This window comes from Staphylococcus sp. FSL W8-0056 (genome assembly GCF_037963075.1).
GTDB lineage: Bacteria > Bacillota > Bacilli > Staphylococcales > Staphylococcaceae > Staphylococcus > Staphylococcus aureus.
Map to the genome: position 1 here is coordinate 2,708,209 of NZ_CP150142.1, position 57,671 is coordinate 2,765,879.

Genomic DNA, 57,671 nt, shown 5'->3' on the forward strand with positions numbered 1-57,671 from the left:
GGAAAATCCATCAATATTAAATTAAAATAGTTTTATTATGAAAAGTGAAAGTAGGTAAGTCTATGGAAGGTCTTAATCATCGAAGAAATACAGAAAAAGAAGAGACAACACAAACGCAATCAGTTGCACCTAATACAGGTGAAGAGGGGATGTCATCAGCAAGTACACAATCAACTAAGACGTCCGACATACATAATGAATCTATCAATAAACAAATGGAAGCCAAAGCGCATGAAACAGCGCAAAATGCAGATTTAAAAACCGAAGCAAGAAGTTTATTTGATAATGCAACCAAATCAATCGGTAGACTAGCCGGCAATGATGAAAGCTTAAATCTTAATTTAAAAGATATGTTTTCTGAAGTATTTAAGCCGCATACTAAAAACGAAGCAGATGAAATATTTATAGCGGGTACTGCTAAAACTACGCCAGCAATTTGTGACATATCAGAAGAATGGGGGAAGCCATGGCTCTTTTCTCGAGTATTCATCGCTTTCACAGTAACATTTATTGGATTATGGGTCATGGCAGCGATTTTTAATAACACTAACGCGATTCCGGGTCTCATTTTTATAGGGGCTTTAACAGTACCATTATCGGGTTTGTTCTTCTTTTATGAATCAAATGCGTTTAAAAATATTAGCATTTTTGAAGTTATTATCATGTTCTTTATTGGCGGCGTATTTTCATTACTAAGTACGATGGTATTATATAGATTTGTCGTTTTTAGTGATCAATTCGAAAGGTTTGGTTCTTTAACATTTTTCGATGCATTTTTAGTAGGATTAGTTGAAGAAACTGGAAAAGCACTCATTATTGTTTATTTCGTCAATAAATTGAAAACAAATAAGATTTTGAATGGATTATTAATCGGTGCTGCTATTGGTGCAGGGTTCGCAGTTTTTGAATCAGCAGGTTATATTTTGAATTTCGCTTTAGGGGAAAATGTCCCATTATTAGATATTGTCTTCACACGTGCGTGGACTGCGATTGGTGGTCATTTAGTTTGGTCAGCGATTGTTGGTGCTGCAATAGTTATTGCGAAAGAACAGCATGGCTTTGAATTCAAAGATATTTTTGATAAACGCTTTTTAATATTCTTTTTATCAGCCGTTGGTTTACATGGCATTTGGGATACATCTTTAACTGTACTTGGCAGTGATACGTTGAAAATATTTATTTTAATCGTTATTGTGTGGATACTTGTATTCATTTTAATGGGGGCAGGTTTAAAACAAGTGAATTTACTGCAGAAAGAATTTAAAGAACAACAGAAAAAAGTAGACGAATAATAATTAAAGCTTATGTTGCTCATATGTTTGTGACATAAGCTATTTTTATAATTTGTCTTTAAAAGAGTGGAATAGGAATACTTTTTGGAGTTAAAAAAGTGTTTCACGTTAAACAAATAGTGACAATTAGATTTATATAAAATGAACATGATTCATTGAAAGTATGTAATAATCATTTTATTGAAATTCATCAAACAGAAATTAATACAATCATATAAGCAAATTAAACCACGCCATAATCATATTGGATGACTTCGGCGTGGTTTTTATAGTTGAAGCAGGGCTGAGACATAAATCAATGTCCCACACTCCCTTATCGTTCAATCGTTGTTCGATAATCGATTAAATAGATACCTTCAGGTGTTACTTTATAATTTTTAACCTTAGAGTTAGCAGCGACTATTTGATCGTTGTAAGCAATATAACTGTTTGGTACATCTCGACTTGATAATTTAATAATATCATTAGAAATATTGTGACGTTCCTTAACATCTACAGTATGATTCAATTGATTAATTAAATCATCGACGTTGCTATTATTGTAGTCTCCTTTATTAATAGCACCATCTTTTTTATATGCTTGATTAAAGAAATAACCTGTATCACCGCGAGGGATTGTTCCGAAACTATACATCGTTGCATCCCATGCAGAACGGTCTTTTAAGTAACCTTCTATGTCATCAACACTTTTAATGTCGATTTCAATATTTGCTTTTTTAGCATCTGATTGTAATACTTGCGCAATTTTCGATAGCTCTGGACGACCGTCATACGTAATTAACTTAATTTTTAAAGGGTGTTCTTTTGTATAACCATCTTTAGCTAATAACGTTTTTGCTTGTTCGATATTTTGTTTGGTTAACTTAGGTTCTTTAATATATGGAATTTTATCATTAAATGGACTCGTTGCAGGTTTCGCATAACCTTGATAAATATGATCTGCAATACCTTGTCTATCAATGATATGATCTAATGCTTCACGAACGGATTTAGTCATTTTTTTATTAGTATGATTATACATAAGTAAAGAAGTTCTAAATCCAGATTCTTTTGACACTTTTAAATTTTGATTATTTTCTATGTCATGAACTTTATTAACTGGGACATCAGTTATTAAATCATCTTTTTGAGATTCTAAATTTCTGACGCGATTATTGCCGTCTTCTTGGTACGTCACAGTAATATGATCAAGTTTCGGTTTACCTTGCCAATAGTCCTTAAAATTCGACAATGATATTTTTCGAGATTGCTTATAATCTTTTATTTGGTAAGGGCCTGTACCAACAGGAGTTTGATTAACATCTGATTTAGCATCTGTATAATAAATTGCCATAAAAGGATTAGCTAATTCAGATACAAGTTCAGGGTAAGCGGAGTTGGTTTTAATTGTCAGTTTTTGACCTTTAGCGGTAATTGATGATATTGGTAATGAATATTTGACCAAGTCGCTTTTTTTCATGCTATTTTCAAGGCTAGATTTCACTTTTTCTGCAGTCAATTTTTGACCGTTTTGAAATTTAATATTATCTTTTAATTCTATATCTAACGTTGTATCATTTGGTTGATGATACGATTTCACTAATGCTTTTTCTATTTTTCCTTGATCATTTGTTTTAAATAATGATTCTGCAGCACCAATCTTAACTGGTACATCTGTTTCATAAGGTGCAATAGACTTTGTTTTTAACGGTAACGAAATATTTAAGTCTTTGCCAGATGAATGCATTGAGCCACATCCTGATAACACTAATACTGCTGAAAATATAGTTGCTAGTCTTTTAAACTTCATTTCATTAACACTCTCTTTCTAATTACTATGTAAAACCCAACAATTAATATTTTAAAACTTTATTTTGTTAAAGTAAAATGTTGTTCAAGTTTAGTAATTATTAAAGTTCAATTAATTGTAGTAATTATGCTTTTTAAAAATAAATATTAGAAATGAAGTTAGCGACATTTATAGTGATTCACGATAAACATATATAACTAAGTATTGAGCAACTGCTGTAGTACTACAGCTTGGTTATGTTTAGTATCTTTTGCTGCATATAACAATAGAACATGATTATGCTGATTTACAATATCCTTTAATTTTTCAAAAGCATCTTTTTGCGCATCCTGATCACGTAATTCTTTTTCATATTTTTCTTTAAAAGCTCCAAAAAGTTTAGGATCATGTTGGAACCATTGTCGCAACTCAGTAGAAGGGGCAATGTCTTTTAACCAATAATCTAGGTTAGCAGTTCTTTTCGAAATACCTCTCGGCCAGACTCTATCGACTAGGATACGAATAGCGTCGGTATTATCTTTATTGTCATAAATCCGTCCAATATCTACGGTCATCTTGTGAACTCCTTTCTTATGAAATTCAGTGAGCATACATCAATGCATGTTGTGGTGGGACGACCAAATAAATTTTGCGAAAATATCATCTCTGTCCTACTCCCAATTAAAAAACAGCCATGACAAAGTAAAGTCATAGCTGTTTTGGTATAGATGTCATTTATTTTTACGTTTAGTTAAATACTTCAAACCAACTGCAAAGACCGTGTACCCGGCTATGGTTTGTATCAATGTTTTAATTAAATTATTATTTTTAACAATAATATTTGCAGTAACAATACTTACGAAATATAATGCAAATACTTTTACGTAACGTTGATTAAGTTTCATATGAGCACTAAACCTCTTTTCTCAGTTATACTGCAACGCTTAGTCTTGGAATAAATGTTTCGTAGTGTACGCGATCCATATCGTAATTTAAAGATTTAAGTGCTTCGATCATAGATTGTAAGAATTTTGTACCACCACAGATATAAATTTCAGGTTTATTTGCTAAAAATGCTTGTAATTCTTCAGTGCCAATATAGCCTTGTTTATCTTTTAAGTGTGTATATAATTTAGCGTTGTCATAATGGCTTGCGATACTGTTGAAGTTGTCTTTGAAAGGTAAATGTTGTTCATTTTCAGCAACTTGAACCATCTGTGTATCTAAACCTTTGGCAGAGGCAGCTTCATACATTGCTACTAAAGGTGTGACGCCAATACCTGAACCTAAGAAAAGTTGTGGTTCAGTCGTATTCTCTAATACGAATCCACCTACAGGCGCAGCTAAATTAATCATATCGCCTTCTTTAATCTCATCGTGTAAAATTGTTGAAACTTCGCCTTCATGTTCTGTTGTGACATCACGTTTAACGCCAAAAGTTAAATGGTTTTTTTCACCTGATACGATAGAATAGTGACGTTTAGCTCTATATGGAAGTTTATCACTAGAAACATCAACTGTGATGTATTGGCCTGGTGTAAATTCACTAAAGTCATATTCTTCAGTTTCAACTGTAAATGATTTAATGTCTTCAGATTCTTGTTTAATATTGGTAATTTTGAATGGTTTAAAACCAATCCACATCATTTGATCATAAATTTCTTTTTCAATTTGGATGAACACATCCGCAATAACACCATATGCTTTTGCCCAAGCTTGAATCACAGGGTCATGTTCTTCTAAACCTGTCACGTCTTGGATTGCTTTTAATAAATTTTCCCCCACAATTGGATAATGTTCAGCATAAACTTGTAATGCACAGTGTTTATATGCGACTGGCATAATGACTGGTTTAATAACACTTAAGTTATCGATATTAACCGCAGCGGCCATTACAGCTTGTGCTAATGCTGAAGATTGCATGCCTCGTTTTTGGTTCGTTTGATTAAACATGTTTAAAAGTTCAGGATGCGCTTTAAACATTTTTGGATAAAAGATTGACGTAATTTCTGTCCCTTTCTCTTTAAGTAAAGGCACCGTTTGTTTGATAATGTCTTTCTCTTGTTCTGTAAGCATGATACTCCTCCTTTAATCTGTCTATTTTGATTATTCTACTAAAAATTTCGATATTCAATTAATTGGTTTGAGAAAATATAAATAAAATGGCAAATTTGATAATTGTATGACATTTTTAATTTTTTAAATACTTATCAATAAGCATTGTGTACAATTGTCTGTTTGCACACCGACGATTGCGCGCATTTATTTGACTAATTCAAAAAACATTGTTGTTTTCTTAGAAAAAAGTAAACATGATAATAAAAATGTGAAAGTGTAAATAATCACTGGCGAAGTACGAAGACTAAAGACACCTAAGATGTAATCGTATACAAATTAAAAAGGTGTAAAAATTAAAATAAAATGTGAAATAAATCACAATTTAATATTGACCCAGTACTTAATGCATGTTACATTTTATATGTGAAATAAATCACAAACTTAAAAGCGGATGACACATGACCTTTTAAGTTATGCGTTGAAAATAAAAGAGATGTTTATTTGCTTTTGTATCGTCAATAAGCAGCATTAAACTAACATATTTGAAGCTACACGTATGTTAGTGAATTAATCATAAGGGAGTTTTTGTAATGAACAAATTTAAAGGGAACAAAGTTGTATTAATAGGTAATGGTGCAGTAGGTTCAAGCTACGCATTTTCATTAGTGAACCAAAGCATTGTTGATGAATTAGTCATCATTGATTTAGACACTGAAAAAGTTCGAGGAGATGTTATGGATTTAAAACATGCCACACCATATTCTCCAACAACAGTTCGTGTGAAAGCTGGCGAATACAGTGATTGTCATGATGCGGATCTAGTTGTCATCTGTGCTGGTGCTGCACAAAAACCTGGAGAAACACGTTTAGATTTAGTATCTAAAAACTTGAAAATATTCAAATCAATTGTTGGTGAAGTAATGGCATCAAAATTTGATGGTATTTTCTTGGTAGCTACAAATCCTGTTGATATTTTAGCGTATGCAACATGGAAATTCTCTGGTTTACCTAAAGAACGTGTTATAGGTTCTGGTACAATTTTAGACTCTGCACGCTTTAGATTATTGTTAAGCGAAGCGTTCGATGTTGCGCCACGTAGCGTCGATGCTCAAATTATTGGTGAACATGGTGACACTGAATTACCAGCATGGTCACACGCTAATATTGCGGGTCAACCTTTGAAGACATTACTTGAACAACGTCCTGAGGGCAAAGCGCAAATTGAACAAATTTTTGTTCAAACACGTGATGCAGCATATGACATTATTCAAGCTAAAGGTGCCACTTATTATGGTGTTGCAATGGGATTAGCTAGAATTACTGAAGCGATTTTCAGAAATGAAGATGCCGTATTGACTGTATCAGCATTATTAGAAGGCGAATATGATGAAGAAGATGTTTATATTGGTGTTCCAGCAGTCATCAATAGAAACGGTATTCGCAACGTCGTAGAAATCCCATTAAACGACGAAGAACAAAGCAAGTTCGCACATTCAGCTAAAACATTAAAAGATATTATGGCTGAAGCAGAAGAACTTAAATAACTTTTTATAAAATCTATACCATTCCAAAAATTGTAAAACCTTACCCAAAAAATTGTATAAAGGGCTATTTGATACAACTATATGTGTCGAGTAGCCCTATTTTTAATGTAGTGAAAGTCGTTGTTGAAATTAAATTCAAATCTGGCACTTAAGCTTTAATCATAGCATTAAGATGATTGTCTAGCAGAGGCGATTTGCGGGCTCACTACAGTGTATGATGAACTTAATGCTTCAAATGTAACATTAAAAATAAAAGCAACGATGTCACTTCTTACTTCGTACATCGTTGCCATTAGTTCTGTTGATATTTCGGTTAGTCTTAATCCCCGAGCAATTCTTCAATTTCATTTTTGATAACTGTAACGTGAGGCCCATAAATTACTTGCACACCAGTGCCTTGCTGGATTACACCTTTGGCACCAGTACTTTCGAGTAATACTTTATCGACTTTGTCATTTTGATTAAGTGTGACGCGTAGTCTCGTTGCACAACAGTCAACGATTTCAATGTTATCTTTGCCTCCCAAACCAGCAACAATAGTTTGTGCTCTTTCAGTAGCCTCAACTTGTTGTGCTGCAGCTTTATCTTCTCGACCAGGTGTTTTGAAATTAAATTTCGTAATTAAGAATCTGAAAACGATGTAATACAAACAGAACCACACAATTCCAATAGGTATGACGTATAGGTAGTTTGTTTTACTATTACCTTGTAGCACACCAAAGAGTAAGAAATCGATAAAGCCTCCACTGAAGGTTTGACCAATTGTAATGTTGAAAATGTCTGCCATCATAAATGCTAATCCATCAAAGAAGGCATGGATTACATAAAGAATAGGTGCGACAAACAAGAAACTAAACTCTAAAGGTTCGGTAATACCTGTTAAAAATGAAGTGAGTGCAGCGGATAACATTAAACCGCCGACAACTTTTTTATGTTCAGGTTTAGCTGTGTGATAAATTGCAAGTGCGGCACCACATAAGCCGAACATCATCGTAATAAAACGGCCTGACATAAAGCGTGACACACCTGAATAATACTTCGTCACATCTGGATCACCAAGTTGAGCAAAGAAGATGTTCTGCGTACCTTGAACTAAGTGCCCTTTGACTTCTAAAGTACCACCAAGTGCCGTCTGCCAAAACGGTAAGTAAAAAATATGGTGTAAACCGAGTGGACCTAACAATCTTAAGATGAAGCCATAAACAAAAGTACCGATGGCACCTGTTTTCGTTACAAATCCACCAACATGATAAATGCCGGCTTGTATGCTTGGCCAAATGAAAAACATCAATACACCTAAAAAGATTGCGGCAAATGCTGTGACAATAGGGACAAATCTAGAGCCACCAAAGAAACCTAAATACGGTGGTAATACCACTTTGTGATATTTGTTGTGAAGTATTGCGGTCATAATACCTGTGATAATCCCGCCAAAAACACCGGTTTCAACCGTTTGTATACCGAGCACCATGCCTTGTCCATTTTGTGCAAGCTGATCTTTTGCCAATGTGCCCGTGATAGTTAATAAGCCATTCATAGTTGCGTTCATAATTAAGAAACCGAGCAGCGCAGCTAAACCTGCAGTACCTTTATCGCTTCTAGATAATCCGATTGCGACACCAATTGCAAAGATGACCGGTAAATTTTGGAAAACAATACTACCTGCAGCTGACATTAATGTAAAAATATTTTGTAATAAGGTAATATCTAAAATAGGGTATGCTTTAACGGTGTTTGGATTACTTAATGCACCACCGATACCCAACAATAGACCTGCAGCTGGTAAGATTGCGATAGGTAACATAAAGGACTTGCCGAACTGCTGTGCTTTTTCAAATAAAGATTTCATCAACATCCCTCCTAATTATTCTCAATATAGCTTTTGAGAAATTTAATATCAATATATATTCTGTGTATGAAAATATTTTTCATAAAAATTGTTTGAATCATGTAACAATCATATAAATTGCTGTTTATATTGTTGTGAAAATGAGTTGACAAAAGTCGGTATAGATATGTAGACATCCTATTTTTAGCGAGGTAGGTTGATAAGGCATATCGGATAAATTTATAAGCCATAAAATAGATAAATAGTGTTTGTATCCAAAAATATGAGAAAGTTAAAACTATTTTTCAAAATAAACATGATTCACCACATAAATAAATATACATAAGCTATCGATAACAACTTAAGAAAGGTGGATATATAAATGAAAAGAAAGATTATTATGGATTGTGATCCAGGACACGATGATGCAATAGCATTAATTTTAGCGGGGGCAATTGACAGTCCACTAGAGATATTAGCTGTAACAACAGTCGCAGGTAATCAATCAGTTGACAAGAATACGACAAACGCCTTGAACGTATTGGATATTATGGGACGCCAAGATATAGCAGTAGCGAAAGGTGCGGATAGGCCGTTAATTAAACCAGCTGCCTTTGCTTCTGAAATACATGGGGAATCTGGATTAGATGGTCCGAAACTACCGTCGACACCATCACGTCAAGCAGTTGCAATGCCAGCATCAGATGTGATTATAAACAAAGTGATGACGAGTGATACACCTGTAACAATTGTAGCGACAGGTCCTCTTACGAATGTAGCAACGGCATTGATTCGTGAGCCAAGAATCGCTGAGCATATTGAATCTATTACTTTGATGGGTGGTGGTACATTTGGAAATTGGACGCCTACAGCAGAATTCAATATTTGGGTAGATGCTGAAGCAGCGAAGCGTGTTTTTGAAAGTGGGATTACTATAAATGTGTTTGGTTTAGATGTAACACATCAAGTTTTAGCCGACAATCACGTGATTGAACGCTTTGAAAGTATCAATAATCCTGTTGCACAGTTCGTCGTAGAATTATTGCAATTCTTTAAGAAGACATACAAGACTCACTTTAATATGGATGGTGGTCCAATACATGATGCTTGTACAATTTTGTATTTGTTACAACCAGAATTGTTTACAATGGTACCCGTTAATATCGACATTGAACATCAAAGTCCACTAACTTATGGCACTATGGCTGTCGATTTAAATCATGTTACAGGTAAGCCTGCCAATGCTTATTTTGCTACAGCAGTTGATGTTGAAGAAGTGTGGAACTTGATAGACCATAAGTTACGTACATACGAATAATAATACTTAATTAAATAGATACAGTTAACCCTAAGGCGCCTGATATAAGCGTCCTTAGGGTTTTTATAGTGGATTACATTGGTCATGACAATTTGATAATGATTGAGATATGTATGTTAAAAATGCTTCAAAAAACATAAAACACAAAAATATATGTAAAAATTTCAATTGCTTTATTTTAAAAGATTAAAATCACAAAAAATATAGATATAATTGAAATGTTGTTAAAACATCACAATGATGTACATGCTCATTTTGGAAATATGTGTTCAAAGTGTGTACATCGGTGTGACGATTGATGATAAATTGAGCTCAGATGCTCAAAGGAGGATCGAACATGAACGGGGATAATCAGCAAATACTCAGAGAAATTGTATTGAATCCTACTATTCATGGTAAAGAACTTGAATCGATATTTGGTTTGTCTCGTAGACAACTAGGATATCGCATTCAAAAAATCAATTTGTGGCTTGAACAAGAGGGTTATCCAAAACTTGAAAGAACAAGCCAAGGAAATTTTATTGTAAGTTCTGAAATCATGACGTTATTCAAGCGAGATGTATCGGAGCAGCAAATGTTAAACGGCAACAATGTCATTTTTAGCATAGAAACACGTCGTTATTATTTAATGCTCATGCTTTTTAGTAAGGAAAATGCAATGTCTCTAAACCATTTTTCAATTGATTTACAAGTCAGTAAAAATACTGTCATTCACGATATAAATCATGTGAAAGAGCAATTGGAAGATCATGGTTTGTCACTTAAGTATTCTCGAAAGCATGGTTATGAAATTGTTGGTGATGAATTTGAAGTTCGCCGTTTCTTCATTAAGTTGATTGATCAAAGGTTGAATCATGATATTACTAAAAGTGAAGTTTTAAAGGCGCTCAACTTAACATTCGAAGATATCGCATATCAAAAAGACAAGATCAAACAGGTAGAACAATTTTTGAAGAGTCGCTTTATAGACAAATCACTTAGTTCATTGCCTTATGTCCTTTGTGTGATTCGTAGACGAATTCAAAGTGGTCATGTGATGAATCCATTAAATATTAATTATCAGTATTTGAGGGATACGAAAGAATATCAAGCAACGGAGATTATGACGCAACATGAGCCTGATTTGCCAGAAGCGGAAAAGTTATATTTGACATTACACTTACTTTCAACAAGTGTGCAATGGACTGATTTGCAGGAATCAGATAACATATCGAATTTAACGATGGCCATCGCTCAAATGATTCACCATTTTGAACAAATCACTTTTATTAACATTGAAGATAAGGAGAAATTATCACAGCAACTCTTGTTACATTTAACGCCTGCTTTTTATAGGATTAAATATAACTTAACGGATCGTGATGAATTAATAAATCCTTTACAAGGAAATTATCAATCCTTATTTCATATGGTGAAACAATCATGTCAATCGTTAACTGAATATTTCGGAAAATCGTTGCCTGATAATGAAATAGCATATTTAACCATGTTGTTCGGAGGTAGTTTGAGACGTCAAGATGAAAACTTCGATGGCAAGATAAAAGCTATTATCGTGTGTACACAAGGCACGTCAGTATCACAAATGATGTTATACGAGTTGCGAAACTTATTTCCAGAAATTATTTTCTTAGATGCGATTTCACTTAGAACATTTGAAAATTACACATTAGATTATGACATCGTCTTTTCACCAATGTTTGTCCTAACACATAAAAAATTATTTATCACAAAAGTAGCTTTATCTGAAAATGAGCAACGAAAGTTACGTAAAGAAGTGATGAAGTACATTAATAAGGAATCGGCTGACATTGATAAGGAAATAAACAAGTTAATGGCATTAATTGAACGCACAACGACAGTTAATGACATTACAGAACTACGTGATGGTTTAGAAGATTTTATTGCCAATTATAATTCAATTTCAACCATTAATGGATCGATTGTCACACAAAATAAGACATTAGATTTAGCTGACTTGATACCGGCAAGGCACGTGAAAAGAATGCATCATGTTGAAAATATTGATGAAGCTATTGCTAAAGCAAGTGATGTGTTAGTTGCTAATCATTTTATTGATATTAAATATATTCATGAGATGCAACAGGTATTTGATGATTCGTATATGGTTATCATGCAAAATATTGCTATTCCACATGCATACTCTGAAAAGCATGTACATAAAACAGCGATGAGTATGTTGATATTACAAGAACCAATATACATGTCAGATGGCACAGCAATCCATATTATTGTACCTATTGCTGCTGTTGATAAAGTGACACACTTAAGAGCGTTACTACAATTGAGAGATGTGGCGCAAGACAATGACGCAATTAAGCGCATCATACAAAGTCGCAAAAATTCTGATGTAAATGAGATTTTAAAAAATTATTCAAATAAAGAAGCGAGGGAAAATGGATGGGACAGCAATTAGTGCATAAAGAAAATATAATGCTCAATTTGTCGGCAACTGATAAAGAATCCGTATTGTCACAAATGTCAGATGTGTTATTTCAAAATGGGTTCGTGAAGTCAACGTTTAAAGATGCAGTCATCGACAGAGAAAAAGAATTTGCTACTGGTTTACCAACACATCTATGTTCGGTCGCTATACCGCATACAGATGTCGAACATATTAACCATAGAACGATAGGTGTGGCTGTTCTAGAAAAAGAGGTGCCGTTTATTGAAATGGGAACACTTGATCAACAGACAGAAGTGAAAATCGTTTTTATGTTAGCGATGGATAAAGTAGATGATCAACTTAAGTTGTTACAACAGTTGATGCAAATTTTTCAAAGTGAAGAAAAATTGGAGCAGATTCTGCGAACGAAAGATGAAACGATTTTAGCAACACTAATCAATGATTATTTGGAATATAACTAAAAATTAATTGGAGGAATTGAAAATGAAACAAGTATTAGTAGCGTGTGGTGCAGGTATTGCAACGTCAACAGTAGTAAATAATGCAATTGAGGAAATGGCAAAGGAACACAATATTAAAGTAGATATTAAACAAATCAAAATTACAGAAGTTGGACCTTATGAAGACACTGCAGATTTATTAGTTACAACTGCAATGACAAAGAAAGAATATAAATTCCCAGTTATCAACGCACGTAATTTCTTAACTGGTATTGGTATTGAAGAAACAAAACAACAAATCTTAACAGAGTTACAAAAATAACGGAATTGATATGTAACGTGGGTCAATAACATATAAATATATGCAAATTGCATATAAATGACTATCACGACAAATGATTGTTGATGACATAGAAACGCAGTGACTGTAATTCAAAGGGACTGCAGTCGAATGTAGCAAGGGTTGTCGTTGAAATGACCGTAACGTCAAATGTAATCACAATCGGAAAGTATCGTGACAATGCATATATAACAGGGAGGGTTTAAATATGAGTTACTTCACTGATTTTGTAAGGGGATTTTTAGATTTAGGTGCAACTGTTATTTTACCGGTTGTCATATTCTTGCTTGGCCTATTCTTTAGGCAGAAAATTGGAGCGGCATTTAGGTCTGGTTTAACAATAGGTGTGGCTTTTGTAGGGATTTTCTTAGTCATCGATTTATTAGTTAAAAATTTAGGGCCAGCAGCACAAGCGATGGTTAAAAATTTAGGCGTCAGTCTGAATGTGATTGATGTAGGTTGGCCAGCAACATCATCTATCGCTTGGGCATCATCTGTCGCAGCATTTATTATTCCACTCGGAATCATAGTTAACGTTGTATTGCTAGTAACTAAAGTGACAAAGACGATGAATGTAGATATTTGGAATTTTTGGCATTATACGTTTACAGCAGCAATGGTTTATGCCGTATCAGGCAGTATTTGGCAAGCGTTATTAGCAGCAGTTATTTTCCAAGTTATCTGTTTGAAAGTAGCAGATTGGACAGCACCGATGATGAGTGAGTTCTTTGATTTACCAGGTGTATCGATTGCGACAGGAAGCACGATTTCTTATGCACCAGGTATTTACTTAGTTAAATTGTTACAAAAAGTACCCGGTCTGAATAAGTTAGATGCTGATCCTGAAACAATTCAAAAACGTTTTGGCGCATTTGGAGAGTCTATATTTGTCGGCTTAATTTTAGGTTTAGGTATTGGTGTGTTAGCAGGTTACAAACCTGGAGACATCATTAATTTAGGAATGTCAATGGCTGCAGTAATGGTATTAATGCCTAGAATGGTAAAAATCTTAATGGAAGGTTTAATGCCAGTTTCAGAGTCTGCAAGAACATGGCTAAATAAACGTTTTGGCGAACGTGAAATTTATATTGGATTGGATGCGGCTGTAGCATTAGGTCATCCAGCGGTTATTTCGACAGCATTAATTTTAGTACCTATCACTGTTTTATTAGCCGTTATTTTACCAGGAAACCAAGTACTACCTTTTGGTGACTTAGCAACTATACCATTTGTTGTCGCGTTTATTGTTGGTGCAGCAAGAGGAAACATTATTCATTCTGTCATTGTGGGTACGATTATGATTGCAATTTCATTATATATTGCAACAGACGTAGCACCCATTTTCACAGATATGGCGAAAGGTACGAATGTACAAATGCCAAAAGGTTCATCTGAAATTTCAAGTATTGATCAAGGTGGTAATATCGTTAACTATCTTATCTTTAAACTATTTAGTCTATTCAATTAAAAATCGAGGTGTTTGTGGTGAAAGCTTTAGTAAAAACAAGAGAAGGACATGGCAACTTAGAACTTCTTGATAAAGAAGTTGCAACACCGCTAGATGATAAAGTAAAGATTAAAGTACATTATGCAGGAATTTGTGGCACAGACATTCATACTTATGAAGGGCATTATAAAGTTAATTTTCCAGTGACATTAGGTCATGAATTTTCTGGTGAAATCGTTGAAGTTGGAGCAGACGTTAAAGATTTTAAAGTTGGTGACCGTGTCACTTCTGAAACTACATTCTATGTTTGTAATGAGTGTGAATACTGTAAATCAAAAGACTATAATTTATGCAACCATCGAAAAGGTATTGGAACACAAGTTGATGGCGCATTTACTAATTATGTCATTGCACGTGAAGAAAGTTTGCATCATATTCCAGACGAAGTATCGTATCAGTCTGCAGCTATGACAGAACCATTAGCATGTGCACATCATGGCGTTTCTAAGATTCAAGTGAACTCTGGCGATGTAGCAGTTGTAATGGGACCTGGGCCAATCGGATTACTTGTAGCACAAGTGTTGAAAAGTAAAGGCGCAACTGTTGTGGTAACTGGATTGGACAATGACAAAGTCAGATTAGATAAAGCAGAAGCATTGCACATGGATTATGTAGTCAATTTACAACAAACAGACTTAAAAACGTATATCAATGGAATTACAGACGGTTACGGTGCAGATGTTGTTGTTGAATGTTCAGGTGCAGTTCCAGCAGCACGACAAGGTTTAGATATTATACGCAAAAAAGGTTTCTACAGTCAAATAGGTATTTTTAAGGATGCTGAAATTCCATTTGATATGGAAAAAGTGATTCAAAAAGAAATAACAGTTGTTGGTAGTAGAAGTCAAAAGCCAGCAGATTGGGAACCTTCATTGCAACTTATGGCGGATGGTTTAGTAAATGCTGAAGCTTTGGTGACAAAAATATATGATATTTCGAAATGGGACGAGGCGTATCAACATTTAAAATCTGGCGAAGGTATTAAAGCATTACTTAAGCCGCTCGATTTAGATGAAAATGAAGGAGTGAATTAATATGGTAGAATCAATGCTAACTTTTATGCTTGGGCCATTAAGACAAATCACTGATTTTTATATGGAACATTTACTCGTAAGTAATTCCATCGTCATTGCAGGTTATTTTGCGACAGGTATTTTTAAAAAGAAAAAAGTTGTGAATTAAATCAAATTTGAGGTGATTTACAAGTGAAAGCATTGAAATTATATGGCGTAGAAGATTTACGGTATGAGGATAATGAAAAGCCAGTCATTGAAAGTGCGAATGACGTTATTGTTAAAGTACGAGCGACTGGCATATGTGGTTCAGACACGTCACGATACAAAAAAATGGGGCCATACATTAAAGGTATGCCATTTGGTCATGAATTTTCAGGTGTAGTAGATGCCATTGGAAGTGATGTTACGCATGTTAATGTGGGCGACAAAGTGACAGGTTGCCCAGCAATACCTTGTTATCAATGCGAGTATTGTTTGAAAGGTGAATATGCACGATGTGAAAAGTTATTCGTCATTGGCTCATATGAACCTGGATCGTTCGCGGAATATGTCAAATTGCCAGCGCAAAATGTTTTAAAGGTTCCAGACAATGTTGATTACATTGAAGCAGCAATGGTTGAGCCATCAGCCGTTGTTGCGCATGGGTTTTATAAATCGAATATACAACCTGGTATGACTGTTGCAGTAATGGGGTGTGGCAGTATAGGTTTGTTAGCTATTCAATGGGCACGAATATTTGGTGCTGCACATATCATCGCTATAGATATAGATGCGCATAAACTAGATATTGCAACATCATTGGGCGCACATCAAACAATCAATTCAAAAGAAGAAAATCTTGAGAAATTCATCGAAAATCATTACGCCAATCAAATCGATTTAGCTATAGAATCATCAGGTGCTAAAGTTACGATTGGTCAAATATTGACGCTACCTAAAAAAGGTGGCGAGGTGGTATTACTCGGAATACCATATGATGATATTGAGATTGATCGCGTTCATTTTGAAAAAATTCTGCGTAACGAGTTGACAGTATGTGGCTCTTGGAACTGTTTGTCCAGTAATTTTCCGGGCAAAGAGTGGACGGCAACCTTACATTATATGAAGACGAAAGATATTAATGTAAAGCCTATTATTTCTCATTTTTTACCGTTAGAAAAAGGCCCGGAGACATTTGATAAATTAGTTAACAAGAAAGAACGATTTGATAAAGTCATGTTTACGATTTATTAGTATGCACCTTTGAGGACGAAAACGCTGGTATAGTTATAGCTATGAAAGTGCGAATGCCGTCTGGTCTACAGATACTATCGAAATAATTCATCTTCGAATATACGTTGATAAATAGCCGGTTTACTTGTGTGAAATATGCTTGTGAATCGGTTGTTTTGCATTTTGTATACTTAAAATGAGATGGCAATATTTGATAATTTTTAAAGTGAAAATCAAGTACAGCCACTTAATAAGATAAATTTATTATAATATATGGTAAAATGATGGCAGTAATAATGAATTTGAAAAAGAGTAAACATTAATACCTTTAACAATTTAATATCGTCAGAGTTAATGATTAACTGCATGGCAAAACAACTTAGAATGGTCAGTTACAAAAATACATTTTTATAAAAAATTATCACACTATTGTGACAACTATCTTTGGATTAATAAAAGAGGCAAGTGAGCAATAGGTTAGGCTTATGTGCGGGCATAGGTCAGTAATGTATAAATGGAAATGATGTAATGACAGAATGGAGGACAACATGATTTATGCAGGTATTTTAGCAGGAGGTATTGGTTCGAGAATGGGGAACGTGCCATTACCAAAACAATTTTTAGATATTGATAATAAACCGATTTTAATCCATACAATTGAGAAGTTCATTTTAGTGAGTGAATTTAATGAGATTATTATCGCAACGCCAGCACAGTGGATTTCCCATACACAGGATATTTTAAAAAAATATAACATTACAGATCAACGTGTCAAAGTAGTTGCAGGTGGTACGGATCGAAACGAAACAATTATGAACATTATCGACCATATTCGCAATGTAAATGGAATTAATAATGATGATGTGATTGTAACTCATGATGCCGTAAGACCATTTTTAACTCAACGTATTATTAAAGAGAACATTGAAGTAGCAGCAAAATATGGTGCAGTAGATACAGTCATTGAAGCAATTGATACGATTGTAATGTCTAAAGATAAACAGAACATACACAGTATCCCTGTAAGGAATGAAATGTATCAAGGCCAAACACCACAATCATTTAATATTAAATTATTACAAGATAGTTATCGCGCCTTAAGTAGTGAACAAAAAGAAATCTTATCAGATGCATGTAAAATAATTGTCGAATCTGGACATGCAGTTAAATTGGTACGTGGAGAACTATACAACATTAAAGTGACAACACCGTATGATTTAAAAGTAGCAAATGCCATTATTCAAGGTGATATTGCCGATGATTAATCAAGTATATCAACTCGTTGCACCGAGACAGTTCGACGTCACATATAATAATGTTGATATTTATGGTAATCATGTCATCGTAAGACCTTTATACTTGTCTATTTGTGCAGCTGATCAAAGGTATTACACAGGTCGAAGAGATGAAAATGTACTGCGCAAAAAATTGCCAATGTCATTAGTTCATGAAGCTGTTGGTGAAGTTGTATTCGATAGTAAAGGAGTATTTGAAAAAGGTACGAAAGTAGTAATGGTGCCGAATACACCTACAGAGCAACATCATATTATCGCGGAGAATTACTTAGCCTCTAGTTATTTTAGATCTAGTGGTTATGATGGTTTTATGCAAGACTACGTTGTGATGGCACATGATCGTATCGTTCCGCTGCCTAATGACATTGATTTGAGTACGATTTCATACACAGAGTTAGTGTCAGTAAGTTATCATGCTATACAACGATTTGAACGTAAATCTATACCTTTGAAAAACAGCTTTGGTATTTGGGGTGATGGTAACTTAGGTTATATTACTGCTATTTTGCTACGTAAGTTGTACCCAGAAGCTAAAATTTATGTATTTGGTAAGACAGACTATAAATTAAGTCATTTTTCATTTGTAGATGACATCTTTACAGTAAATCAAATACCAGATGATCTTAAAATTGATCATGCATTTGAATGTGTTGGAGGTAAAGGAAGTCAAGTTGCACTTCAACAAATAGTTGAACATATTTCACCAGAAGGCAGTATTGCTTTGTTAGGCGTAAGTGAATTACCCGTGGAAGTGAATACACGATTAGTACTTGAAAAAGGATTAACGTTGATTGGTAGTAGTCGAAGCGGCTCTAAAGATTTTGAGCAAGTTGTTGATTTATATCGTAAGTACCCAGACATAGTTGAAAAGTTAGCATTATTAAAAGGACATGAAATTAATGTATGTACGATGCAAGATATCGTCCAAGCGTTTGAAATGGATTTATCGACATCTTGGGGAAAAACAGTATTGAAATGGACGATTTAATAAACCGATGGGGGAATAACAATGACAAAAACGAAACAAGCAATACATATTGATAACATATACTGGGAACGTGTTCAGTTATATATTGAAGGACATAGTGAAGGTGTCGATTTAACATCAGGACAATTTGTTCTGAGGAATTTAACCGAAACAAAAACATTAGAAGCAAATGAAATGAAAATAGACGGTAATACATTTATATGTAGATTCAACGTCGCAATATTAGACGATGGGTATTATTTACCAATGGATAAATATTTATTTGTTTATCATGACCAGTTAGAGTATATTGGACAACTTAATCCAAATATTATTGATCAAGCTTATGCGGCATTAAATGAAGAGCAAATTGAAGAATACAATGAGCTGACTACACAAAATGGAAAAGTGAACTATTTATTAGCGTATGATGCTAAAGTTTTCCGTAAAGGTGGCGTATCACAACATACGGTCTATACCATTACTCCGGAAATAGCAAGTGACGTTAACGAATTTGTATTTGATATTGAAATCACCTTACCTCAAGAGAAATCAGGGGTCATTGCGACAAGTGCACACTGGCTTCATAAACAAGGTCATAAAGCTTCATTTGAAAGTAGAAGTTTCTTATTTAAAGCTATTTTTAATATTACAAAGTTACTACATATTAAAAGAAGCAAAACAATATTATTCACATCAGATTCGCGTCCGAATTTATCAGGGAATTTCAAGTATGTATATGATGAGTTACTACGCCAAAAAGTAGATTTTGATTATGATATTAAAACGGTATTTAAGGCGAATATTACGGATAGACGCAAATGGAGAGACAAGTTTAGATTGCCATATTTACTTGGTAAGGCCGATTATATTTTTGTTGATGATTTCCATCCATTAATTTATACGGTTCGCTTTAGACCATCACAAGAAATTATTCAAGTGTGGCATGCTGTTGGTGCCTTTAAAACAGTTGGCTTTAGTCGTACAGGTAAAAAAGGTGGTCCGTTTATCGATTCATTAAACCATCGTAGTTACACGAAAGCATATGTTTCATCAGAAACCGATATTCCATTTTATGCTGAAGCATTTGGAATTAGAGAAGAAAATGTTGTACCAACAGGTGTACCACGTACTGATGTACTATTTGATGAAGCTTATGCAACACAAATTAAACAAGAGATGGAAGATGAATTGCCAATTATAAAAGGTAAGAAAGTTATTCTATTCGCACCGACATTTAGAGGTAATGGTCACGGTACGGCACATTATCCATTTTTTAAAATTGATTTTGAACGTTTAGCAAGATACTGCGAGAAGCATAATGCAGTTGTGTTATTCAAAATGCATCCGTTCGTAAAAAATAGACTTAATATTTCACGTGAACATAGACAATACTTTATCGATGTGTCAGATCATCGTGAAGTTAACGATATTCTCTTTGTTACAGACTTGTTGATTAGTGATTATTCATCTTTAATATATGAATATGCAGTATTTAAAAAGCCGATGATTTTCTATGCATTTGACTTAGAAGATTACATTACGACGCGTGATTTCTATGAACCATATGAATCATTTGTTCCAGGTAAAATTGTACAATCCTTTGATGCATTAATGGATGCTTTGGACACTGAAGATTATGAGGTTGAAAAAGTTGTACCATTCTTAGATAAACATTTTAAATATCAAGATGGTCGCTCAAGTGAACGTTTAGTCAAAGATTTGTTTAGACGCTAATGTTGGCATATATTACTTGCCATGCAAATGAGTCATAAGGCATAGTTTTCAAGAAGGGTTCTGACAATGAAGTGAGCAACATGTCATGATGAGAAGCAGGACTATACAATGAGAATAACCTTTTGATTTTTCATGCATAAGGCGATTCAATCAAAAGCAATCACCTTCCAACTGAATTGTCATTTTGTAAAATAAAATAATCGATCCAATCGTTATCTAATTCATAAATGTGTAAACACATACGTTATGAATGGATAACGATTTTTTGTTATGTTAAAGTGGTACATTAATCATGTATTTCGTATGATAATTAACGACAAGTGTAATGGTTAAATGTATTTTATGATGAAATGCTATAATAGGCATGGTTACAATGAGCTTGCTCATACATATTAATATAATTACAAAAACACGTCGGAGGTACGACATGATTAAAAATACAATTAAAAAATTGATAGAACATAGTATATATACGACTTTTAAATTACTATCAAAATTGCCAAACAAGAATCTAATTTATTTTGAAAGCTTTCATGGTAAACAATACAGCGACAACCCCAAAGCATTATATGAATACTTAACTGAACATAGCGATGCCCAATTAATATGGGGTGTGAAAAAAGGATATGAACACATATTCCAACAGCACAATGTACCATATGTTACAAAGTTTTCAATGAAATGGTTTTTAGCGATGCCAAGAGCGAAAGCGTGGATGATTAACACACGTACACCAGATTGGTTATATAAATCACCGCGAACGACGTACTTACAAACATGGCATGGCACGCCATTAAAAAAGATTGGTTTGGATATTAGTAACGTTAAAATGCTAGGAACAAATACTCAAAATTACCAAGATGGCTTTAAAAAAGAAAGCCAACGGTGGGATTATCTAGTGTCACCTAATCCATATTCGACATCGATATTTCAACATGCATTTCATGTTAGTCGAGATAAGATTTTGGAAACAGGTTATCCAAGAAATGATAAATTATCACATAAACGCAATGATACTGAATATATTAATGGTATTAAGACAAGATTAAATATTCCATTAGATAAAAAAGTGATTATGTACGCGCCAACTTGGCGTGACGATGAAGCGATTCGAGAAGGTTCATATCAATTTAATGTTAACTTTGATATAGAAGCTTTGCGTCAAGCGCTGGATGATGATTATGTTATTTTATTACGCATGCATTATTTAGTTGTGACACGTATTGATGAACATGATGATTTTGTGAAAGACGTTTCAGATTATGAAGACATTTCGGATTTATACTTAATCAGCGATGCGTTAGTTACCGACTACTCATCTGTCATGTTCGACTTCGGTGTATTAAAGCGTCCGCAAATTTTCTATGCATATGACTTAGATAAATATGGCGATGAGCTTAGAGGTTTTTACATGGATTATAAAAAAGAGTTGCCAGGTCCAATTGTTGAAAATCAAACAGCACTCATTGATGCATTAAAACAAATCGATGAGACTGCAAATGAGTATATTGAAGCACGAACGGTATTTTATCAAAAATTCTGTTCATTAGAAGATGGACAAGCGTCACAACGAATTTGCCAAACGATTTTTAAGTGATAACTTAAAAACAATAAAAAATTATAAATTAATTAGTTAAGTGATATAAATAATAAACGAAATGTTTGCTTGTATGTTATTATTTGTGTATGAAAACGTCTGATATAATGTAATATAGGTTTAAACAAAATATGCTAAAATATAAGCAAAATATGTATAATTTTAAGTAATACACAGACATTTAGAGTTTTGATTTTAAAATGAGTTTTCAATTGGAAAATGCAACGAAATTTAAATAATTAAATATAGATATAGTTGAATGGAGGAAGTATTTTATGAAATACGCTGGTATTCTAGCTGGAGGTATAGGCTCAAGAATGGGTAACGTACCTTTACCTAAACAATTTTTAGATTTAGACAACAAACCGATTTTAATCCATACATTAGAAAAATTTATTTTAATTAATGATTTTGAAAAAATTATTATCGCGACGCCACAACAATGGATGACGCATACGAAAGATACACTTAGAAAATTCAAAATTTCTGATGAAAGAATTGAAGTCATTCAAGGTGGTAGCGATCGTAACGATACAATTATGAATATCGTTAAACATATTGAATCAACAAATGGTATTAACGATGACGATGTCATTGTGACACATGATGCAGTTAGACCATTTTTAACGCATCGTATTATTAAAGAAAATATTCAAGCTGCTTTAGAGTACGGTGCAGTAGATACAGTGATTGATGCTATAGATACGATTGTTACATCTAAAGATAATCAAACGATTGATGCAATTCCAGTGCGTAATGAAATGTACCAAGGTCAAACACCTCAATCGTTTAATATTAATTTATTAAAAGAAAGCTATGCACAGTTGAGTGATGAGCAAAAGAGTATTTTATCTGATGCTTGTAAGATTATTGTAGAAACAAACAAACCGGTTCGACTTGTAAAAGGTGAGTTATATAACATTAAAGTAACAACACCTTACGATTTAAAAGTAGCGAATGCTATTATTCGAGGTGGTATTGCCGATGATTAATCAAGTATATCAATTAGTTGCACCTAGACAATTTGAAGTTACGTATAACAACGTAGATATTTACAGTGACTATGTCATTGTACGTCCTTTATATATGTCAATTTGTGCTGCCGATCAAAGATATTATACTGGTAGCCGTGATGAGAATGTCTTATCTCAGAAATTGCCAATGTCTTTAATTCATGAAGGTGTTGGTGAGGTCGTATTTGACAGTAAAGGTGTGTTTAATAAAGGTACAAAAGTAGTTATGGTACCGAATACGCCGACAGAAAAAGACGATGTCATTGCTGAAAACTATTTAAAATCGAGCTACTTCAGATCAAGTGGACATGATGGGTTTATGCAAGATTTTGTGTTGCTAAATCATGATAGAGCTGTACCACTACCTGATGATATTGATTTAAGTATTATTTCATATACAGAGCTTGTAACAGTAAGTTTGCATGCTATTCGTCGTTTTGAAAAGAAATCTATTTCAAATAAAAATACATTTGGTATTTGGGGTGATGGTAACTTAGGTTACATTACAGCCATTTTATTACGTAAATTATATCCAGAGTCTAAAATATATGTCTTTGGTAAAACAGATTATAAATTGAGTCACTTCTCATTTGTTGATGATGTCTTCTTTATTAATAAAATACCTGAAGGCTTAACATTTGATCATGCATTTGAGTGCGTTGGTGGGCGTGGTAGCCAATCAGCAATAAATCAAATGATTGATTATATTTCACCAGAAGGAAGCATTGCACTGTTAGGTGTAAGTGAGTTCCCAGTAGAAGTTAATACACGTCTAGTATTGGAAAAAGGACTAACGTTGATTGGTAGTAGTCGAAGTGGTTCAAAAGATTTCCAAGATGTTGTAGACTTATACATTCAATACCCAGATATTGTAGATAAATTAGCGTTGTTAAAAGGTCAAGAATATGAAATTGCAACAATTAATGATCTTACAGAAGCTTTTGAAGCAGACCTGTCTACATCTTGGGGTAAAACAGTATTAAAATGGATTATGTAAATAGAAAAGGATGAATTAACGTTGGTTAAAAGTAAGATATATATAGATAAAATCTATTGGGAACGTGTTCAGTTATTCGTTGAAGGACATAGTGAAAACCTAGATTTAGAAGATAGTAATTTTGTATTAAGAAATTTAACTGAGACACGTACAATGAAGGCGAATGATGTCAAAATAGATGGGAATCAATTCGTTTGTCGTTTCAATGTAGCTATCTTAGATAATGGTTATTACTTACCTGAAGATAAGTACTTATTAGTGAATGAGCAAGAACTTGATTATATTGCACAGTTAAACCCAGATGTGATTAATGATGCATATCAAAATCTAAAGCCAGAACAAGAAGAAGAATACAACGAATTAGAAACACAAAATGGTAAAATCAATTTCTTATTGCAGACTTACCTAAAAGAATTTAGAAAAGGCGGCATTTCGAAGAAAACGGTTTATACTGTTACACCTGAAATTTCTAGCGATGTTAATGAATTTGTCCTTGATGTTGTTGTAACGACTCCGGAAGTTAAAAGTATTTATATCGTTCGTAAATATAAAGAATTACGTAAGTATTTCCGCAAACAATCATTTAATACAAGACAATTTATTTTTAAAGCGATATTTAATACGACGAAATTTTTCCACTTGAAAAAAGGGAATACGGTGTTGTTCACATCAGACTCTAGACCAACGATGTCTGGAAACTTTGAATACATCTATAACGAAATGTTACGTCAAAATTTAGATAAAAAGTATGATATTCACACTGTTTTTAAAGCGAATATTACAGATAGACGTGGCATCATCGACAAGTTTAGATTGCCATATTTACTTGGGAAGGCAGACTACATCTTTGTTGATGACTTTCACCCATTGATTTATACAGTGCGTTTTAGACGTTCTCAAGAAGTTATTCAAGTATGGCATGCCGTTGGTGCCTTTAAAACAGTTGGCTTTAGTCGTACTGGTAAAAAGGGTGGACCATTTATTGATTCATTAAATCATCGTAGCTATACAAAAGCTTATGTATCATCTGAAACCGATATTCCATTCTACGCTGAAGCATTTGGTATTAAAGAGAAAAATGTAGTGCCTACAGGTGTTCCACGTACTGATGTACTATTTGATGAAGCTTATGCGACACAGATCAAACAAGAGATGGAAGATGAATTACCAATTATTAAAGGTAAGAAAGTCATTCTTTTCGCACCAACATTTAGAGGTAGTGGTCATGGTACAGCACATTACCCATTTTTCAAAATTGATTTCGAACGTTTAGCAAGATATTGCGAAAAAAATAACGCGGTTGTATTATTTAAAATGCATCCATTTGTGAAAAATAGACTTAATATTGCAGACAAACATAAACAATATTTTGTTGACGTTTCTGACTTTAGAGAAGTTAATGATATACTGTTCATAACAGATTTATTAATTAGTGACTATTCATCTTTAATATATGAATATGCAGTATTTAAAAAGCCAATGATTTTCTATGCATTTGATTTAGAAGATTATATTACGACGCGTGATTTTTATGAACCATATGAATCATTTGTTCCAGGTAAAATTGTGCAATCATTTGACGCATTAATGGACGCCTTGGACAATGAAGATTATGAAGGAGAAAAAGTCATTCCATTCTTAGATAAACATTTTAAATATCAAGATGGCCGATCAAGTGAGCGTTTAGTCAGAAATTTATTTGGTAGCTAAGTTTATATAGTAGTCAAAGTGGGAGAGGTATAATGATGAAATTTTCAGTAATAGTTCCAACATACAATTCAGAAAAGTATATAACAGAATTACTTAATAGCCTTGCGAAACAAGATTTTCCGAAAACTGAATTTGAAGTGGTTGTAGTTGATGACTGTTCAACAGATCAAACGTTACAAATAGTTGAAAAGTATCGCAATAAATTGAACTTGAAAGTAAGTCAACTCGAAACAAATTCTGGTGGTCCAGGTAAACCTAGAAATGTGGCGTTAAAACAAGCAGAAGGTGAATTTGTATTATTTGTGGACTCCGATGACTATATAAACAAAGAGACTTTAAAGGATGCAGCAGCATTTATTGATGAACATCACTCAGATGTCTTATTGATTAAAATGAAAGGTGTTAATGGTCGTGGTGTACCACAATCTATGTTTAAAGAAACAGCACCTGAAGTTACTTTGTTAAATTCAAGAATTATCTATACTTTAAGCCCGACTAAAATCTATAGAACAGCATTACTAAAAGATAATGACATTTATTTTCCAGAAGAATTAAAGAGTGCAGAAGATCAATTATTTACAATGAAAGCATATTTGAATGCAAATCGAATCAGTGTGTTAAGTGATAAAGCGTATTATTATGCTACAAAGCGTGAAGGTGAACATATGAGTAGTGCGTATGTTTCACCTGAAGACTTTTACGAAGTCATGAGATTGATTGCTGTAGAAATATTAAATGCAGATTTAGAAGAAGCTCATAAAGATCAAATCTTAGCAGAATTTTTAAATCGTCATTTTAGTTTTTCTCGTACGAATGGCTTCTCACTTAAAGTTAAACTTGAAGAGCAACCACAATGGATTAATGCTCTAGGAGACTTTATACAAGCAGTTCCAGAACGTGTAGATGCATTGGTGATGAGTAAATTACGACCATTGTTGCACTACGCGAGAGCGAAAGATATAGACAACTATAGAACTGTAGAAGAAAGTTACCGTCAAGGTCAATACTACCGTTTTGATATTGTAGATGGTAAATTAAACATTCAATTCAATGAAGGCGAACCATACTTTGAAGGCATTGATATCGCTAAGCCAAAAGTGAAAATGACAGCATTTAAATTTGATAATCATAAAATTGTTACAGAGCTAACGTTAAATGAATTTATGATTGGCGAAGGACATTATGATGTCAGACTTAAATTACATTCACGAAACAAGAAGCACACAATGTATGTACCTTTAAGTGTCAATGCGAATAAACAATATCGTTTTAACATTATGTTAGAAGATATTAAAGCGTATTTACCTAAAGAAAAAATTTGGGATGTTTTCTTAGAAGTCCAAATAGGTACGGAAGTATTTGAAGTGCGTGTTGGTAATCAACGTAATAAATATGCATATACTGCAGAAACAAGTGCATTAATTCATTTAAATAATGATTTTTATAGATTAACACCGTATTTCACAAAAGACTTTAATAACATTTCGTTATACTTTACAGCTATTACATTAACGGATTCAATCTCAATGAAGTTAAAAGGTAAAAACAAAATCATTTTAACTGGTCTGGATCGTGGTTATGTATTTGAAGAAGGTATGGCTAGTGTCGTGCTAAAAGACGACATGATTATGGGAATGTTAAGCCAAACGTCAGAAAACGAAGTGGAAATCTTACTTAGTAAAGATATTAAGAAGCGAGACTTCAAAAATATTGTTAAGTTAAACACTGCACATATGACTTACTCGCTAAAATAAATAATAAATGCCCTCAAATCTATGTGAACTAACATAATTTGAGGGTTTTATTTTGCTATTTATGAAATGATTATGACATTTCCCTGATTTTCATTTTCATATACATTAAATTGTATACACTGAAAATGAGGAGGTCGTCTATAATGATAAATAAAAATGACATAGTAGCAGATATAGTAATAGATTATCCGAAAGCAGCAGATATTTTTAGAAGCGTAGGTATAGACTTTTGTTGCGGTGGACAAGTAAGTATAGAAGCAGCATCCTTAGAAAAGAAAAATGTAGATTTGAACGAATTATTACAGCGTCTCAATGACGTTGAACAAACGAATACACCAGGTTCGCTTAACCCTAAATTTTTAAATGTTTCGTCACTTATTCAATATATTCAAGCAGCATATCATGAACCTCTTAGAGAAGAATTTAAAAATTTAACACCTTATGTGACGAAATTATCGAAAGTACATGGACCTAACCATCCATATTTAGTCGAGTTAAAAGAAACATATGATACATTTAAAAGTGGCATGTTAGAGCATATGCAAAAAGAAGATGATGTTGATTTTCCAAAACTAATTAAATATGAACAAGGTGAAGTAGTAAACGATATTAATACAGTGATTGATGATTTAGTATCTGATCACATTGCAACGGGACAATTGTTAGTGAAAATGAGCGATTTAACATCTAGCTATGAACCACCGATAGAGGCATGTGGTACGTGGCGACTCGTTTATCAGAGATTAAAAGCACTTGAAGTGTTAACACATGAGCATGTTCATTTAGAGAATCATGTTTTATTTAAAAAAGTATCATAAATAACGCGATTAGAAACTGTTGGCAAAGTAATGTCAGCAGTTTTTCGCTATACTTAACAGAAATTTAGTGATATGAACAGCATTATTTGAAAAGAAAAATGGTCAACTTAGCATAAAAATTGATATGAAAATTTAATGGTATAGATAATTAAATAGTAGCGTGTTTTTTTAATAATTTATTCATGAATTTTACATGCACTATTATGATAAAATAAACATAATTATAATTCACTGAGGTGCTATCGTGCTATCGCTAACAATGTTATTACTTGAGCGTGTAGGTTTAATTATTATTTTGGCCTATGTGTTGATGAATATTCCATATTTTAAAAACTTAATGAATCGTCGACGTACATGGAAAGCACGTTGGCAATTATGTATTATTTTCAGTTTGTTTGCCTTAATGTCTAATTTAACTGGTATCGTCATCGATCATCAACATAGTTTGTCAGGAAGTGTGTACTTCCGTTTAGATGATGATGTATCTTTAGCTAACACACGTGTATTAACGATAGGTGTCGCAGGATTAGTTGGTGGCCCTTTTGTAGGTCTATTTGTTGGCGTTATTTCAGGTATTTTCAGAGTGTATATGGGTGGGGCGGATGCACAAGTTTATCTTATCTCATCTATATTTATCGGTATAATTGCTGGTTATTTTGGCTTACAAGCTCAAAGACGCAAGCGTTACCCGAGTATTGCGAAAAGTGCCATGATTGGAATTGTTATGGAAATGATTCAAATGTTGAGCATTTTAACATTTTCCCACGACAAAGCATATGCGGTTGACCTCATATCATTAATTGCACTACCAATGATTATTGTTAATAGCGTTGGTACGGCGATTTTTATGTCTATTATCATTTCAACATTAAAGCAAGAAGAGCAAATGAAGGCTGTTCAAACACATGACGTACTGCAATTGATGAACCAGACATTGCCGTATTTTAAAGAAGGATTGAATAGAGAATCGGCACAGCAAATTGCGATGATTATTAAAAATTTAATGAAAGTATCTGCCGTAGCAATTACAAGCAAAAATGAAATCTTATCGCATGTAGGTGCAGGTAGTGATCATCACATACCAACAAATGAAATATTAACAAGTCTGTCTAAAGATGTATTGAAATCAGGAAAGTTGAAAGAAGTGCATACTAAAGAAGAGATTGGTTGTAGTCATCCGAATTGCCCGCTTAGAGCAGCTATCGTGATACCACTTGAGATGCATGGTTCTATCGTCGGTACATTGAAGATGTATTTTACAAACCCTAATGATTTAACTTTTGTGGAACGTCAACTTGCAGAAGGATTGGCAAATATTTTTAGTAGCCAAATTGAACTTGGTGAAGCCGAAACGCAAAGTAAGTTATTGAAAGATGCTGAGATTAAGTCATTACAGGCACAAGTGAGTCCACATTTTTTCTTCAATTCAATTAACACGATTTCAGCTTTAGTTAGAATAAATAGCGAAAAGGCACGAGAGTTACTATTAGAATTGAGTTATTTTTTCAGAGCGAATTTACAAGGCTCAAAGCAACATACGATTACTTTAGATAAAGAGTTAAGTCAAGTGCGTGCATACTTATCACTCGAACAAGCACGTTATCCAGGAAGATTTAATATCAATATTAATGTTGAAGACAAATATCGCGATGTGCTTGTACCACCATTTTTAATTCAAATTTTAGTTGAAAATGCCATCAAACATGCGTTTACGAATCGAAAGCAAGGTAACGATATTGACGTGTCAGTGATTAAAGAAACTGCAACACATGTACGTATTATTGTACAAGATAATGGTCAGGGTATTTCTAAAGATAAAATGCATTTGTTGGGAGAAACATCTGTAGAATCAGAATCTGGAACTGGTAGTGCTTTAGAAAATTTAAACTTACGCCTAAAAGGATTATTTGGAAAATCCGCAGCATTACAATTTGAATCGACATCGAGCGGTACCACTTTTTGGTGTGTACTTCCTTATGAAAGACAAGAGGAGGAATAAATATGAAAGCATTAATCATAGATGATGAGCCATTAGCACGTAATGAATTAACATATTTATTAAATGAAATTGGTGGTTTTGAAGAAATTAATGAGGCAGAAAATGTAAAAGAAACATTGGAAGCACTACTGATCAATCAATATGACATTATATTTTTAGATGTCAATTTAATGGATGAAAATGGGATCGAATTAGGAGCTAAGATTCAAAAGATGAAAGAGCCACCTGCGATTATTTTTGCAACTGCACATGACCAATACGCAGTACAGGCATTTGAATTAAATGCGACAGACTATATTTTGAAACCGTTTGGTCAAAAACGTATTGAACAAGCAGTCAATAAAGTGCGTGCGACTAAAGCCAAAGATGATAATAACGCAAGTGCAATTGCGAATGATATGTCGGCGAATTTTGATCAAAGCTTACCTGTTGAAATTGACGATAAAATTCACATGTTAAAGCAACAAAATATTATTGGGATTGGCACACATAATGGTATTACAACCATACATACAACGAATCATAAATACGAAACAACAGAGCCATTGAATCGTTATGAAAAACGATTGAATCCCACTTATTTTATACGTATTCATCGTTCATATATTATTAACACGAAACACATTAAAGAAGTGCAACAATGGTTTAACTACACTTATATGGTAATATTGACAAATGGTGTCAAGATGCAAGTTGGACGTTCATTTATGAAAGATTTTAAAGCGTCGATAGGATTACTTTAACAGTAATCCTTTTTTTTATGCATTTTACCTATGATATTTTGTATTTCGGACTAAAAATCACGCAAATCGAAGTGAGCCATCTATACTTTAGTTAAATCAAACGTAGGAGGCAATGGTCGTGAAACAACAAAAAGACGCATCAAAACCAGCACACTTTTTTCACCAAGTCATTGTAATTGCTTTAGTACTCTTTGTATCGAAAATAATTGAATCATTTATGCCAATTCCTATGCCTGCATCAGTAATCGGTTTAGTATTATTATTTGTATTATTATGTACTGGTGCTGTTAAGTTAGGCGAAGTCGAAAAAGTAGGAACGACACTAACAAATAACATTGGCTTACTCTTCGTACCAGCCGGTATCTCAGTTGTTAACTCTTTAGGTGTCATTAGCCAAGCACCATTTTTAATCATTGGACTAATAATCGTCTCAACAATACTATTACTTATTTGTACTGGCTATGTCACACAAATTATTATGAAAGTTACTTCGAGATCTAAAGGTGACAAAGTCACAAAAAAGATCAAAATAGAGGAGGCACAAGCTCATGATTAACCACTTAGCACTAAACACACCTTACTTCGGAATACTGTTATCCGTTATACCATTTTTCTTAGCGACCATATTATTTGAAAAAACTAATCGTTTCTTCTTATTCGCACCGCTATTTGTCAGTATGGTATTTGGTGTGGCCTTCCTCTATTTAACAGGCATTCCGTATAAGACTTACAAAATAGGTGGAGACATTATTTACTTCTTCTTAGAACCGGCAACAATCTGTTTTGCGATTCCGTTATATAAAAAGCGTGAAGTGCTTGTTAAACATTGGCATCGTATCATAGGAGGTATTGGTATCGGTACAGTTGTAGCGTTATTAATTATTTTAACTTTTGCGAAGTTAGCACAATTTGCCAATGATGTTATTTTATCAATGTTACCTCAAGCAGCAACTACAGCGATTGCGTTACCAGTATCAGCTGGTATCGGTGGTATAAAAGAATTAACATCATTAGCAGTTATTTTAAATGGTGTCATTATTTATGCCCTAGGTAATAAATTCTTGAAGCTTTTCCGAATTACTAACCCTATTGCCCGAGGATTAGCACTTGGAACAAGTGGTCACACATTAGGTGTAGCACCAGCCAAAGAATTAGGACCTGTAGAAGAATCAATGGCAAGTATAGCTTTAGTGTTAGTTGGTGTAGTTGTTGTAGCAGTTGTGCCTGTCTTTGTAGCAATATTCTTCTAAAACGAAAAACCTAAGCAAGATAATAGCAATTTGAGCCATTGTTATTATCGTAAAAAAACGTCTATACTCCAGTTTATAACTGGGATATAGACGTTTTTATGTATTTATTACTTTTTACTAGGAATATAAAACTGTGCATGACGATAATGAAATACGATGTCAGACGAATCAAAGGGTTTGCCAGTCATTGTATAAAAAGTCTGGTGGTAACGTAAACATGGTTCACCTGTAGACAATTGTAGTAATGAAGCTTCACTTGAAGTGAGTTTATCTACATTAAAGAAAATATCTGAAAAACCAATACGAAGTTTCATGTTTGATTCTAAATAATCGAAGATAGAGCCCTTAGCAATATCATCATTTAAATATTTCACGATTTCTTTATGATAATAAGAATATTCGATACATAAAACATCATCGTCCACGAATCTTAATCGCTCTAAATAGTAGACGGTATCATCTGCATTTAATTGGAGTTCATCTTGTACAGATTTAGGTGGCGTTGCCATCTCCTTAAAAACAAGTACCTTACTTGTCATTCGATGTTCACCTAAACTTTTAGAGAAACCATTAGTCTTAAAGACGTTGATACGATTGGCATCTGCAATATTTCTCACATAAATACCACTGCCTTGTGCTTGATAGATCAAACCATCTTGTTCCAATAAGCCTAATGCTTTAATGATAGTACTCTTACTTACTTGATAACGTTCTTTTAATTGCGTCACGTTTGGCAATTTATCACCGGGTTTGAAATTAGATTGATGTATAAACGCATTAAGTTGCTTAGCAATATGTTCATACTTTAACAATATTCTGTCCTCGTTTCACTTTGTCTGTAATTATTATAGCACAAAATATTATAATTGTATCGGCGTTTACAAATTGAACCGGTACAATTATAATTGGAGGTAAGTAAATACATTTTCATTCTACTATCAAGTTGAGGGGGTAATATTTATGAGCAATAAATATAAAGAACAAGCCCAAGACATTCTTACAGCTGTAGGTGGTGTCGAAAACATTGTTGATGCAACGTATGATACGAAGTGCATTACAATTCATATGCAACATACAATTCCTTCTACAGCAAATGAAGTGAAACAAATAGTTGATGTGACATCTGTAGCAGAAAATGATGCGCAGTTAGTCATAAAATTAAATGGAAATGTCGATGAAGTGTATCAGCAATTACAGCGATTAATTAAGAATGCTAATGTCGAAGAGAGTGAGAATACTGACAATATTAATAGCCAAGATACAAGTTATACACCTCAAGTAAAAGTAACAACACCAATTTTAGTGAAAGCACCAATCGCTGGTCGTCGTATTTTACTTAAAGAAGTAAGAGATTCAATTTTTAGAGAGAAAATGGTAGGTGAAGGCTTAGCAATCAAAGCTCATGAAGAATCCAAAGTAATCGCACCGTTCAATGGTTTAATATCTATGATTGTACCAACTAAGCATGCAGTTGGTATTCAATCAGAAGACGGTGTGGACATAGTCATTCATATTGGCGTGAATACAGTTGACTTGGAAGGTAAAGGGTTCAAGTGCTTTGTAAAGCAAAATGATCATGTTGAAGCAGGGCAAACGTTGTTGCAATTCGACCAGCAATATATACAACAACAAGGCTACAATGCTGACGTTATTGTCGTTATTAGCAACTCTGCCGATTTAGGAAAAGTAGAACTGACAATGAATGAAATCATTACGACTGAAGATGTTATTTTTAAAATATTTAAAAACTAGGAGTGTGTTGTAATAATGACAAAATTACCGCAAAATTTTATGTGGGGTGGCGCTCTTGCCGCAAATCAATTTGAAGGTGGATATGAAAAAGGTGGTAAAGGGTTAAGTGTAATTGATGTTATGACGAGTGGTGCACATGGCAAAGCACGTCAGATTACAGAATCTATAGACCTCAATCACTATTATCCAAATCATGAAGGTATTGATTTTTATCATCGTTATAAGGAAGATATTGCCTTGTTTAAAGAAATGGGATTGAAATGTTTACGTACGTCGATTGCGTGGACACGTATCTTTCCGAATGGGGATGAAGATGTGCCAAATGAAGAAGGACTTGCCTTTTATGATCGTATCTTTGATGAATTAATTGCACAAGGTATTGAACCTGTTGTGACGTTATCACATTTTGAGATGCCACTTCATTTAGCGAAACATTATGGTGGATTTAGAAATAGAGAAGTTGTCGATTATTTTGTGCATTTTGCGCGTGTTGTATTTGAAAGATATAAAGATAAAGTTACATATTGGATGACGTTTAATGAAATTAATAATCAGATGGACACATCAAATCCTATCTTTTTATGGACGAATTCTGGGGTAGCATTGACAGAAAATGATAATCCTGAAGAAGTCTTGTATCAAGTAGCACATCATGAACTTTTAGCCAGTGCTTTAGCAGTTCGTCTTGGTAAAGAGATTAATCCGAAGTTTAAGATTGGAACAATGATTTCACATGTACCCATTTATCCATATTCGTGTCATCCGAAAGATATGATGGAAGCACAAATTGCGAATCGCTTACGTTTCTTTTTCCCGGATGTCCAAGTGAGAGGTTATTATCCAAGCTATGCTAAAAAAATGTTGGCACGAAAAGGATATGATGTTGGATGGCAAGAAGGGGACGACAGTATTTTACAGCAGGGCACGGTTGATTATATTGGCTTTAGTTATTACATGTCTACGGCTGTAAAACATGATGTTGATACTACAGTTGAAAACAACATCGTCAACGGTGGTTTGAATCATTCTGTGGAGAATCCGCATATCGCAACGAGTGATTGGGGTTGGGCGATTGATCCAGATGGCTTAAGATATACATTGAATGTGTTATATGATCGTTATCAGTTACCACTTTTTATTGTGGAAAATGGTTTTGGTGCAGTTGATGAAGTGGTAGATGGACATATTCATGATGATTATCGCATTGAATATTTAAAAGCACATATTACAGCAGCGATAGAAGCAGTTGATCAAGATGGTGTAGATTTAATCGGTTATACACCGTGGGGAATCATTGATATTGTTTCATTTACAACCGGTGAAATGAAGAAACGCTATGGTTTAATATATGTTGATCGAGATAATGATGGTCATGGCACGATGGAACGCTTGAAAAAAGATTCGTTCTATTGGTATCAACAAGTGATAGCATCAAATGGAGATAAATTATAAAGGTATATTATAAGTATTTTAGGGTTAGAGCCCGAGACATAAATTAATATAGTAGGACCTACAGTGTTATAATGGCGGGCCCCCAACACAAAGAATTTCGAAAAGAAATTCTACAGGTAATGCAAGTTGGCGGGGCCCCAACACAGAGAAATTCGAAAAGAAATTCTACAGGCAATGCAAGTTGGCGGGGCCCCAACACAGAGAATTTCGAAAAGAAATTCTACAGGTAATGCAAGTTGGGGAAGGACAGGAATAAATTTTGCGAAAATATCATTTCTGTTCCAATCCCGTGATGTTAAAATTTTTAAAAAAATAATGCCACTAACTAAGTATAGTGTTAATGTTTGAGTGTTTATGAAAGTCTTTAACCCAAATTGATGACTTACTAATCAACGATAACGATATTGTTAAGTAGATGATTAGTGTCACAAAGAAATTAAAGTAGCAGTCAAACATAGATACAAAGTACAGTTAGTGGCATTATATTTAGTCCTCTTTTTTAGCGACAAAAGTAATATAATTCATATCTTTACGCAATTTAGTCATCGTTTTAAACATTTTACAAAACATTGGTCGATTTTCTTTTTTTAAAGCATTTTTGATAATCTTTATAGTTCCAACAATACCTTCGTCATAAATTAAACCTTTTGGTGTCATTAAACTCATTGGACCAGTATGATAATGCACATGATTAAAACCAGCTTGATGATATAAATCTAACCAGCCAAGTTTCGTCTGCGGTGAGACATTGACATTAATTGCTGCAGATAATGATTTAACAACATGTGTGGCATGTGATTCATTAACGATGACAATATCATGTGTTAACAAGATACCCCCAGGCTTTAAGACTCGGTAGTACTCGCGTAATGCTTTTTCCTTTATGGCGATGGGTAACATTGTTAACATTGCTTCATTTAAAACGATATCGAATTGATTGTCATCAAAGGGCAATTTAACAGCATTCGCTTGTTGAACTTGAATATATGATTCAAGACCTGCTGCTGAAATATTTTCCTGTGCTTTTTCTAATGCTTTCTTATTTATATCAACGCCTTGAATGTGACAGCCATATGTATGAGCTAGATAAATAGATGTTGTGCACATATTACATGCCACTTCTAACACTTGTTTATCTTGTGAAAATGCCCCTTGTTGTATTAACCAATCTGTTGCTTCTTTACCACCGGGGCGTAGACGAGTTTTTCCTAATTTAGCTAAAAATGTATGACCAGCTTCTTTAGACATAGCATAACCTCCTTTTAATTGATAATTATTATCATTAATATAGCATATTTATATGCAATAATTTGGAAGTTAAAAAGATTACAAAAAATTGTCACTTCATTTATAACTAAACATGAGTCAACAAGCATAGGTTTAGTGGAAAATTATTTCTAATAGATGATGTTTTATAAAGATAAAAAAGCACAGCCATGATATACGAATGTTGCATGTTATATGCTAAACCTTCATATCATAGCTGTGTTTGATTCATTTAAACTTGATTTACTTCTTCTAGTAGAGGAATAGATGCTTGCGCGCCGTGTTTTTGTACAGTGAGTGAGCTCGCTTTATTACCAAAATCAATAGCATCTGCTAAGTTATCTTGCGACTTGTTTAAGCGACTGACAAATGCACCAATAAATGTGTCGCCTGCAGCAGTTGTATCAATCGCATTTACTTTATAAGCTTCGATGTGTTGGCTTTGATTTTTAGTAGCAAAATATGTACCTTGCTTACCTAGCGTAATCAAAACAGTCTTAATGCCTAAAGATAAAAAGTAATTGGCATTGTCTTTCATAGATTGTTCATTAGTTACTTTAATCCCAGATAACAATTCGGCTTCTGTTTCGTTTGGCACAATAATATCGATTAATGATAATAATTCATTAGGTAATGCTTTCGCTGGTGCAGGATTTAATACTGTCGTCACACCATGTGCCTTGGCAATTTCAAATGCAGATATAATAGCCGGGATGGGTACTTCTAATTGTGCAACGACAAAGTCTGCATTGATTATAGCGTCTTTTGCGTTAATAACATCTTCAGGTGTCATCGTCATATTCGCACCACCATAAACATAGATGGTGTTTTGTCCTTCTGCATTCACAGTGATAAAGGCTTGGCCCGTTTTTGCTTCAGTTGTTTTGATAATATATGATGTATCAATATGAGCCGCTTTAAAATCTTCTAAGATGAAATCAGCAACGCCATCAGTGCCAATTTTAGTAATAAATGTTGTGTCTGCTTGCATGCGTGCAGTGGCAATAGCCTGGTTGGCACCTTTACCTCCGCCGAATGCTTTTTGTGCTTCTTCAACATGTAATGTTTCGCCTGGTTGTGCATATCTTTCAACTGTTAAAAATTGATCGACATTCGTTGAACCTAAAATAACAACTTTGTTGGTCATGTGTATGCTCCTTTCAAGTTATAATTTTTAAAAAGTAACATTCGATTCTAATGCAATATTAGAGTAGGGCGTTGTTTCACCAGTACGAATATTACCTTTATTTAATGGGTGAGCTAAGTTACTTTTCATTTCTTCGTGAGGAATGAAAATGATTTCGATTTCCGATGAAATCAATTGTTTAATTTGTTGCAATTGTGTAGGGTTATGTTCTTTTATTTCTTCTGCTAAGTATATTTTTTGGATTTCCATTTCTTCTAACACTGTAGCTAAGACATCAATAAAGCGTGGTAAGTTTTTTGTGACAGCTAGGTCGATACGGCGATGATCATTTGGAATTGGCATGCCAGCGTCATTAATCGTTAATAAATCAAAATGACCAATTGTCGCGATTGCTTTTGAAATATGTTCATTTAAAACAGCTGATTTTTTCATGACATCTACACTCCTTATTTTATAAATACTGTAACAGAAGCGGCTACTAAAATGAGTACTAAGCCGATAATTGTAATAACCATTTCTTTTGAAGTTTTATGTTGTTTTAAGAAATAAATACCAGTTAATGTAGCAAGCACAACGGATGTTTGAGAAAGAATAAATCCAGTTGCTAAACCATTCATATTAGGTTGTGCTGAAATAAGATATGTTAAGGCACCAAATGCAAAGAAGAAACCTGAAATAATTTGTAACCACGTAATTTTATTACGGAATGGATTCTCTGATTTCATATTCATAAAGCCATAAATGACTGCAACAATTACCATACCCATTGCTTGAGGTAAAAAGGCAGTTAGGCCATCAATAGAAGTTGCTTGCGGTGCAGCTGAATATAACCAGTATCCAAATTCACCAATTAACAGAAGTACCACTGCACGACGTAAATTTTTGGCGTTACTTGCTTCTTTGCGTTCACTCCAAACTGTCATACGTGCACCAATTAGAATAACGACTAAAGCTGTAAATCCAATGATTTTATGACCAATGCCTGGCCAATTTCCTAATGCAAAGACACCCCATAAAGATGCGCCTAATAATTGGAATGCTGTTGTGACTGGCATGGCACGAGATGAGCCGATTAATTCGAACGCTTTAAATGTAATGATTTGTCCGAATCCCCATCCTGCACCTGATAATAAGGCGAATAGCAAATTGGTTCCAGTAGGGAAGCCACTTGATGTGACTACGGCTAATATAATAGCGAAGATTAACGTACCTACAGTAGCACCGATAATTTGATGTACAGGTTTACCACCAAACTTTGAAGCGACTGTTGGGAAGAAGCCCCAGCCAATTAAGGGGCCTAACCCGATAAGTAATGCAACAATGCTCATGTTATACACCTCACGATTTGTTTTTAGTAAAACGTTTTACCAATGCCATCGTACCATTTTTATTTGCAAAATGCATGCGTTTTCATAAAAACTGAAAACGTTTAAATCATATTTAAAAATTCATACATTATTATTTTAATTTCTTAGTGAAATAATTATGATTAAAAACCCTCAGCATTAAAGCAACGCTAAGGGCCTAACAATGATGAGTATATTTCGGAAGATACGTAGTTAGTTTGAAAGATGATAGCCAGTTGTTGCACGAATTTTTAAAGTCGTTGGTAATTCAATCATATCAATGGATTTATCTAAGTGCTGTAATCGTTGAAGTAATAAGGTTAAAGATGTTTTGCCAATATCAGTTATAGGTTGTGCCACAGTAGTTAAAGGTGGCGAGACGTACGCTGCATAATCAATGTCGTCATAACCTATTAATGAGATATCTTTCGGGATACTGATGCCATGTTCAATTAGTCCTCGTAAAATGCCAATAGCGAGTTCATCGTTAATAGCGAAGATTGCAGTGGCAGATTGAACCATGATGTCATCAACAATGGTTAGCCCACCGCGCTTAGATAATTCAGTATGGACGATTTGTGGTTCTGGCAATTGATTCGCGCGCAAAGTATCGACAAATCCAGCGACACGAGTCGACATATTCGACATCATGTCATATGGTGCAACAATTATCATATGGTTGTGACCGAGTTCTATTAAATGTTGTGCTGCAAGTTGTCCACCTTGATATTCATTTGTCCGAACAAAATCTGTATAGCCTTGATGGTCATTTTGATCCAGTACGACATAAGGTACATGATGTTTCTTTAGATAGTTATTTAGGGCGTCCGGGGATGATATGTATTGTGCGATAATTAATCCGTCAATACCTCGATCAATTAAATGTTTAATATTGTCATACAAATCAGTTGCTGTAGATGTTAAAAAGCATAAATCAACATCAGATGGTTTATGGTCATGAATACTTTGCATCAGTGCTGAGAAAAACGGATTTGTTAAGCTAGGTAAAATGACGCCAATAGTTTGAATTTTACTGCCGCGCAATTGTTTTGCATGTTTATTAGGGGCATAGCCTAAACGTTCTGAAACAGCATGTACGTTTTTTATCGTTGTTGCGGAAAAACGACTATCATTATGATTTAAAATATGTGACACAGTTGTAACTGATACACCAGCTTCTCTAGCAACATCTTTAATTGACACTTTTTTCATATTATATTCCTTCTCTTTATTGTGTAATTAATCATACAGTTATATACCCGATTATTATATTCATCATATCATGATAAACATTTGATGACATATGAAGACGTGAATGACTTTTATTGTCTACAAACAGACGTCTGAAGTATACGATTAAGGTTGAGACGAGAGAATATATTATTAAGGTTAATACCTTTTAATGATTATGATAACAAGAATTTTAAAATGTTTATTGTGATGAAAAATACAAAAGTCATTATTTTAAAGAATAAAATATTTGTTTTTGAACAAAGTATTAAAAAACATAACGAAATGATGTATATTGAACTATGTGATTGAAAAAATTTTTAATTAAGGCTTGTTAAAACTTAAGAGAGGATGTTTTTAAATGCAATTCAAATTAAAAGAAGAAGAGATTATTAGTTTTTTAGAATTGAAATATCCAGAAAAAGAGTTCGAATATGGTCGTTTGTTAGTTGGACAACATAAACGTGATGATTTAGATGTTTATTACTTTGGTGATACGTTTTTAATGTGCACGATTATTTCATTCAAGACATTTGAAATTAAAGAAACAGTAGAATTATCATATGATGCTGTTAATCGTATTGTGTTAAAAGATGGATGGTTATTTAGAAAAATGAGAATAGAAACAATGCAAAAAGTGTTAAAATACGGTACATCTAAATTAATGTTAACTGATTTTCAAAAAGAGAATTATAATAAATATATTCAAGGTCAGAAACAACGCGTGATATTTGAAAATGGCCATTTTGTCTAATTGATAGTGAATATAATTAGAGTAAGCGAAGAACAGAGAAAAACGTTCTTCGCTTATTTTTCTTGAATTTCTTGTATATCATTTTAAAGTGATAAAGATATTTCGAAACATAATTCTTCTATTATATTTAAGATTTAACTGTTTTTGGAATGATCATGTATGCAGACAATGAGCCAAGGATCATCAATACAATGCTGACGATAAATGTTACGGTTGCAGCTACACTTGGTGCATAGTTTAGTTGTAACATACTGAAAACTGTAGTACTTAGTGCTATACCAAAGGCGCCACCTAATGTACCACTCATTTTATATAATCCTGTAGCTAAACCAACTTTTTCATTTGGCATACTGAAAATTGCAATTGTAAGGCCGGGTGTTGCGACTAAACCATTTCCAATTGCGCAAATGACGAAACCAATGATAACTGCAATGACATATTGTGATGCCGATAATTGAGTCATGCTAATAATAGTGATGCCGATGACAGGGAACAACGGACCAATGATGAGCATCAATTTGCCACCGAAACGTAATGTTGCTTTTTCACCTAAACGAATCATCGCAACTGCCACAATGGCATATGGCAATGTAACAAGTCCAGATTGCGCAGCTGATAAACCAAGGTGTGTTTGAGCATATATGAAAAAGACCACTGTAACGCCTAGACCGCTATTTAAAACAAAGTTATTTAAAAATGCACCAATGAACGGACGGTTGCGTAATACTGAGAAATCAATAAAAGGTACTTCATGTCGACGTTCGATGATGATGAATATCAGCGTAGTGATGATAAAAATGCTCAGACAAATGAATGAGAATGTACTAAACCAACCTTGTTCGAATCCTTGTGTTAACAATAATGTAAAGCTACCAATCATAACAGCGAAAATCGACATACCTTTGTAATCGAACGGATGACGGTGGCTATGTTGACTTACTTTTTCAGGTGTGCCTTTTAGAAGTAATATGGCAATGAAAGCAATGACTATACTAATGATGAAATTCATTTGCCATCCGAAATTTGTAGCAATTAAACCGCCGATAACACCAGCTAGGCCGATGCCCCCAACAGTACTAATCATTAGATAACTAATCGCTCGTCTTAAATGTTCTCCTTTAAATTGATTATTTAAAACGCCAACTGTTGAAGGTAACAAGATAGCTGCTGATAGACCTTGTAAAATTCTACCGATGATGAGCAGTGCAGTGATGTCCGATATAATTAATAGAAGAGATGCAAACATACTGATTATGAGACCCATGTATGTCATTCTCAGTTGTCCTATTTTATCAGCAATATCACCTGCAGCCACCATGAAGATACCTGTGGCGAAGGAAGTTAAACTAATAGATAAATTTAACACGGCAGGAGAGGTTTGATACGTTTGACCAACGAGAGGTCCTATATTAATAAATGATTGTGCAAACAACCAATATGTTAATGCAGACAACATAATCGCAATAATAATATTACTGCGTGGTGAAGATTGTGTGTTATTCACAGATGTCACTCCTTGTAAAAATTAAATATAGAAAGTCATGAGATGAAGTGAACGGATGTATAGATGATCGTTCACTCACACATAAGTCATGATTTCCTTACATATCATACCACAGTTATTGAGAATGAATATCAATTAATTGCTTGTATGATTGATTTTTTATAGTATGTTTAAGTGAAACAGCTTTATTTGAAAGTGATTAAAGTAAATGAAGGTACAGAGGAGTGAGAACAATGTGCACAGGATTCACAATACAAACTTTAAATAATCAAGTACTTCTTGGACGCACGATGGATTATGATTATCCATTAGATGGTTCGCCAGCAGTGACGCCTAGAAATTATCGTTGGACATCTCGCACTGGCACGACAGGCCAAACGCAATATGGCTTTATTGGTACAGGAACAGATATGGAAGGTTTTATTTATGGTGATGGTGTTAATGAACATGGCGTTGCTATTTCGACACAATATTTCCGAGGTTATAGTTCATATGGCTCAACACACAAAGCGGACGCGATGAATATTACGCAAAATGAAATTGTGACATGGATTTTGGGATATACAACAAGCATTGAAGATATGAAACAACAAGCATCCCAAATACATGTTGTAGCGGTATATTTAAATGACATCGGTGAAGTTCCGCCATTGCATTATCATGTTTCCGATGCAACTGGACATTCAGTCGAAGTTTCATTTAAAGAGGGGGAAGTGGTTATAAAAGATAACCCTATTGGTGTCTTAACAAATCATCCAGACTTAGATTGGCATTATAGTAATTTAAGACAATATATCAATATTTCTCCTTATCCAGCAACAGCAAAGTTATTGGAAGGTGTAACGATTGAACCTTTAGGCAATGAAGCAGGTACATTTGGATTGCCAGGTGGATTTACTTCAACTGAGCGCTTTGTGAGAATGGCATTTATGAAAGCAAACATTGCTCAAAACAATGATAAAGAAATGGATTTAATGAATGCATTTTATTTATTAGATGCGGTAAATATACCGATTGGAATTGTACGTCCGCATGATGCTGACAATCACTATACGATGTATCAGACCGTAATAAATTTAACTACAAGAACGTTATATATTAAGTATTATGGCAGCAATGAAATAGTAGCATTAAAGCTCACAGATGATTTAATTAATAGAAAAGATATGACGATTTTTAAGCCTGAGAAGCATATCACTATTAGAAAGTTGAATGACAATCAATAGCGATTGAGAATGGAATTTGGTTGATATGATTTGATGGATGATTACTATCATACATTAGCGTTGAACCGCGAACATGGACGAATGATTAGTTGTTAATTTTGAAAATTTATAAAAGCTTAAGCGAATGCAGTGAGAGATGTCATTTTAATATCAATGTATGGCTATTTTGTAATGACAATGTAATGAGTTTAGTAAAACATTTCGGGAATATTAAATAGTTGGAAAATGAGAATTAAATCCTTTACTCAGTTGTCTAATTCTTTTAGTATGTGCAGTACAGTTTAATTGAAAACTAACTTTAACTTTAATGGAGGATGTTTTATACATGAAAAAATTAACAGCAGCAGCGATTGCAACGATGGGCTTCGCTACATTTACAATGGCGCATCAAGCAGATGCAGCAGAAACGACAAACACCCAACAAGCACATACACTAATGTCAACACAATCACAAGACGTATCTTATGGTACTTATTATACAATTGATTCTAATGGGGATTATCATCACACACCTGATGGTAACTGGAATCAAGCAATGTTTGATAATAAAGAATATAGCTATACATTCGTAGATGCTCAAGGACATACGCATTATTTTTATAACTGTTATCCAAAAAATGCAAATGCCAATGGAAGCGGCCAAACATATGTGAATCCAGCAACAGCAGGAGATAACAATGACTACACAGCGAGTCAAAGCCAACAGCATATTAATCAATATGGTTATCAATCAAATGTAGGTCCAGACGCGAGCTATTATTCACATAGTAACAACAACCAAGCGTATAACAGCCATGATGGTAATGGAAAGGTCAATTATCCTAATGGCACATCTAATCAAAATGGTGGATCAGCAAGTAAAGCGACAGCTAGTGGTCATGCGAAAGACGCAAGCTGGTTAACAAGTCGTAAACAACTACAACCATATGGACAATATCACGGTGGTGGTGCGCATTACGGTGTCGACTATGCAATGCCTGAAAATTCACCAGTTTACTCATTAACTGATGGTACAGTAGTACAAGCAGGTTGGAGTAACTATGGTGGCGGCAATCAAGTAACTATTAAAGAAGCGAACAGTAATAACTACCAATGGTATATGCATAATAATCGTTTAACTGTTTCAGCTGGTGATAAAGTCAAAGCTGGTGACCAAATTGCATATTCAGGTAGTACGGGTAATTCAACAGCGCCTCACGTACACTTCCAACGTATGTCTGGTGGCATCGGTAATCAATATGCAGTAGAGCCAACGTCATACTTGCAAAGTAGATAATACAGTAAATCCCAAGTTACAATATCATACGCAACTTGGGATTTTTTCGTTTTAATAATAGGTATAAGCCCATTGCTTGTCCTCTAAAACATGTTGATAAAAAGGATCTTGGCCAATTAACTTGATATCATCTGCAAGTGCTTCCACTTCATCTAAATGATGGGTAGTTAATATAATTAAACATTTAGATTTCATGATGTTAAGTAGTTGGTGGATGTCATGTCTAGATTTTAAATCAATACCAACTGTCGGTTCATCTAAAATGAGAATTCGAGGTTGACCTAGTAAACCTACTAATATATTAATTTTACGTTTATTTCCACCGGACAATGTAGATACTTTGGCAGACGTATCATCAAAGTTTAATTGCTGTAAATATTCGTTGATAGTTGTATCATTAATTGGATTTTTACAAAGTGATTTAAAAAATTTAATGTTTTCAGCCACTGTCATGTGTTCAAATAACGCAATGTCTTGTGGCACATAACCGATGTGATTTTGTATTTGTCTTTGATTCCATTTTTCGCCGAAATAGTTGATAGTTCCATCATTAGCTTTTTCAATACCAGCAATCATACGAAGTAATGTTGATTTTCCAGCACCATTATCACCAAGTAATACGGTTAAACGATTACTATCAAAGGACATAGTTAAATGATTGAAAATCTGTTTGTTACGGTAACGCTTTGAAAGATTATTAATTTCTATCATCAGTTACGCTCCTTTACATGAAAATAATCAAGTATACGATACCCATAGCAAGTGCATATATAAATGTCATGAATAAACGATGACTTATTGTTTGAATATGGAATAAGATAAAGACGATACCTATCTCATAAATCAATATAAGTAACAATGATTTTAAGTAAAATATTAAGCTGAGTGGTTGAGACAAATATAGACTAACTGCCAATAGTACCAACAATAACAAGATCGTATGTGTCATTACATAAGTACTATATAGTTTGAAACGGCTTAAATGATATTGTGATAATCGTTGCAATGCTGCTTGTTGGTTTAAACGATAATGAAGTACTACTTGAACAGCGCTAACAAATAAAATCACCGCAAAGATTAAGCTAATTGAAATAGAGTGTTGTGCTTGTTTAGTAAGCGACACAAATTTGATTTTAGATTCAGGTGTATGTTTATGATAGGACTTGTTGATAGCATCGATGGATTGATGCTGTTTCATATCCTCAAGGTGTTCATAAATAATGTTAGGAATTTGCTGTTCATATAATGAACTACTAACAATTTCTATAGCAATACCACCTATAAAGTCATCTCTACCATATAACTGTATCGTTTCTTTTAAACGGTTCTCTTTTAATTTTTGAGAGAAACCTTTAGGAATTTGCATGCTTAAAATAGCTTCCTTTTTAGTAACATCATCTTCAATATAGCTTTCATCTTCATCGACTTTTTTAATAGTTACATAGTCAGATTGTTTAATTTTATTGACGAATGATTTTGATGCAGTGGTTTGGTCTAAATCTTGAATGGTAATCGGTATTTTGAAGTTGTCATGTGCTACACGGTAACCGATACCAATAAGTACGAGTGCGATGACAATGGTTGTTACGAGCAAGATGTATTGTAACCATTGCTTGAACAAAACAAGTTGTATATAAGGCTTCATTGACGATACCTCCAAACCAATACAGCTAAATTAATTATCAAAAGTGCGATGAAGCTAAGATAGAAACTAGGGTGCAGTTCTAAAATGTAGTTGTTTAAAATAATTTCTAACAATTGATTTGTTACAACTGCGAACGGTTGAATATTGAAAACGCCATTTGCTATATGTTGTAAAAAAATCGTAGGTATTGTTAAACCAGATAACACCAGGATGACAATAGCTAATATGACTTTACTAATACTATTCAACAAGCCTGTTGTTAAAAGTTCGATGAGTAATAACCACAGTATTAAAAAGGTAACATAATAGCTTAAATGAATGGCTAACGTTGGCCAATTATATAATTCAAAGGTATTCGGAATACTGAACACAATCCAAACTACACCAACGATACTCCATAACATAGTATAAAACCATGTAATCAACGCACGAATGATTAATAAACGCTCTTTAGAAAAATGAAACATTTTCAATCGCGCTTTCAATACAGTATCTTGATTCATTTTCAAAACTGTAAATAAAGATAGTGCAAAGATGAATACCGTTGCTAAAAATCCTGTAATTGCATAATAACTGCCCGTATCGTATAAATGAATCGGTTCTAAGTTAAATGCACCTGAACGGTTTAATCCTGTAATCAGCAAATCAGTCATAACATTGATACTGTCAGAATGTGATGCTTTCGGTGCTAAGTCTTGAAAAGCTAAGATGCCACCCATTGATCGCATAAGACGTTGGTAAACAGAATCTGTTAGCTGAGATAGCACGACACTTTTCATGGATTGTTGATCATATGTATATACTGAAATTGGTAGTTCGCCTTGTTTATAAAATGCCTTGGTCATACCTTTATCAAAAACAAAATAGCCTTGAAGTTTATGTTTTTTTAACAAAGTATGTGCTTGCTTATCATCATATGCTTTAATGCTTACATTTTTTCCTAGGTTACTCCCTTTACCAATAGAGTTTAAGATTAATTTCGTTTCACTTGATTGATCTTTATCTACGACACCTATATTAAAATGATTGTCATCTTCTGTTACATGTTGGATCGTCGTTAATGTAATAAGGAGTGCCGCTAAGATAAATAGTAAATAGATAATCAAATACCACTTTTTCAATAAAAAAGAGTGGTAGATGCGAAACAAATGTATTGTTTTCATTTAACCACTCCTCCAATGATAAGATTGAAAGGCAAGATGACCTTTCAATCTTATTTTTATATTTTAGTTATTTAGATGCCTTTTTTAAAATTGATTCAAACATTTTGCCGCCATTTTTTTCGATTTCTTTTTCAAGTTTTTCACGGTCTTTTGAAGATAGACTATTGAAATCTTTCGCACCACTATCATCAAAATCAATATCTGCTTTCAATTTTGTGCTAGATTTTAAAATGAAATTAATTGGTTCTTCAGCATATTTGATGCCGATATTTAACGTAGATTTCTGAGTGTTATTTTTTACGTCAGAATCTATATTATTTTCAAAAGTGAATTCATTTTCGTCGCTATATTTATCTAATGCGACAGTGATTTTACCTTTATCTTGACGTTTTGTGCCATCTACTTTTTCTTGGTTATCTAATTTGATTTTTGATTCATCATATTCTGTCTTTTTACCAAATTCGTATTTATCGCTGTATTTATTGTCTTTTTCCTTAGAAGATACGCCTTTAATTGTATATTTCGCTTCAGCATACGTGTATTTATCTTGATCGAAATCAAGTGCGTAATCTAGTTTTAACTTATCGTCTTCTAAAGTATTAGTACCTTTGATTTTAGTTTTATTATTTTCTTTGTCTGTAATAGTAATTTCTCGTTTTACAATCGTATGTTTTTCGGTATAAATTTTAGATTGAATTTTAGCAAATTCATCCTTTTTAGTTTCTTTGACATCGTCAATTGCTTTTTTGATGTCCTTATCATAGTCTTTTGTAGCACCTTGTTCTTCCATTAATTTTTTAAGGTCTTTATCCTTTTTAGCTTCTTCTAATACAGCTAATGTAATTTTTTTAGTGTCAGCTCTGCTAAGTGTTAACGTGACAGGTCTAACTTTGTACTTTTCACCATTAACCTTAATTTCTTCTTTTTTACCTTTATCAAAATTATCGTCATCTAATTTGTCGACAATAAGTTCGGAATATTTTTCGGCAATTTTGCTGTAGTCACTTTGTTGTGCTTGAGCATTACTAAAAAGAGTATTTAAATTTAGTTGTTGGTTTGTAATACCATTTTCTTTTGCTGTTTCTTCATCTTCACCTGTAAGTTTTGAATACGTTGATAATAAATTAGAATTATTAACACTATATTTCCCTTTAAATAATGGTGATTCGAAATAATGCTTATCTTTATCTGCAGCTAACTGGAATTTCCCTAATGCAGAGTCTGCGATTGTTGGTTCAAGATTAATCATTGATTTCTCTTTTTTAGGATCATGTCCATATGACATTTTAATTTTCGAAGCATTAACAACAGATTTAGGAATACCAAGCCCCTTAACAATTTCATCTGATGCATCTGCGCTTAATTCTAATGAAGATAAAAACGAATTATCTTTCATCTTTTCTTGGAACTTCACTTCATTTTCAAAACGGTCATTAAAATAATCTTTATACATTTTTGCAGTTTGTTGTTCGCTTTTTAAGTATGTATTTTTCGGTGTGTTTGCAAAAAATGCATAAACTCCCCATGCGATTCCACCTATTAATAATAAGACAATAATAATAGGAATTATAATTTTTAACTTTTTAGACATTTTGCTTCCTCCCAATTATTTATGAGTTAATCATATCAGAACAATACATTTTATTAAATGGTTTATTTTAAATTTTGTTTAAATTAATAGAATTTTAGTTATAATAATGTTTAATAAGTTATTGAAAATCTAATAAACTACAAAAAATAGTTTGATTACATAATGATTCTTGAAAAATGTCGGTTAACTTTAAGGTGACAAGTTATTGCAATTTTGAAGGTAAACATCATATTTAATAATCGAATAACATACAAAATAAAGCGACCAATTTTGCAGTGTTACGAATTGTAAACTGCGAACTGGTCGCTTTTTATTGATGTCATGATTAATTTAATGGATGTAATTATATGATGAAACTTCTGAAGCAGAGATGGTTCTTGATGAAACGATATATTCACCAATCCAGTTCATTTCTGAAATTAGAATACTTCCATCAATATTAACTTTTTCAACGTAGGCTACATGACCAAATGGACCATTTACTGTTTGTAAAATTGATCCTCGTGTTGGGTGTCTATCTACTTTGAAGCCATTGCTTGAAGCTTGGCCTGCCCAGTTTTTAGCATCTCCCCAAAATGTACTAATCGTGTGTCCATCTTTGGCACGTTTATCAAAGACATACCATGTACATTGTCCAGCAGTATATAAGTTGTTCTTACTTGTGATAAGAGGCTGATCAATGATTTTACCGTTACCTAATGCTAAAGGTTTACCGTCAGCAGTCTTTGCTTTGTCATTAAATTCGGCGATTTGTAATTCGTCATACAATTCGTCTAAATCGATGCCTGTAATAAGCCCTTTGTTATCTTTTGAAAAAGCGTTATTTAATTCATCGTCATTGTCTTCGACATTCGGTATTGCTGGTGTCAAAGGATTGCTTGGTGACGTTTGAGGCGGTGTGTGTGAATCAATTGCGTCATTAATGTGCGTATACTGACCACTTAATGAAGAATGGTACTGATTGTTGTTAAAATCACGTTGATTTGCGTGTTGATGATTGTCGTTTGTACGTGACTGGTTTTGATGATTGTTGTTTGGCGTGTTGTTTTTGTCATATGTATAAGTATACGCGCCGGTGTCTTTATTCACTTTGAACTGTGCGTTTGGGTGTGCTCTCTTTGCTTCTTCTAATGTTTTGCTATCATTCGTATATGCTTGAGCCGAGTTAGGCGACATACTAAATAAAGTAAGAGTTGTCATCGTCAGTAAAATTGTTTTCTTCATAATAACCATTTAATCCTTTATGTATTTAATTTAATTTTAGTATACACATTTATATTACAAAAATGAATGGTTAATTAAAAATATATGGGTATATTCAATATATTTATTTAAAAAAAGCTAAAAATACTTAAAAAACTATATACATATACTAATAATTTATATATTATTTGAGTAAGGAGCACTTTTTCAAAAAATAGTGTCCCTAAAAAGTTTTGATAAACTTAAAATATTCAGGAGGTTTCTAGTTATGGCAATGATTAAGATGAGTCCAGAGGAAATCAGAGCAAAATCGCAATCTTACGGGCAAGGTTCAGACCAAATCCGTCAAATTTTATCTGATTTAACACGTGCACAAGGTGAAATTGCAGCGAACTGGGAAGGTCAAGCTTTCAGCCGTTTCGAAGAGCAATTCCAACAACTTAGTCCTAAAGTAGAAAAATTTGCACAATTATTAGAAGAAATTAAACAACAATTGAATAGCACTGCTGATGCCGTTCAAGAACAAGACCAACAACTTTCTAATAATTTCGGTTTGCAATAAGCATTCTGAAATTGGCAAAGTCACATTTTCTAATGTGGCTTTGCTTATCATTTTTTAAGAAAACAACTGAAAGGAAATAAGCATGAAAAAGAAAAATTGGATTTATGCATTAATTGTCACTTTAATTATTATAATTGCCATAGTTAGTATGATATTTTTTGTTCAAACAAAATATGGAGATCAATCAGAAAAAGGATCCCAAAGTGTAAGTAATAAAAATAATAAAATACATATCGCAATTGTTAACGAGGATCAACCAACGACATATAATGGTAAAAAAGTTGAGCTGGGTCAAGCATTTATTAAAAGGTTAGCAAATGAGAAAAACTATAAATTTGAAACAGTAACAAGAAACGTTGCTGAGTCTGGTTTGAAAAATGGTGGATACCAAGTCATGATTGTTATCCCAGAAAACTTTTCAAAATTGGCAATGCAATTAGACGCTAAAACACCATCGAAAATATCGCTACAGTATAAAACAGCTGTAGGACAAAAAGAAGAAGTAGCTAAAAACACAGAAAAAGTTGTAAGTAATGTACTTAACGACTTTAACAAAAACTTAGTCGAAATTTATTTAACAAGCATCATTGATAATTTACATAATGCACAAAAAAATGTTGGCGCTATTATGACGCGTGAACATGGTGTGAATAGTAAATTCTCGAATTACTTATTAAATCCAATTAACGACTTCCCGGAATTATTTACAGATACGCTTGTAAATTCAATTTCTGCAAACAAAGACATTACAAAATGGTTCCAAACATACAATAAATCATTATTGAGTGCGAATTCAGATACGTTCAGGGTGAACACAGATTATAATGTTTCGACTTTAATTGAAAAACAAAATTCATTATTTGACGAGCACAATACAGCGATGGATAAAATGTTACAAGATTATAAATCGCAAAAAGATAGTGTGGAACTTGATAACTATATCAATGCATTAAAACAGATGGACAGCCAAATTGATCAACAATCAAGTATGCAAGATACAGGTAAAGAAGAATATAAACAAACTGTTAAAGAAAACTTAGATAAATTAAGAGAAATCATTCAATCACAAGAGTCACCATTTTCAAAAGGTATGATTGAAGACTACCGTAAGCAATTAACAGAATCACTGCAAGATGAGCTTGCAAATAACAAAGACTTACAAGATGCGCTAAATAGCATTAAAATGAACAATGCTCAATTCGCTGAAAACTTAGAAAAACAACTTCATGATGATATTGTCAAAGAACCTGATACAGATACAACATTTATCTATAACATGTCTAAACAAGACTTTATAGCTGCAGGTTTAAATGAGGGTGAAGCTAATAAATACGAAGCAATTGTCAAAGAAGCAAAACGTTATAAAAACGAATATAATTTGAAAAAACCGTTAGCAGAACACATTAATTTAACAGATTACGATAACCAAGTTGCGCAAGACACAAGTAGTTTGATTAATGATGGTGTCAAAGTGCAACGTACTGAAACGATTAAAAGTAATGATATTAATCAATTAACTGTTGCAACAGATCCTCATTTTAACTTTGAAGGCGACATTAAAATTAATGGTAAAAAATATGACATTAAGGATCAAAGTGTTCAACTCGATACATCTAACAAGGAATATAAAGTTGAAGTCAATGGCGTTGCTAAATTGAAAAAGGATGCTGAGAAAGATTTCTTAAAAGATAAAACAATGCATTTACAATTGTTATTTGGACAAGCAAATCGTCAAGATGAACCAAATGATAAGAAAGCAACGAGTGTTGTGGATGTAACATTGAATCATAACCTTGATGGTCGCTTATCGAAAGATGCATTAAGCCAGCAATTGAGTGCATTATCTAGGTTTGATGCACATTATAAAATGTACACAGATACAAAAGGCAGAGAAGATAAACCATTCGATAACAAACGTTTAATTGATATGATGGTTGACCAAGTTATCAATGACATGGAAAGTTTCAAAGACGATAAAGTAGCTGTGTTACATCAAATTGATTCAATGGAAGAAAACTCAGACAAACTGATTGATGACATTTTAAATAACAAAAAGAATACAACAAAAAATAAAGAAGATATTTCTAAGCTGATTGATCAGTTAGAAAACGTTAAAAAGACTTTTGCTGAAGAACCACAAGAACCAAAAATTGACAAAGGCAAAAATGATGAATTCAACACAATGTCTTCTAACTTAGATAAAGAAATTAGCAGAATTTCTGAAAAGAGCACGCAATTGCTATCTGATACACAAGAATCAAAAACAATTGCAGATTCAGTTAGTGGACAATTAAATCAATTAGATAATAATGTGAATAAACTACATGCGACAGGTCGAGCATTAGGCGTAAGAGCGAATGATTTGAACCGTCAAATGGCTAAAAACGATAAAGATAATGAGTTATTCGCTAAAGAGTTTAAAAAAGTATTACAAAATTCTAAAGATGGCGACAGACAAAACCAAGCATTAAAAGCATTTATGAGTAATCCGGTTCAAAAGAAAAACTTAGAAAATGTTTTAGCTAATAATGGTAATACAGAGGTGATTTCACCGACATTATTCGTATTATTGATGTATTTACTATCAATGATTACAGCATATATTTTCTATAGTTATGAACGTGCCAAAGGTCAAATGAATTTCATTAAAGATGATTATAGTAGTAAAAACCATCTTTGGAATAATGTCATTACGTCAGGTGTTATTGGTACAACTGGTTTGGTAGAAGGATTAATTGTCGGTTTAATTGCAATGAATAAGTTCCATGTATTAGCTGGCTATAGAGCGAAATTCATCTTAATGGTGATTTTAACTATGATGGTCTTTGTACTTATTAATACGTATTTACTAAGACAGGTAAAATCTATCGGTATGTTCTTAATGATTGCTGCATTGGGTCTATACTTTGTAGCTATGAATAATTTGAAAGCGGCTGGACAAGGTGTGACTAATAAAATTTCACCATTGTCTTATATCGATAACATGTTCTTCAATTATTTAAATGCAGAGCATCCTATAGGCTTGGCACTAGTAATATTAACAGTACTTGTGATTATTGGTTTTGTACTGAACATGTTTATAAAACACTTTAAGAAAGAGAGATTAATCTAATGTTGATGAATAGCGTGATTGCTTTAACTTTTTTAACAGCATCTAGCAATAATGGCGGACTTAATATTGATGTGCAACAAGAAGAGGAAAAGCGAATCAATAATGATTTAAATCAATATGATACAACGCTATTTAATAAAGATAGTAAAGAAGTCAACGACGCGATTGCTAAGCAGAAAAAAGAACGACAACAACAAATAAAAAATGATATGTTTCAAAATCAAGCGAGTCACTCGACTCGCTTGAATGAAACTAAAAAAGTGTTATTTTCCAAATCTAACTTAGAAAAGACTTCGGAGAGTGATAAAAGCCCCTATATTCAAAACAAGCAGGAGAAAAAAATATTCCCGTACATTTTGATGTCTGTAGGGGCTTTTTTGACTTTAGGATTTGTCATTTTTTCAATTCATAAAGGGAGACGAACGAAAAATGAATCAGCACGTAAAAGTAACATTTGATTTTACTAATTATAATTACGGCACATATGACTTAGCAGTACCAGCATATTTACCGATAAAAAATTTAATAGCTTTAGTATTGGATAGTTTGGACATTTCAATATTTGATGTCAATACACAAATTAAAGTGATGACGAAAGGTCAATTACTTGTTGAAAATGATCGACTCATTGATTATCAAATCGCTGATGGAGATATTTTGAAGTTACTATAGGAGGAAAAATAGATGGTTAAAAATCATAACCCTAAAAATGAAATGCAAGATATGTTAACGCCTTTAGATGCTGAAGAAGCAGCTAAAACAAAATTACGCTTAGATATGAGAGAGATTCCTAAGTCTTCAATTAAACCAGAACATTTTCATTTAATGTACTTATTAGAACAACATTCTCCATATTTTATAGATGCTGAATTAACTGAACTACGTGACAGTTTCCAAATACATTATGACATTAATGACAATCATACACCTTTTGATAATATTAAATCATTTACTAAAAATGAAAAATTACGATACTTACTCAATATCAAAAATTTAGAAGAAGTAAATCGTACACGTTACACATTTGTTTTGACACCAGATGAGTTATTTTTCACAAGAGATGGATTACCAATTGCTAAAACAAGAGGTTTACAAAATGTTGTTGATCCATTACCGGTGTCAGAAGCTGAATTTTTAACAAGATATAAAGCACTGGTTATCTGTGCATTCAATGAGAAACAATCATTTGATGCTTTAGTTGAAGGAAACTTAGAACTACATAAAGGAACGCCATTTGAAACTAAAGTTATTGAAGCGGCAACGTTAGATTTACTAACGGCATTTTTAGATGAACAGTATCAGAAACAAGAACAAGATTATAGTCAAAATTATGCATATGTACGCAAAGTAGGGCATACCGTTTTCAAATGGGTTGCTATCGGCATGACAACGTTAAGTGTGTTATTAATTGCATTTTTAGCCTTTTTATATTTTTCAGTAATGAAGCATAATGAGCGCATTGAAAAAGGATACCAAGCATTTGTAAAGGATGATTATACGCAAGTACTAAATACGTATGATGATTTAGATGGAAAAAAATTAGATAAAGAGGCACTTTACATTTATGCCAAAAGTTATATCCAAACAAATAAACAAGGTTTAGAAAAAGATAAGAAAGAAAATTTACTTAATAACGTGACACCAAATTCAAACAAAGACTACTTATTATATTGGATGGAATTAGGACAAGGACATCTTGATGAAGCGATTAATATTGCCACTTATTTAGATGATAACGATATTACAAAGTTAGCGTTGATTAATAAATTAAATGAGATTAAAAATAACGGAGATTTATCGAATGATAAACGTTCTGAAGAAACGAAAAAGTATAACGATAAATTGCAAGATATTTTAGACAAAGAAAAACAAGTTAAAGATGAAAAAGCGAAATCTGAAGAAGAGAAAGCAAAAGCGAAAGATGAGAAATTAAAGCAACAAGAAGAGAACGAAAAGAAACAAAAAGAACAAGCACAAAAAGATAAAGAAAAACGCCAAGAAGCTGAAAGAAAAAAATAGTATAGGACTGAGGCAAAGACAATGCATAAATTGATTATAAAATATAACAAACAATTGAAGATGCTCAATTTGCGAGATGGTAAGACATATACTATTAGCGAAGACGAGCGTGCAGATATTACGTTGAAATCGTTAGGCGAAGTCATTCATTTAGAACAAAATAATCAAGGTACTTGGCAAGCGAATCATACTTCTATTAATAAGGTGCTTGTTAGAAAAGGTGACCTTGATGACATTACATTACAGCTTTATACAGAAGCTGATTATGCATCATTTGCGTATCCTTCAATTCAAGATACGATGACAATTGGGCCAAATGCGTATGATGATATGGTTATTCAAAGCTTGATGAATGCCATCATTATTAAAGATTTTCAATCAATACAAGAATCACAATACGTACGCATTGTGCACGATAAAAATACAGATGTGTATATTAACTATGAACTACAAGAGCAATTAACAAACAAAGCTTACATTGGTGATCATATTTATGTTGAAGGGATATGGCTCGAAGTACAAGCTGATGGTTTAAATGTATTGAGTCAGAATACAGTGGCATCGTCATTAATTCGCTTAACACAAGAGATGCCACATGCACAGGCAGATGATTACAATACGTACCATCGTTCGCCAAGGATTATTCACCGTGAACCGACCGATGATATTAAGATTGAAAGACCGCCACAGCCAATACAGAAGAACAATACAGTGATATGGCGTTCCATTATACCGCCATTAGTAATGATTGCTTTAACTGTTGTCATCTTTTTAGTGAGACCAATTGGTATTTAT

54 protein-coding genes and 1 pseudogene (1 of these 55 running past the window's edge) are annotated in these 57,671 nt (G+C 33.4%); 38 read left to right on the forward strand and 17 right to left on the reverse strand.

Features of this window, described 5'->3' with window-relative positions:
- The first annotated feature begins 149 nt into the window (after nucleotides 1-149).
- Entirely contained in the window at nucleotides 150-1,292 is a 1,143-nt protein-coding gene (locus NSS86_RS13510; RefSeq protein WP_010922818.1) for a PrsW family intramembrane metalloprotease, read from the forward strand.
- Between the two features lie 313 nt (nucleotides 1,293-1,605).
- Here the strand turns inward: NSS86_RS13510 and nikA are convergent, their stop codons facing one another.
- The 4 genes from nikA to NSS86_RS13530 all read right to left on the reverse strand — a co-directional run bounded on the left by nikA (nucleotide 1,606) and on the right by NSS86_RS13530 (nucleotide 5,136).
- Complete coding sequence (nikA, locus tag NSS86_RS13515; RefSeq protein ID WP_000669656.1) at nucleotides 1,606-3,081, reverse strand: nickel ABC transporter substrate-binding protein; 1,476 nt, start codon at nucleotides 3,079-3,081, stop codon at nucleotides 1,606-1,608.
- 197 nt (nucleotides 3,082-3,278) lie between these two features.
- A complete protein-coding gene (locus NSS86_RS13520) occupies nucleotides 3,279-3,635 on the reverse strand; it encodes a DUF488 domain-containing protein (protein WP_000215216.1) in 357 nt (118 codons plus the stop codon).
- 156 nt (nucleotides 3,636-3,791) lie between these two features.
- Nucleotides 3,792-3,965: a hypothetical protein gene (locus NSS86_RS13525; protein WP_000773989.1), complete on the reverse strand. Its 174-nt coding sequence runs from the start codon at nucleotides 3,963-3,965 to the stop codon at nucleotides 3,792-3,794.
- A 25-nt stretch (nucleotides 3,966-3,990) separates the two neighbouring features.
- Nucleotides 3,991-5,136: a globin domain-containing protein gene (locus tag NSS86_RS13530; protein WP_000954799.1), complete on the reverse strand. Its 1,146-nt coding sequence runs from the start codon at nucleotides 5,134-5,136 to the stop codon at nucleotides 3,991-3,993.
- 154 nt (nucleotides 5,137-5,290) lie between these two features.
- Between NSS86_RS13530 and NSS86_RS13535 the strand changes: the two genes are divergently transcribed.
- Nucleotides 5,291-5,398, forward strand: a complete 108-nt coding sequence (locus NSS86_RS13535; RefSeq protein ID WP_001791329.1) for a hypothetical protein — start codon at nucleotides 5,291-5,293, stop codon at nucleotides 5,396-5,398.
- A gap of 310 nt (nucleotides 5,399-5,708) precedes the next feature.
- Nucleotides 5,709-6,662 carry an L-lactate dehydrogenase gene (locus tag NSS86_RS13540; protein ID WP_339302285.1) on the forward strand — a complete coding sequence of 318 codons (954 nt, stop codon included), beginning with the start codon at nucleotides 5,709-5,711 and terminating at the stop codon, nucleotides 6,660-6,662.
- A gap of 319 nt (nucleotides 6,663-6,981) precedes the next feature.
- Here the strand turns inward: NSS86_RS13540 and ptsG are convergent, their stop codons facing one another.
- Entirely contained in the window at nucleotides 6,982-8,511 is a 1,530-nt protein-coding gene (gene ptsG / locus NSS86_RS13545) for a glucose-specific PTS transporter subunit IIBC (RefSeq protein WP_000838205.1), read from the reverse strand.
- Between the two features lie 361 nt (nucleotides 8,512-8,872).
- Here ptsG and NSS86_RS13550 point away from each other — a divergent pair, with 361 nt between their 5' ends.
- From NSS86_RS13550 to lrgB, 22 genes and pseudogenes are all read left to right on the forward strand, one after another.
- Nucleotides 8,873-9,808, forward strand: coding sequence for a nucleoside hydrolase (locus tag NSS86_RS13550; protein ID WP_000823221.1), 936 nt, complete (start codon nucleotides 8,873-8,875; stop codon nucleotides 9,806-9,808).
- A gap of 109 nt (nucleotides 9,809-9,917) precedes the next feature.
- Nucleotides 9,918-10,015 (forward strand): annotated as a pseudogene (locus NSS86_RS13555) (hypothetical protein).
- A 130-nt stretch (nucleotides 10,016-10,145) separates the two neighbouring features.
- Complete coding sequence (locus tag NSS86_RS13560; RefSeq protein WP_001012737.1) at nucleotides 10,146-12,242, forward strand: BglG family transcription antiterminator; 2,097 nt, start codon at nucleotides 10,146-10,148, stop codon at nucleotides 12,240-12,242.
- On the forward strand, nucleotides 12,227-12,694 hold the full coding sequence (locus tag NSS86_RS13565; protein WP_000531476.1) for a PTS sugar transporter subunit IIA: 468 nt from the start codon (nucleotides 12,227-12,229) through the stop codon (nucleotides 12,692-12,694). Before NSS86_RS13560 ends, NSS86_RS13565 begins: the two co-directional genes overlap by 16 nt.
- A 22-nt stretch (nucleotides 12,695-12,716) precedes the next feature.
- Nucleotides 12,717-12,995 (forward strand): PTS sugar transporter subunit IIB, encoded by a 279-nt coding sequence (locus NSS86_RS13570; RefSeq protein WP_000815795.1) that lies wholly within the window; start codon nucleotides 12,717-12,719, stop codon nucleotides 12,993-12,995.
- Between the two features lie 226 nt (nucleotides 12,996-13,221).
- Nucleotides 13,222-14,481 (forward strand): PTS galactitol transporter subunit IIC, encoded by a 1,260-nt coding sequence (locus NSS86_RS13575; protein ID WP_000120109.1) that lies wholly within the window; start codon nucleotides 13,222-13,224, stop codon nucleotides 14,479-14,481.
- 17 nt (nucleotides 14,482-14,498) lie between these two features.
- Entirely contained in the window at nucleotides 14,499-15,554 is a 1,056-nt protein-coding gene (locus NSS86_RS13580; protein ID WP_000646202.1) for a zinc-binding dehydrogenase, read from the forward strand.
- A 1-nt stretch (nucleotide 15,555) separates the two neighbouring features.
- The gene (locus NSS86_RS13585) at nucleotides 15,556-15,702 is read left to right on the forward strand and encodes a hypothetical protein (protein ID WP_000230358.1); all 147 of its coding nucleotides are present in this window, start codon (nucleotides 15,556-15,558) and stop codon (nucleotides 15,700-15,702) included.
- A gap of 23 nt (nucleotides 15,703-15,725) precedes the next feature.
- Nucleotides 15,726-16,769: a galactitol-1-phosphate 5-dehydrogenase gene (locus tag NSS86_RS13590; RefSeq protein ID WP_000645608.1), complete on the forward strand. Its 1,044-nt coding sequence runs from the start codon at nucleotides 15,726-15,728 to the stop codon at nucleotides 16,767-16,769.
- A 527-nt stretch (nucleotides 16,770-17,296) separates the two neighbouring features.
- Nucleotides 17,297-18,013 carry a 2-C-methyl-D-erythritol 4-phosphate cytidylyltransferase gene (locus NSS86_RS13595; RefSeq protein ID WP_000638475.1) on the forward strand — a complete coding sequence of 239 codons (717 nt, stop codon included), beginning with the start codon at nucleotides 17,297-17,299 and terminating at the stop codon, nucleotides 18,011-18,013.
- The gene (locus tag NSS86_RS13600) at nucleotides 18,006-19,031 is read left to right on the forward strand and encodes an alcohol dehydrogenase catalytic domain-containing protein (protein ID WP_000610180.1); all 1,026 of its coding nucleotides are present in this window, start codon (nucleotides 18,006-18,008) and stop codon (nucleotides 19,029-19,031) included. Before NSS86_RS13595 ends, NSS86_RS13600 begins: the two co-directional genes overlap by 8 nt.
- 21 nt (nucleotides 19,032-19,052) lie before the next feature.
- Nucleotides 19,053-20,747, forward strand: coding sequence for a teichoic acid ribitol-phosphate polymerase TarK (gene tarK / locus NSS86_RS13605; protein ID WP_000167979.1), 1,695 nt, complete (start codon nucleotides 19,053-19,055; stop codon nucleotides 20,745-20,747).
- A 427-nt stretch (nucleotides 20,748-21,174) separates the two neighbouring features.
- Nucleotides 21,175-22,344 carry a teichoic acid glycerol-phosphate transferase TarF gene (gene tarF, locus NSS86_RS13610; RefSeq protein ID WP_000594811.1) on the forward strand — a complete coding sequence of 390 codons (1,170 nt, stop codon included), beginning with the start codon at nucleotides 21,175-21,177 and terminating at the stop codon, nucleotides 22,342-22,344.
- A 275-nt stretch (nucleotides 22,345-22,619) separates the two neighbouring features.
- A complete protein-coding gene (locus NSS86_RS13615) occupies nucleotides 22,620-23,336 on the forward strand; it encodes a D-ribitol-5-phosphate cytidylyltransferase (protein WP_000872486.1) in 717 nt (238 codons plus the stop codon).
- Nucleotides 23,329-24,354, forward strand: coding sequence for a ribitol-5-phosphate dehydrogenase (locus tag NSS86_RS13620; protein WP_000610204.1), 1,026 nt, complete (start codon nucleotides 23,329-23,331; stop codon nucleotides 24,352-24,354). The genes NSS86_RS13615 and NSS86_RS13620 overlap by 8 nt, the downstream gene beginning before the upstream one ends.
- 21 nt (nucleotides 24,355-24,375) lie before the next feature.
- On the forward strand, nucleotides 24,376-26,064 hold the full coding sequence (gene tarL / locus NSS86_RS13625) for a teichoic acid ribitol-phosphate polymerase TarL (RefSeq protein ID WP_000240920.1): 1,689 nt from the start codon (nucleotides 24,376-24,378) through the stop codon (nucleotides 26,062-26,064).
- 32 nt (nucleotides 26,065-26,096) lie between these two features.
- Nucleotides 26,097-27,818 (forward strand): poly(ribitol-phosphate) beta-N-acetylglucosaminyltransferase, encoded by a 1,722-nt coding sequence (gene tarS / locus NSS86_RS13630; RefSeq protein WP_000975351.1) that lies wholly within the window; start codon nucleotides 26,097-26,099, stop codon nucleotides 27,816-27,818.
- Between the two features lie 143 nt (nucleotides 27,819-27,961).
- Entirely contained in the window at nucleotides 27,962-28,636 is a 675-nt protein-coding gene (gene scdA, locus NSS86_RS13635; protein WP_000608818.1) for an iron-sulfur cluster repair di-iron protein ScdA, read from the forward strand.
- A 244-nt stretch (nucleotides 28,637-28,880) separates the two neighbouring features.
- Nucleotides 28,881-30,635 carry a sensor histidine kinase gene (locus tag NSS86_RS13640; RefSeq protein ID WP_000950281.1) on the forward strand — a complete coding sequence of 585 codons (1,755 nt, stop codon included), beginning with the start codon at nucleotides 28,881-28,883 and terminating at the stop codon, nucleotides 30,633-30,635.
- 2 nt (nucleotides 30,636-30,637) lie between these two features.
- Nucleotides 30,638-31,378 carry a response regulator transcription factor LytR gene (locus NSS86_RS13645; protein ID WP_000645452.1) on the forward strand — a complete coding sequence of 247 codons (741 nt, stop codon included), beginning with the start codon at nucleotides 30,638-30,640 and terminating at the stop codon, nucleotides 31,376-31,378.
- A gap of 112 nt (nucleotides 31,379-31,490) precedes the next feature.
- Nucleotides 31,491-31,934: an antiholin-like murein hydrolase modulator LrgA gene (lrgA, locus tag NSS86_RS13650; RefSeq protein WP_001792906.1), complete on the forward strand. Its 444-nt coding sequence runs from the start codon at nucleotides 31,491-31,493 to the stop codon at nucleotides 31,932-31,934.
- Nucleotides 31,927-32,628, forward strand: a complete 702-nt coding sequence (gene lrgB, locus NSS86_RS13655; RefSeq protein ID WP_000607067.1) for an antiholin-like protein LrgB — start codon at nucleotides 31,927-31,929, stop codon at nucleotides 32,626-32,628. Before lrgA ends, lrgB begins: the two co-directional genes overlap by 8 nt.
- Nucleotides 32,629-32,735: 107 nt before the next feature.
- Here lrgB and NSS86_RS13660 read toward each other — a convergent pair whose 3' ends face one another.
- Nucleotides 32,736-33,440 (reverse strand): GntR family transcriptional regulator, encoded by a 705-nt coding sequence (locus NSS86_RS13660; RefSeq protein ID WP_000922320.1) that lies wholly within the window; start codon nucleotides 33,438-33,440, stop codon nucleotides 32,736-32,738.
- 148 nt (nucleotides 33,441-33,588) lie between these two features.
- On the opposite strand from NSS86_RS13660, the gene NSS86_RS13665 reads away from it, so the two are divergent.
- Together NSS86_RS13665 and NSS86_RS13670 are read left to right on the forward strand one after the other, a co-directional pair.
- On the forward strand, nucleotides 33,589-34,380 hold the full coding sequence (locus NSS86_RS13665; RefSeq protein ID WP_000066931.1) for a glucose PTS transporter subunit IIA: 792 nt from the start codon (nucleotides 33,589-33,591) through the stop codon (nucleotides 34,378-34,380).
- A gap of 15 nt (nucleotides 34,381-34,395) precedes the next feature.
- The gene (locus NSS86_RS13670) at nucleotides 34,396-35,832 is read left to right on the forward strand and encodes a 6-phospho-beta-glucosidase (RefSeq protein WP_000164003.1); all 1,437 of its coding nucleotides are present in this window, start codon (nucleotides 34,396-34,398) and stop codon (nucleotides 35,830-35,832) included.
- A gap of 486 nt (nucleotides 35,833-36,318) precedes the next feature.
- Here NSS86_RS13670 and NSS86_RS13675 read toward each other — a convergent pair whose 3' ends face one another.
- On the reverse strand, nucleotides 36,319-37,080 hold the full coding sequence (locus NSS86_RS13675; RefSeq protein WP_000031262.1) for a class I SAM-dependent methyltransferase: 762 nt from the start codon (nucleotides 37,078-37,080) through the stop codon (nucleotides 36,319-36,321).
- A gap of 18 nt (nucleotides 37,081-37,098) precedes the next feature.
- Here NSS86_RS13675 and NSS86_RS13680 point away from each other — a divergent pair, with 18 nt between their 5' ends.
- The gene (locus NSS86_RS13680) at nucleotides 37,099-37,233 is read left to right on the forward strand and encodes a hypothetical protein (RefSeq protein WP_001789860.1); all 135 of its coding nucleotides are present in this window, start codon (nucleotides 37,099-37,101) and stop codon (nucleotides 37,231-37,233) included.
- Between the two features lie 97 nt (nucleotides 37,234-37,330).
- Here the strand turns inward: NSS86_RS13680 and rbsK are convergent, their stop codons facing one another.
- From rbsK to NSS86_RS13700, 4 genes are all read right to left on the reverse strand, one after another.
- Nucleotides 37,331-38,245: a ribokinase gene (rbsK, locus tag NSS86_RS13685; protein WP_000182746.1), complete on the reverse strand. Its 915-nt coding sequence runs from the start codon at nucleotides 38,243-38,245 to the stop codon at nucleotides 37,331-37,333.
- A 27-nt stretch (nucleotides 38,246-38,272) separates the two neighbouring features.
- On the reverse strand, nucleotides 38,273-38,677 hold the full coding sequence (gene rbsD, locus NSS86_RS13690; RefSeq protein WP_000747873.1) for a D-ribose pyranase: 405 nt from the start codon (nucleotides 38,675-38,677) through the stop codon (nucleotides 38,273-38,275).
- 14 nt (nucleotides 38,678-38,691) lie between these two features.
- Complete coding sequence (rbsU, locus tag NSS86_RS13695; RefSeq protein WP_000029196.1) at nucleotides 38,692-39,573, reverse strand: ribose transporter RbsU; 882 nt, start codon at nucleotides 39,571-39,573, stop codon at nucleotides 38,692-38,694.
- Between the two features lie 231 nt (nucleotides 39,574-39,804).
- Entirely contained in the window at nucleotides 39,805-40,803 is a 999-nt protein-coding gene (locus NSS86_RS13700; protein ID WP_339302290.1) for a LacI family DNA-binding transcriptional regulator, read from the reverse strand.
- A gap of 150 nt (nucleotides 40,804-40,953) precedes the next feature.
- Here NSS86_RS13700 and NSS86_RS13705 point away from each other — a divergent pair, with 150 nt between their 5' ends.
- Both NSS86_RS13705 and NSS86_RS13710 read left to right on the forward strand, forming a co-directional pair.
- Nucleotides 40,954-41,133, forward strand: coding sequence for an NADH dehydrogenase (locus NSS86_RS13705; protein WP_001792075.1), 180 nt, complete (start codon nucleotides 40,954-40,956; stop codon nucleotides 41,131-41,133).
- Between the two features lie 49 nt (nucleotides 41,134-41,182).
- Complete coding sequence (locus NSS86_RS13710) at nucleotides 41,183-41,575, forward strand: hypothetical protein (protein ID WP_001159765.1); 393 nt, start codon at nucleotides 41,183-41,185, stop codon at nucleotides 41,573-41,575.
- A gap of 127 nt (nucleotides 41,576-41,702) precedes the next feature.
- On the opposite strand, the gene NSS86_RS13715 is transcribed toward NSS86_RS13710, so the two are convergent.
- Entirely contained in the window at nucleotides 41,703-43,079 is a 1,377-nt protein-coding gene (locus tag NSS86_RS13715; RefSeq protein ID WP_001066548.1) for an MFS transporter, read from the reverse strand.
- 233 nt (nucleotides 43,080-43,312) lie between these two features.
- On the opposite strand from NSS86_RS13715, the gene NSS86_RS13720 reads away from it, so the two are divergent.
- Together NSS86_RS13720 and lytM are read left to right on the forward strand one after the other, a co-directional pair.
- Nucleotides 43,313-44,305, forward strand: a complete 993-nt coding sequence (locus NSS86_RS13720) for a linear amide C-N hydrolase (RefSeq protein ID WP_000337368.1) — start codon at nucleotides 43,313-43,315, stop codon at nucleotides 44,303-44,305.
- A gap of 325 nt (nucleotides 44,306-44,630) precedes the next feature.
- A complete protein-coding gene (lytM, locus tag NSS86_RS13725) occupies nucleotides 44,631-45,581 on the forward strand; it encodes a glycine-glycine endopeptidase LytM (RefSeq protein WP_000736785.1) in 951 nt (316 codons plus the stop codon).
- 51 nt (nucleotides 45,582-45,632) lie between these two features.
- Here lytM and NSS86_RS13730 read toward each other — a convergent pair whose 3' ends face one another.
- From NSS86_RS13730 to NSS86_RS13750, 5 genes are all read right to left on the reverse strand, one after another.
- On the reverse strand, nucleotides 45,633-46,292 hold the full coding sequence (locus tag NSS86_RS13730; RefSeq protein WP_000570070.1) for an ABC transporter ATP-binding protein: 660 nt from the start codon (nucleotides 46,290-46,292) through the stop codon (nucleotides 45,633-45,635).
- Between the two features lie 13 nt (nucleotides 46,293-46,305).
- Complete coding sequence (locus tag NSS86_RS13735) at nucleotides 46,306-47,226, reverse strand: ABC transporter permease (RefSeq protein WP_000806102.1); 921 nt, start codon at nucleotides 47,224-47,226, stop codon at nucleotides 46,306-46,308.
- On the reverse strand, nucleotides 47,223-48,389 hold the full coding sequence (locus NSS86_RS13740; RefSeq protein WP_000848761.1) for an ABC transporter permease: 1,167 nt from the start codon (nucleotides 48,387-48,389) through the stop codon (nucleotides 47,223-47,225). Before NSS86_RS13740 ends, NSS86_RS13735 begins: the two co-directional genes overlap by 4 nt.
- Nucleotides 48,390-48,456: 67 nt before the next feature.
- Complete coding sequence (locus NSS86_RS13745) at nucleotides 48,457-49,980, reverse strand: DUF6583 family protein (protein WP_000038535.1); 1,524 nt, start codon at nucleotides 49,978-49,980, stop codon at nucleotides 48,457-48,459.
- A gap of 330 nt (nucleotides 49,981-50,310) precedes the next feature.
- Nucleotides 50,311-51,204, reverse strand: coding sequence for a CHAP domain-containing protein (locus NSS86_RS13750; RefSeq protein WP_000751215.1), 894 nt, complete (start codon nucleotides 51,202-51,204; stop codon nucleotides 50,311-50,313).
- 247 nt (nucleotides 51,205-51,451) lie between these two features.
- Here NSS86_RS13750 and esxA point away from each other — a divergent pair, with 247 nt between their 5' ends.
- From esxA to essC, 6 genes are all read left to right on the forward strand, one after another.
- Nucleotides 51,452-51,745 carry a WXG100 family type VII secretion effector EsxA gene (gene esxA / locus NSS86_RS13755; RefSeq protein ID WP_001240826.1) on the forward strand — a complete coding sequence of 98 codons (294 nt, stop codon included), beginning with the start codon at nucleotides 51,452-51,454 and terminating at the stop codon, nucleotides 51,743-51,745.
- 82 nt (nucleotides 51,746-51,827) lie between these two features.
- Nucleotides 51,828-54,857, forward strand: a complete 3,030-nt coding sequence (gene esaA / locus NSS86_RS13760; RefSeq protein WP_000728958.1) for a type VII secretion protein EsaA — start codon at nucleotides 51,828-51,830, stop codon at nucleotides 54,855-54,857.
- Complete coding sequence (essA, locus tag NSS86_RS13765; RefSeq protein ID WP_000928938.1) at nucleotides 54,857-55,315, forward strand: type VII secretion protein EssA; 459 nt, start codon at nucleotides 54,857-54,859, stop codon at nucleotides 55,313-55,315. Before esaA ends, essA begins: the two co-directional genes overlap by 1 nt.
- On the forward strand, nucleotides 55,287-55,529 hold the full coding sequence (esaB, locus tag NSS86_RS13770; RefSeq protein ID WP_001071606.1) for a type VII secretion protein EsaB: 243 nt from the start codon (nucleotides 55,287-55,289) through the stop codon (nucleotides 55,527-55,529). Before essA ends, esaB begins: the two co-directional genes overlap by 29 nt.
- Nucleotides 55,530-55,541: 12 nt before the next feature.
- Complete coding sequence (gene essB, locus NSS86_RS13775) at nucleotides 55,542-56,876, forward strand: type VII secretion protein EssB (RefSeq protein ID WP_000240345.1); 1,335 nt, start codon at nucleotides 55,542-55,544, stop codon at nucleotides 56,874-56,876.
- A 21-nt stretch (nucleotides 56,877-56,897) separates the two neighbouring features.
- A protein-coding gene (gene essC / locus NSS86_RS13780) for a type VII secretion protein EssC (RefSeq protein WP_000549287.1) crosses the window boundary here: on the forward strand, nucleotides 56,898-57,671 show its 5' end (the start). 3,666 nt of this gene lie beyond the right edge of the window; the window shows 774 of its 4,440 coding nt (coding positions 1-774); it begins with the start codon at nucleotides 56,898-56,900; the stop codon falls past the right edge of the window.

Bases quoted from the DNA above. Each gene is read 5' to 3' on its own strand.
- NSS86_RS13575 (WP_000120109.1), top strand. From the start codon at position 13,222: ATGAGTTACTTCACTGATTTTGTAAGGGGATTTTTAGATTTAGGTGCA.
- NSS86_RS13615 (WP_000872486.1), top strand. From the start codon at position 22,620: ATGAAATACGCTGGTATTCTAGCTGGAGGTATAGGCTCAAGAATGGGT.
- NSS86_RS13735 (WP_000806102.1), bottom strand. From the start codon at position 47,226: ATGAAGCCTTATATACAACTTGTTTTGTTCAAGCAATGGTTACAATAC.
- tarS (WP_000975351.1), top strand. From the start codon at position 26,097: ATGATGAAATTTTCAGTAATAGTTCCAACATACAATTCAGAAAAGTAT.
- NSS86_RS13720 (WP_000337368.1), top strand. From the start codon at position 43,313: ATGTGCACAGGATTCACAATACAAACTTTAAATAATCAAGTACTTCTT.
- NSS86_RS13750 (WP_000751215.1), bottom strand. From the start codon at position 51,204: ATGAAGAAAACAATTTTACTGACGATGACAACTCTTACTTTATTTAGT.
- NSS86_RS13740 (WP_000848761.1), bottom strand. From the start codon at position 48,389: ATGAAAACAATACATTTGTTTCGCATCTACCACTCTTTTTTATTGAAA.
- NSS86_RS13700 (WP_339302290.1), bottom strand. From the start codon at position 40,803: ATGAAAAAAGTGTCAATTAAAGATGTTGCTAGAGAAGCTGGTGTATCA.
- ptsG (WP_000838205.1), bottom strand. From the start codon at position 8,511: ATGAAATCTTTATTTGAAAAAGCACAGCAGTTCGGCAAGTCCTTTATG.
- nikA (WP_000669656.1), bottom strand. From the start codon at position 3,081: ATGAAGTTTAAAAGACTAGCAACTATATTTTCAGCAGTATTAGTGTTA.
- NSS86_RS13710 (WP_001159765.1), top strand. From the start codon at position 41,183: ATGCAATTCAAATTAAAAGAAGAAGAGATTATTAGTTTTTTAGAATTG.
- tarF (WP_000594811.1), top strand. From the start codon at position 21,175: ATGATTAAAAATACAATTAAAAAATTGATAGAACATAGTATATATACG.
- NSS86_RS13670 (WP_000164003.1), top strand. From the start codon at position 34,396: ATGACAAAATTACCGCAAAATTTTATGTGGGGTGGCGCTCTTGCCGCA.
- NSS86_RS13560 (WP_001012737.1), top strand. From the start codon at position 10,146: ATGAACGGGGATAATCAGCAAATACTCAGAGAAATTGTATTGAATCCT.
- esaB (WP_001071606.1), top strand. From the start codon at position 55,287: ATGAATCAGCACGTAAAAGTAACATTTGATTTTACTAATTATAATTAC.
- NSS86_RS13675 (WP_000031262.1), bottom strand. From the start codon at position 37,080: ATGTCTAAAGAAGCTGGTCATACATTTTTAGCTAAATTAGGAAAAACT.
- rbsU (WP_000029196.1), bottom strand. From the start codon at position 39,573: ATGAGCATTGTTGCATTACTTATCGGGTTAGGCCCCTTAATTGGCTGG.
- NSS86_RS13645 (WP_000645452.1), top strand. From the start codon at position 30,638: ATGAAAGCATTAATCATAGATGATGAGCCATTAGCACGTAATGAATTA.
- lytM (WP_000736785.1), top strand. From the start codon at position 44,631: ATGAAAAAATTAACAGCAGCAGCGATTGCAACGATGGGCTTCGCTACA.
- rbsD (WP_000747873.1), bottom strand. From the start codon at position 38,677: ATGAAAAAATCAGCTGTTTTAAATGAACATATTTCAAAAGCAATCGCG.
- NSS86_RS13600 (WP_000610180.1), top strand. From the start codon at position 18,006: ATGATTAATCAAGTATATCAACTCGTTGCACCGAGACAGTTCGACGTC.
- NSS86_RS13620 (WP_000610204.1), top strand. From the start codon at position 23,329: ATGATTAATCAAGTATATCAATTAGTTGCACCTAGACAATTTGAAGTT.
- scdA (WP_000608818.1), top strand. From the start codon at position 27,962: ATGATAAATAAAAATGACATAGTAGCAGATATAGTAATAGATTATCCG.
- esxA (WP_001240826.1), top strand. From the start codon at position 51,452: ATGGCAATGATTAAGATGAGTCCAGAGGAAATCAGAGCAAAATCGCAA.
- NSS86_RS13530 (WP_000954799.1), bottom strand. From the start codon at position 5,136: ATGCTTACAGAACAAGAGAAAGACATTATCAAACAAACGGTGCCTTTA.
- NSS86_RS13665 (WP_000066931.1), top strand. From the start codon at position 33,589: ATGAGCAATAAATATAAAGAACAAGCCCAAGACATTCTTACAGCTGTA.
- tarK (WP_000167979.1), top strand. From the start codon at position 19,053: ATGACAAAAACGAAACAAGCAATACATATTGATAACATATACTGGGAA.
- NSS86_RS13565 (WP_000531476.1), top strand. From the start codon at position 12,227: ATGGGACAGCAATTAGTGCATAAAGAAAATATAATGCTCAATTTGTCG.
- NSS86_RS13510 (WP_010922818.1), top strand. From the start codon at position 150: ATGTCATCAGCAAGTACACAATCAACTAAGACGTCCGACATACATAAT.
- NSS86_RS13540 (WP_339302285.1), top strand. From the start codon at position 5,709: ATGAACAAATTTAAAGGGAACAAAGTTGTATTAATAGGTAATGGTGCA.
- lrgA (WP_001792906.1), top strand. From the start codon at position 31,491: ATGGTCGTGAAACAACAAAAAGACGCATCAAAACCAGCACACTTTTTT.
- NSS86_RS13745 (WP_000038535.1), bottom strand. From the start codon at position 49,980: ATGTCTAAAAAGTTAAAAATTATAATTCCTATTATTATTGTCTTATTA.
- NSS86_RS13595 (WP_000638475.1), top strand. From the start codon at position 17,297: ATGATTTATGCAGGTATTTTAGCAGGAGGTATTGGTTCGAGAATGGGG.
- NSS86_RS13550 (WP_000823221.1), top strand. From the start codon at position 8,873: ATGAAAAGAAAGATTATTATGGATTGTGATCCAGGACACGATGATGCA.
- NSS86_RS13570 (WP_000815795.1), top strand. From the start codon at position 12,717: ATGAAACAAGTATTAGTAGCGTGTGGTGCAGGTATTGCAACGTCAACA.
- lrgB (WP_000607067.1), top strand. From the start codon at position 31,927: ATGATTAACCACTTAGCACTAAACACACCTTACTTCGGAATACTGTTA.
- rbsK (WP_000182746.1), bottom strand. From the start codon at position 38,245: ATGACCAACAAAGTTGTTATTTTAGGTTCAACGAATGTCGATCAATTT.
- NSS86_RS13525 (WP_000773989.1), bottom strand. From the start codon at position 3,965: ATGAAACTTAATCAACGTTACGTAAAAGTATTTGCATTATATTTCGTA.
- essB (WP_000240345.1), top strand. From the start codon at position 55,542: ATGGTTAAAAATCATAACCCTAAAAATGAAATGCAAGATATGTTAACG.
- NSS86_RS13730 (WP_000570070.1), bottom strand. From the start codon at position 46,292: ATGATAGAAATTAATAATCTTTCAAAGCGTTACCGTAACAAACAGATT.
- essA (WP_000928938.1), top strand. From the start codon at position 54,857: ATGTTGATGAATAGCGTGATTGCTTTAACTTTTTTAACAGCATCTAGC.
- esaA (WP_000728958.1), top strand. From the start codon at position 51,828: ATGAAAAAGAAAAATTGGATTTATGCATTAATTGTCACTTTAATTATT.
- NSS86_RS13520 (WP_000215216.1), bottom strand. From the start codon at position 3,635: ATGACCGTAGATATTGGACGGATTTATGACAATAAAGATAATACCGAC.
- NSS86_RS13585 (WP_000230358.1), top strand. From the start codon at position 15,556: ATGGTAGAATCAATGCTAACTTTTATGCTTGGGCCATTAAGACAAATC.